This is a genomic window from Streptococcus sp. HMSC078D09, assembly GCF_001813675.1.
Lineage (GTDB): Bacteria > Bacillota > Bacilli > Lactobacillales > Streptococcaceae > Streptococcus.
In genome coordinates this window covers 208,559-253,621 of sequence record NZ_KV813675.1, presented here as the reverse complement: position 1 = coordinate 253,621, position 45,063 = coordinate 208,559, and the positions used below count along the sequence as shown (strand labels likewise).

43 protein-coding genes are annotated in these 45,063 nt (G+C 43.2%); 3 read left to right on the top strand and 40 right to left on the bottom strand.

What is annotated here, in order from left to right:
* Positions 1–27: 27 nt before the first annotated feature.
* The 29 genes from HMPREF2926_RS06500 to HMPREF2926_RS06360 form a co-directional block, all read right to left on the bottom strand.
* A complete protein-coding gene (locus HMPREF2926_RS06500) occupies positions 28–930 on the bottom strand; it encodes a carbohydrate kinase family protein (RefSeq protein ID WP_061591062.1) in 903 nt (300 codons plus the stop codon).
* A gap of 83 nt (positions 931–1,013) precedes the next feature.
* The gene (locus tag HMPREF2926_RS06495) at positions 1,014–1,766 is read right to left on the bottom strand and encodes an SDR family oxidoreductase (RefSeq protein WP_070586982.1); all 753 of its coding nucleotides are present in this window, start codon (positions 1,764–1,766) and stop codon (positions 1,014–1,016) included.
* 4 nt (positions 1,767–1,770) lie between these two features.
* Positions 1,771–2,601: an energy-coupling factor transporter transmembrane component T family protein gene (locus tag HMPREF2926_RS06490; protein ID WP_070586981.1), complete on the bottom strand. Its 831-nt coding sequence runs from the start codon at positions 2,599–2,601 to the stop codon at positions 1,771–1,773.
* On the bottom strand, positions 2,573–4,276 hold the full coding sequence (locus tag HMPREF2926_RS06485; RefSeq protein WP_070586979.1) for an ABC transporter ATP-binding protein: 1,704 nt from the start codon (positions 4,274–4,276) through the stop codon (positions 2,573–2,575). The genes HMPREF2926_RS06490 and HMPREF2926_RS06485 overlap by 29 nt, the downstream gene beginning before the upstream one ends.
* Positions 4,277–5,050, bottom strand: coding sequence for a nucleoside phosphorylase (locus HMPREF2926_RS06480; protein WP_070586978.1), 774 nt, complete (start codon positions 5,048–5,050; stop codon positions 4,277–4,279). It lies immediately after the preceding gene.
* Between the two features lie 157 nt (positions 5,051–5,207).
* Positions 5,208–6,113: a DUF4299 family protein gene (locus HMPREF2926_RS06475; protein ID WP_070586976.1), complete on the bottom strand. Its 906-nt coding sequence runs from the start codon at positions 6,111–6,113 to the stop codon at positions 5,208–5,210.
* Between the two features lie 99 nt (positions 6,114–6,212).
* On the bottom strand, positions 6,213–7,196 hold the full coding sequence (locus tag HMPREF2926_RS06470; protein WP_070586972.1) for an oxygen-dependent tRNA uridine(34) hydroxylase TrhO: 984 nt from the start codon (positions 7,194–7,196) through the stop codon (positions 6,213–6,215).
* A 139-nt stretch (positions 7,197–7,335) separates the two neighbouring features.
* On the bottom strand, positions 7,336–7,827 hold the full coding sequence (locus tag HMPREF2926_RS06465; protein ID WP_070586970.1) for a DUF6773 family protein: 492 nt from the start codon (positions 7,825–7,827) through the stop codon (positions 7,336–7,338).
* Between the two features lie 10 nt (positions 7,828–7,837).
* The gene (locus HMPREF2926_RS06460; protein ID WP_003008473.1) at positions 7,838–8,320 is read right to left on the bottom strand and encodes a DUF6773 family protein; all 483 of its coding nucleotides are present in this window, start codon (positions 8,318–8,320) and stop codon (positions 7,838–7,840) included.
* Between the two features lie 28 nt (positions 8,321–8,348).
* Entirely contained in the window at positions 8,349–8,543 is a 195-nt protein-coding gene (locus tag HMPREF2926_RS06455) for a helix-turn-helix transcriptional regulator (RefSeq protein WP_003005328.1), read from the bottom strand.
* 295 nt (positions 8,544–8,838) lie between these two features.
* On the bottom strand, positions 8,839–9,390 hold the full coding sequence (locus tag HMPREF2926_RS06450; RefSeq protein WP_049472837.1) for an ECF-type riboflavin transporter substrate-binding protein: 552 nt from the start codon (positions 9,388–9,390) through the stop codon (positions 8,839–8,841).
* A gap of 14 nt (positions 9,391–9,404) precedes the next feature.
* Positions 9,405–10,253 carry an SAM hydrolase/SAM-dependent halogenase family protein gene (locus HMPREF2926_RS06445; protein ID WP_031572973.1) on the bottom strand — a complete coding sequence of 283 codons (849 nt, stop codon included), beginning with the start codon at positions 10,251–10,253 and terminating at the stop codon, positions 9,405–9,407.
* Complete coding sequence (locus HMPREF2926_RS06440; RefSeq protein ID WP_070586969.1) at positions 10,243–10,839, bottom strand: MptD family putative ECF transporter S component; 597 nt, start codon at positions 10,837–10,839, stop codon at positions 10,243–10,245. Before HMPREF2926_RS06440 ends, HMPREF2926_RS06445 begins: the two co-directional genes overlap by 11 nt.
* A 12-nt stretch (positions 10,840–10,851) precedes the next feature.
* Complete coding sequence (locus HMPREF2926_RS06435; RefSeq protein WP_003008487.1) at positions 10,852–11,544, bottom strand: methionine ABC transporter permease; 693 nt, start codon at positions 11,542–11,544, stop codon at positions 10,852–10,854.
* Positions 11,541–12,608, bottom strand: a complete 1,068-nt coding sequence (locus HMPREF2926_RS06430; protein ID WP_070586967.1) for a methionine ABC transporter ATP-binding protein — start codon at positions 12,606–12,608, stop codon at positions 11,541–11,543. Before HMPREF2926_RS06430 ends, HMPREF2926_RS06435 begins: the two co-directional genes overlap by 4 nt.
* Positions 12,601–13,974, bottom strand: coding sequence for a M20/M25/M40 family metallo-hydrolase (locus tag HMPREF2926_RS06425; RefSeq protein WP_070586966.1), 1,374 nt, complete (start codon positions 13,972–13,974; stop codon positions 12,601–12,603). Before HMPREF2926_RS06425 ends, HMPREF2926_RS06430 begins: the two co-directional genes overlap by 8 nt.
* A 72-nt stretch (positions 13,975–14,046) precedes the next feature.
* Positions 14,047–14,910: a MetQ/NlpA family ABC transporter substrate-binding protein gene (locus tag HMPREF2926_RS06420; RefSeq protein ID WP_049492388.1), complete on the bottom strand. Its 864-nt coding sequence runs from the start codon at positions 14,908–14,910 to the stop codon at positions 14,047–14,049.
* A 24-nt stretch (positions 14,911–14,934) separates the two neighbouring features.
* Positions 14,935–15,762: an amino acid ABC transporter substrate-binding protein gene (locus tag HMPREF2926_RS06415; protein WP_049506015.1), complete on the bottom strand. Its 828-nt coding sequence runs from the start codon at positions 15,760–15,762 to the stop codon at positions 14,935–14,937.
* 119 nt (positions 15,763–15,881) lie between these two features.
* Positions 15,882–17,027 carry an amidohydrolase gene (locus HMPREF2926_RS06410; RefSeq protein ID WP_070586964.1) on the bottom strand — a complete coding sequence of 382 codons (1,146 nt, stop codon included), beginning with the start codon at positions 17,025–17,027 and terminating at the stop codon, positions 15,882–15,884.
* A gap of 145 nt (positions 17,028–17,172) precedes the next feature.
* Positions 17,173–18,261 carry a DUF4352 domain-containing protein gene (locus tag HMPREF2926_RS06405; protein WP_070586963.1) on the bottom strand — a complete coding sequence of 363 codons (1,089 nt, stop codon included), beginning with the start codon at positions 18,259–18,261 and terminating at the stop codon, positions 17,173–17,175.
* Positions 18,262–18,415: 154 nt separating this feature from the next.
* On the bottom strand, positions 18,416–19,327 hold the full coding sequence (locus HMPREF2926_RS06400; protein WP_070586962.1) for a DMT family transporter: 912 nt from the start codon (positions 19,325–19,327) through the stop codon (positions 18,416–18,418).
* Positions 19,328–19,422: 95 nt separating this feature from the next.
* Complete coding sequence (locus HMPREF2926_RS06395) at positions 19,423–20,466, bottom strand: 2,3-butanediol dehydrogenase (protein WP_021153756.1); 1,044 nt, start codon at positions 20,464–20,466, stop codon at positions 19,423–19,425.
* Between the two features lie 132 nt (positions 20,467–20,598).
* The gene (locus HMPREF2926_RS06390) at positions 20,599–20,982 is read right to left on the bottom strand and encodes a hypothetical protein (RefSeq protein WP_070586960.1); all 384 of its coding nucleotides are present in this window, start codon (positions 20,980–20,982) and stop codon (positions 20,599–20,601) included.
* Positions 20,983–21,082: 100 nt separating this feature from the next.
* The gene (gene gatB / locus HMPREF2926_RS06385; RefSeq protein ID WP_003005611.1) at positions 21,083–22,525 is read right to left on the bottom strand and encodes an Asp-tRNA(Asn)/Glu-tRNA(Gln) amidotransferase subunit GatB; all 1,443 of its coding nucleotides are present in this window, start codon (positions 22,523–22,525) and stop codon (positions 21,083–21,085) included.
* Positions 22,525–23,991 carry an Asp-tRNA(Asn)/Glu-tRNA(Gln) amidotransferase subunit GatA gene (gatA, locus tag HMPREF2926_RS06380; RefSeq protein WP_070586959.1) on the bottom strand — a complete coding sequence of 489 codons (1,467 nt, stop codon included), beginning with the start codon at positions 23,989–23,991 and terminating at the stop codon, positions 22,525–22,527. The genes gatB and gatA overlap by 1 nt, the downstream gene beginning before the upstream one ends.
* Positions 23,991–24,293, bottom strand: a complete 303-nt coding sequence (gatC, locus tag HMPREF2926_RS06375) for an Asp-tRNA(Asn)/Glu-tRNA(Gln) amidotransferase subunit GatC (RefSeq protein ID WP_070575453.1) — start codon at positions 24,291–24,293, stop codon at positions 23,991–23,993. The genes gatA and gatC overlap by 1 nt, the downstream gene beginning before the upstream one ends.
* 114 nt (positions 24,294–24,407) lie before the next feature.
* Positions 24,408–24,998, bottom strand: coding sequence for a cysteine hydrolase family protein (locus HMPREF2926_RS06370; RefSeq protein WP_070586957.1), 591 nt, complete (start codon positions 24,996–24,998; stop codon positions 24,408–24,410).
* Positions 24,998–25,786: a GTP-sensing pleiotropic transcriptional regulator CodY gene (gene codY / locus HMPREF2926_RS06365; protein ID WP_024054997.1), complete on the bottom strand. Its 789-nt coding sequence runs from the start codon at positions 25,784–25,786 to the stop codon at positions 24,998–25,000. The genes HMPREF2926_RS06370 and codY overlap by 1 nt, the downstream gene beginning before the upstream one ends.
* Before the next feature lie 188 nt (positions 25,787–25,974).
* Positions 25,975–27,189 (bottom strand): pyridoxal phosphate-dependent aminotransferase, encoded by a 1,215-nt coding sequence (locus HMPREF2926_RS06360; RefSeq protein ID WP_021153766.1) that lies wholly within the window; start codon positions 27,187–27,189, stop codon positions 25,975–25,977.
* Between the two features lie 208 nt (positions 27,190–27,397).
* Between HMPREF2926_RS06360 and HMPREF2926_RS06355 the strand changes: the two genes are divergently transcribed.
* A complete protein-coding gene (locus tag HMPREF2926_RS06355) occupies positions 27,398–27,850 on the top strand; it encodes a universal stress protein (protein ID WP_003008541.1) in 453 nt (150 codons plus the stop codon).
* 287 nt (positions 27,851–28,137) lie between these two features.
* Here HMPREF2926_RS06355 and HMPREF2926_RS06350 read toward each other — a convergent pair whose 3' ends face one another.
* On the bottom strand, positions 28,138–29,538 hold the full coding sequence (locus tag HMPREF2926_RS06350; RefSeq protein ID WP_070586955.1) for a Cof-type HAD-IIB family hydrolase: 1,401 nt from the start codon (positions 29,536–29,538) through the stop codon (positions 28,138–28,140).
* 62 nt (positions 29,539–29,600) lie between these two features.
* Here HMPREF2926_RS06350 and HMPREF2926_RS06345 point away from each other — a divergent pair, with 62 nt between their 5' ends.
* Positions 29,601–30,563 (top strand): asparaginase, encoded by a 963-nt coding sequence (locus HMPREF2926_RS06345; RefSeq protein WP_070586953.1) that lies wholly within the window; start codon positions 29,601–29,603, stop codon positions 30,561–30,563.
* Between the two features lie 198 nt (positions 30,564–30,761).
* On the opposite strand, the gene recG is transcribed toward HMPREF2926_RS06345, so the two are convergent.
* The 8 genes from recG to manA all read right to left on the bottom strand — a co-directional run bounded on the left by recG (position 30,762) and on the right by manA (position 42,348).
* Positions 30,762–32,777: an ATP-dependent DNA helicase RecG gene (gene recG, locus HMPREF2926_RS06340; protein ID WP_070586952.1), complete on the bottom strand. Its 2,016-nt coding sequence runs from the start codon at positions 32,775–32,777 to the stop codon at positions 30,762–30,764.
* A gap of 60 nt (positions 32,778–32,837) precedes the next feature.
* A complete protein-coding gene (alr, locus tag HMPREF2926_RS06335) occupies positions 32,838–33,950 on the bottom strand; it encodes an alanine racemase (protein WP_070586950.1) in 1,113 nt (370 codons plus the stop codon).
* Positions 33,937–34,302, bottom strand: a complete 366-nt coding sequence (gene acpS / locus HMPREF2926_RS06330) for a holo-ACP synthase (RefSeq protein WP_003005615.1) — start codon at positions 34,300–34,302, stop codon at positions 33,937–33,939. The genes alr and acpS overlap by 14 nt, the downstream gene beginning before the upstream one ends.
* A gap of 86 nt (positions 34,303–34,388) precedes the next feature.
* Positions 34,389–35,417: a 3-deoxy-7-phosphoheptulonate synthase gene (locus tag HMPREF2926_RS06325; RefSeq protein WP_049506486.1), complete on the bottom strand. Its 1,029-nt coding sequence runs from the start codon at positions 35,415–35,417 to the stop codon at positions 34,389–34,391.
* Positions 35,418–35,469: 52 nt separating this feature from the next.
* Positions 35,470–37,989, bottom strand: coding sequence for a preprotein translocase subunit SecA (gene secA, locus HMPREF2926_RS06320; protein ID WP_070586949.1), 2,520 nt, complete (start codon positions 37,987–37,989; stop codon positions 35,470–35,472).
* A gap of 173 nt (positions 37,990–38,162) precedes the next feature.
* On the bottom strand, positions 38,163–40,007 hold the full coding sequence (locus HMPREF2926_RS06315; protein ID WP_070586948.1) for an APC family permease: 1,845 nt from the start codon (positions 40,005–40,007) through the stop codon (positions 38,163–38,165).
* 376 nt (positions 40,008–40,383) lie between these two features.
* Complete coding sequence (locus tag HMPREF2926_RS06310; RefSeq protein WP_049523116.1) at positions 40,384–41,124, bottom strand: MerR family transcriptional regulator; 741 nt, start codon at positions 41,122–41,124, stop codon at positions 40,384–40,386.
* 279 nt (positions 41,125–41,403) lie between these two features.
* Positions 41,404–42,348: a mannose-6-phosphate isomerase, class I gene (gene manA / locus HMPREF2926_RS06305; protein ID WP_049522813.1), complete on the bottom strand. Its 945-nt coding sequence runs from the start codon at positions 42,346–42,348 to the stop codon at positions 41,404–41,406.
* Positions 42,349–42,463: 115 nt separating this feature from the next.
* Between manA and queG the strand changes: the two genes are divergently transcribed.
* Positions 42,464–43,603: a tRNA epoxyqueuosine(34) reductase QueG gene (gene queG / locus HMPREF2926_RS06300; RefSeq protein WP_049522814.1), complete on the top strand. Its 1,140-nt coding sequence runs from the start codon at positions 42,464–42,466 to the stop codon at positions 43,601–43,603.
* A 21-nt stretch (positions 43,604–43,624) separates the two neighbouring features.
* Here queG and HMPREF2926_RS06295 read toward each other — a convergent pair whose 3' ends face one another.
* Together HMPREF2926_RS06295 and HMPREF2926_RS06290 are read right to left on the bottom strand one after the other, a co-directional pair.
* Positions 43,625–44,251: a GNAT family N-acetyltransferase gene (locus tag HMPREF2926_RS06295; RefSeq protein WP_024054808.1), complete on the bottom strand. Its 627-nt coding sequence runs from the start codon at positions 44,249–44,251 to the stop codon at positions 43,625–43,627.
* An 83-nt stretch (positions 44,252–44,334) separates the two neighbouring features.
* Positions 44,335–44,850, bottom strand: a complete 516-nt coding sequence (locus HMPREF2926_RS06290) for a phosphatase PAP2 family protein (RefSeq protein ID WP_049483012.1) — start codon at positions 44,848–44,850, stop codon at positions 44,335–44,337.
* Positions 44,851–45,063 lie beyond the last annotated feature (213 nt).

The window sequence follows — 45,063 nt, the reverse complement described above, 5'->3', positions numbered from 1 at the left end:
TTACCGATTTCTGTCCCACTCTCTTTTTTATTTTTGTTTCAATTCTGTTCGTAGGGCTTCTTGCTGCTCTTTTGTCAGATGAACGCCCTTACTTGCAACAATCTGACTAGAGACTTTGTTGGCAAATCTTAAAGCTTGCGCGATATCTAAGCCTTCTAAACGAGCGGATATGAAGGCACCCACATGGCTATCTCCAGCGCCTACTGTATCGACAACTTCTGTTGGAAAACCGTCTGCCTCATACCAGTTGCCATCATAGGCAACCGCTCCGTTTTCACCCAAGGTGACAATGACTAATTGTCCCGTTCTTTGATACAAGTGTTCGATGGCTGGCTGGATCTCTCTACACCCTGAAAAAGCCAGTGCTTCAGCCTCATTTACATGGAGAATTGGATGCAGATCATAAATTGCTTCCAGTCGATCCTTTGGAATCAAGAGTCCGCGTGGCCCAGGTGCGAAAATCACCTGGCCCTCTAGTTGTGAAACAGACTGGACCAATGCCAGACCGGTTGGCTCCTCGACTTCAAGGCCACATAAGTAGATGTAATCAAACCGATCTGTCTCGATCTCTTTTAGCCACTCTGCTTGGAAGCTATACTCCACTCCGTGGTCCGATAAGAAGGTCCTCTCACCATCAGACTCTACAAAGCAGTAACAGCAACCATTGGCCCCTTCTAATGAGATGTTAGAGGAAATCCCTAATTGTTTCAACTCTCTCCGAATAAAATCACCATATATTCCAGAACCGACTGGCGAGACAAACTGGTAGGGTTGCGACAAAAAATGAAGGATATTAACGACATTAAAGGCACAACCTCCCACAGACCATTGCTGGTGATCAATATGGGCATCTCCTTCACGACTCGGCAAACGATCCAAGTAAATCATCACATCACAAACTGTAGAACCAATAATTAACGCAGCTGTCATCTTTTTCTCCTTACTTTGCCTTCTATTATACCAGAGGAAAGATAAAAAACAACCAACCCCTTGTGGAGTGGTTGCTTCTCTTTTTAATCACGATAAACGGGTTGAGGGCCAAAGGTTTGGGAAACCGGCATGATTTCAATCCGGTTGACATTGACATGCTTGGGCTGTTGGATCAACCAAGCTACTGTGTTGGCAATGTCTTCAGGCTGAATGGCATGGGCATCTCGATAAATGGCTTCTACCCGTTTTTCGTCTCCTTTAAAGCGAACAGAAGAGAACTCCGTTCCTTCGCAAAGACCGGGTTCAATATTGCTGACACGAATCTTCTTGCCAGCTAGATCCGCCCGAAGATTGAGGGAGAATTGCTTGACAAAAGCCTTGGATGCCCCGTAAACATTGGCCCCTGGATAAGGCACAGTTCCTGCTGTAGAGCCCAAATTGATAATATAGCCATCATTTCGTTCCACCATCTGGGGCAAGATTTTCCTTGTCAGATAGGTCAAACCAACAATATTGGTCTGAATCATGGTCAGCCAGTCTGCGACCTCTGCTTCATAAGCTGGGGCGAGGCCTAGAGCCAAGCCAGCATTATTGACCAAAACATCCACTCTCTCCCAAGCTTTGGGCAAACTGGCAAGTTCGCGATCTACCTGAGAAAGATCCGTCACATCCATTTGCAGGGGATAAAAGGCTTCTCCCAACTCTTCTTGAAGGGCCTGTAATTTATCGATGCGTCTAGCTGACCCGATCACACGGTATCCATCTGCTACTAAGCGACGGCAAATCGCTTGACCAAAGCCAGCTGAAGCTCCTGTTACTAAAATCGTTTCTGACATGTCATTACCTCCATGGATTGTAAAAACGTCCCTGATTGACAAAGATCAGGACAATACTCAAAACCAGAACAGCCAAGGCTGATAGAATCATCCCATAATCTTTCATTTCCATGGCTTGATGAGAATACCAGGTCCGCTTTTTATTTTTACCAAAGCGACGTAATTCCATAGCCGTAGAAATGCTGTCAATCCGCTCAAGTGAGCTAAAGATTAAGGGAGAGATGATTTGCAAATTGCCTTTGATCCGCTTGATCAGCTTGGCCTTTTTGGACAACTCCACCCCTCTGGCTTCCTGAGACAATTTAATCGTTTGATATTCTTCTTGTACGTCAGGAATGTAACGCAGAGTCAAGCTAACAGAATAGGCAATCTTGTAGGATACGCCAATTTGGTTGAGGCTTGAAGCAAACTGACTAGGATGGGTCGTCATCAAAAAAATCAAGGCTAGAGGTATGGTACAGACATACTTAAGAGCTAGATTAAAAAGATAAAAGAGTTCCTGCAAGGTGATACTATAGGAGCCCCACCCCTTCATCAGTACTGTCTTTGCCCCGTAAATCTCTACACCATACTGGGGGGCAAAGAGATAGACCATGACAACATTTAACAGTGCAAAAACAAAAGCAAATGCAAGTACAAATGAAATATCTCGAAATCGAATACGAGCTGTAGAGAATAAAAGCAAGGCGCCCACACCAATTCCTAGAAGGAGCCGGGTATCATAACTCAACATGGCCGCAAGAGATACAAAAAGAAGAAAGAGTAACTTACTCGCACCTGAAAGACGATGAAGAAAACTCGTCCCCTCATGGTAGCCGACTAATCGATGCTTCATGACCTGCTCCTTTCTGTTGCATATAAAACTGCGTTAGCGCCAAGGGATCCATTCCTAATCGATTGGCTAAGGCAAAAATCGAAGTCTCTTTTAGATTAGCCTCTTGTAAAATATCCGGATGAGTGAACAGCTCTGCAGGTGAGAGATCTGCTAGAATTTGCCCATCTGATACTACAAGTGCACGATCAGAATAATCCAACATCAGTTGCATATCATGGGTAATCATGACAATGGTATGACCTTTTTCTTGCAAGCTATCTAGAAATTCCATGATTTCAGTGTAATTGCGCTGGTCCTGACCTGCTGTCGGCTCGTCCAAGACCAAAATTTCTGGTCCTAAAACTAGTATAGAGGCGATGGTCACCCGTTTCTTTTGCCCATATGAGAGAGCAGAAATCGGCCATTTACGAAACTCATAGAGACCACAAGTTTTCAGCACTTGATAGACACGCTCTTTGATATCTTCTTCCGATACCCCCCGCAAGCGCAAACCTAGAGCGACTTCGTCAAAAATCATATTGGTCGAAATCATTTGATTGGGGTTTTGCAGGACATAGCCGACTCGCTCAGCCCGTTCCTTGACACTCTCCTGCTTGATATCTTCGCCTCTAGAGGTGTATTGCCCTTCTGTGGTAATGAAGCCACAGATGGCTTTCGCAAGAGTTGATTTTCCTGCCCCATTCTTCCCGACAATCGCTAAGCGCTGCCCTTTCGGAATCGTGAGGGATATATCTTTTAAGATCGGATGATCCTTTTGATAAGCAAAGGAAATCTGCTCCAACTTCAATAGTTCTTCTGCTTCACCCGTTTTAGTAAAGGTCGCTTCTGGAATGGAACGATTCACACCAGTAAGCTCGATATCTTCTAGACGATCTAGATGCTCCAATTGATCGATATCCTGCCCTAGCTGGCGAAGAGTTGTTAAATACAGAGGTTCTCGAATCCCATTTTCAGCCAGCAGTGTCGTTCTCAACAACTCATCGGGTCGACCATTAAAGAGAACTTGTCCTTGATTGATCAAGATAACCCGATCGACAGGACGGTAGAGTACATCCTCTAAACGGTGTTCGATAATAATAGTGGTCGTCCCCTGTTCTTCATGAATCTGATCAATCAGATCAATAATATCCTGACCCGACTTGGGATCTAGATTAGCCAGTGGCTCATCGAAGAGCAGGATCGGACTTTCGTCAATCAGAACACCTGCTAAGCTCACTCGCTGTTTTTGCCCACCGGACAAATCTTGTGGCCGATGATCCAAGAGCTTCATCAAATCCAAGCGTTCTGCCCAACTCCGCACACGCTCTTTCATCGTTCCCAGATCCACCATGTCATTTTCAAGAGCAAAAGCCAAGTCTTCTGCAACACTCAAACCGATAAACTGGCCATCTGTATCTTGCAAAACCGTACTGACCAAGTGAGATTTCTCATAAATACTGAGATCAAAGGCTTCTTTCCCCTGAATGAGGAATTGCCCACTACTGGTTCCCTTATAGATATTGGGGATAATCCCATTTAGACACTGGCCAATCGTTGATTTTCCAGAACCAGATGGCCCAACAATCAGAACCTTTTCCCCCTTATAAATGGTTAAGTTGAGATTTTTCAAGGTTGGTTCAGACTGTGCCTTGTATTGGAAGGAAAAATCCTTCAGTTCAATCATTGCTTCTTTCATTTAGTTTGCCTTTTCCCAAAAGAGCGCAAATTGGATGGCTAACTCCGCGATTCGATCCTTGCTATCTAAATCCTCATGACTAGATAAGTTTCGGATATCCCATTTTTCTTCCGAGAGGTGGTCTGCTGCGTAGAAGAAATGGCAGAGCTCAAAGCCCCTATAAGCTGCTAAGGCTGCCACTGCCGAACATTCCATATCCACACAGATGGCTCCTGCTTCCTTTCGTCGCTTCATCTTGTCGATGGTTTCCCTGTACGGTGCATCTGTCGTCCACACTTTTCCTGACTGATAGGAAACCTTGTGGCTGTCCAGAAAGGCTTGGAAGAGAGGAAGGGTTTTCTTGTTTACTTCCACTTCATCACTAGCCGGAAGATAGTGGTAACTAGTCCCCTCGTCGCGAAGAGCAGCTGTTGGAATGATGATGGAGGTTGCTTCGATATCACGGTCTAAAACCCCACAGGTCCCAAAGAGCACCAGTTTTTCCATCCCAAATTGAATCAGGTCCTCTATAATCCCCACACAGGAAGCAGCCCCAACTGGTGCATTAAAGGCACCAATCTGTTGGTCTCCAATAGTGATCCCATAGACCACGACTTCAAAATTAGCCATAGAGGTTCTTGCAATGACCTCATGGTCATAATTCTCAAGGAGGCGCGCAAAAGTTACTCTTGAAAAGCAAGAGATGACTACTTTGGGAAATCCTTCAATTGGTTCGTGTAAGTCTTGTGGATTGATAATCGCCTGTCGATTGGCATCAAATTCTTCTAACAGCATTTCGTGCACCTCTTTCATTCTACTTCTAGGCCCCTATTATACCACAATTAGCCTAGTCATTGGTTTTTGATCAAAGGAATGGCATAAAAAAGAACTGCTCCCAGACGTTAGATTTTTCGGATCAAACGTCGGAGGGACAGTTCACTATGATATTTTTTTACTTGTTCTCCAATTGCGCTAATTCTAGCAAGCGTTCTTTGGATAATTTTTTAATTTCAATTTGACTAGCATCTAGCAGCTGATATTCATCTGGCTCTAGCGCTTCTATAAGTTTCTTCAGAGCAAGAGAACCAATTGGATGGTAGTTTTCTGGCTTATCCGGATCTCCATCGATCGCAACCAAAAGAACTTGCCAATCAATGATACCCGCTAAGCCCACAATTTCTACATATTCTGCAGGAACATGTGGCACGCTTGGCAAGACCGTATCCGTATCTTCTGTCAAGCTATAGCTAGCTAAAAATGCTCCTGTCTCCTCCTGTTGATAAAAACGGACTTGACTGAAATAAGCTGCACTATATTGAATCTTCTTGATAAAGGCAGAGTAGGCTTCTAGTGGATGGACATGGTTCAAGACTTCCTGCACTGTATCCCGATCCAAATAGACTGGATGAGCGAAGCCTTGTACTTCAAACTCTTTTAGATCTTTTTCTTTCGTCACATTACCCAGCGTTTCTAGGATGACGACTTCATAATCAAAATGGAAAACAGAATCTGGAGTATAGCTCACGCCGTCACTGGCCACAATCTCCGTTCCTAATACTTCTGCGAGGCGACTAAGCCATCGAAGGGCCAACTGCCAATCTTCTTCTATCGCAAAAGAGGGCACCTGAATCTGATAAGACTCTTCCTCATCAAAATAGCGTAACTGCAGAGGAAGACCGCTCTTACCAAATACGATACAGTTCAAGCCTTCAAAATCATTTAAGGGACGATGAAGGGTGGCAGGATCATAGTTGTAAGTTGTTAACCCTTCAACTAATTTAAGAACTTCCTGTGCTGCGAGTACTTTCTGATAGCCAAATAAGCTCTTTTTATTTTTGATTGAAAACACGATACTCATTTGTTTTCTCCTTTGTGAAATCGCTTACCTAAAGTATAGCACAATTTTCAATCAATTTCCATATAAAAACAGCCTGAGCTTTCAGACTGTTTGTTTCCATTATGCAGGTGCTCCATCAAGCGTCTCACCGATAACGGCCAAACGCTCAGCAACCTCTGCTTGTGACAAGTTGTGTTCTTCAACATAACGATTGCGAGGGTGAACCCGGCACTCATGTGAGCAGCCACGGAGATACTTGTCTTCGTTTTCTTCTGAGGTCAAGATGCGACGGTTACAGAAAGGATTTCCACAGTTGACATAGCGTTCGCATGGTGTTCCATCAAACCAGTCTTTTCCGACAACGCTTGGATCGACATGGTTGACATCGACTGCAATCCGCTCGTCAAAGACGTACATTTTCCCATCCCACAGTTCGCCTTGAACTTCTGGGTCTTTCCCGTAAGTGGCGATTCCGCCATGCAATTGACCGACATCTTTGTAGCCTTCACGCACCATCCAGCCTGAGAATTTCTCACAGCGGACTCCACCAGTACAGTAGACGACAACACGCTTGTCCATGAATTTTTCCTTGTTATCACGAACCCATTGTGGCAATTCACGGAAGTTGCGGATGTCAGGACGAATAGCGCCACGGAAGTGACCAAGATCGTACTCGTAGTCATTCCGAGTATCAAGGACAACGGTATCTTCGTCGAGAAGAGCTTCTTTAAACTCTTTTGGTGACAAGTAAGCACCTGTTGTTTCAAGAGGATTGATGTCATTATCGAAATTATCATCTTCTAAACCAAGGTGGACAATCTCTTTCTTATAACGTACAAACATCTTCTTGAAAGCTTGCTCTTCTTCCTCATCAATCTTGAACCAGAGGTCTTCCATACCTGGAAGGCTGTGAACGTAGTCCATGTATTTTTGTGTTGTTTCGTAGTCACCAGAAACAGTTCCATTGATTCCTTCGTCAGCGACTAGGATACGTCCTTTGAGGCCGATTGATTTACAGAAGGCCAAGTGGTCGGCTGCAAATTGTTCTGCATTTTCGATGGGAACATATTTATAGTAAAGTAATACACGAATAGGTTTTGCCATGTCATTCTCTTTTCTAAGATTAAATTATCAGAATTTTTCATTCAACTATACCAGTATACTCTCCCAAGAAAACGAATGCAATTTATTTGACTGAAAAATAAAAGCCTGGTTTCCCAGACTTTTACACGACGAAACCAAGTTACTCTTCTTTTTCCAATTGATCCAGATAGGCTTCATAGCGTTTTTTCTCTACTTTTGCAAGGAGCATTACAAGGGTATTCATCCCCCATACAATCGGAAGATTCAGGAGAAATGTGATAGGAAGCACCAGCAAAAATTTTGAATGGAAGGGATTGGACTGATAGACAGCTTGGTTTAATTGAAAATTTTGAGCCCAGATGAACAAGGAGAGAATAGAGGTTACTGCTACAATTCCCGTCACATTTAGATAGCTATAACTGATAAATCTCACACCCAATCGTTGACAACGCACCGAATAATATAATCCTGAGACGATGAGTAAGGCTACCACCATGATTGGACTGAGCCCCACCTTAGATGTAAAAATGGATCCTACACTAAAAACAGTTAAGGCAAGGAAAAGAAAAACAGCCATCTCAGCACCAGCCTTATGAGCTAAGCCTTCTTCTCGTTCATCTATGATTTGTTTGTTCAGCAATTGTAATCTCATCTCTTCCTCCTTATTCTTCATCCTCTAATTCTGCCTCGATCTTCTCTTGTTTTTTCCGATTGATAAGAGCAAGTGGTTTTTCAAGCAGATCTGTCAGGATGGCAAAGACGAGAATTTCTAATAGAATTTTGACCAGATACTTTGGACTCAAGATAAAGCTCATTGCTTCTCTCTTTCCAATCACATCCATAGCTGTCACAAGCACAGCAAAGAATAGACCTGACCCAAGGCGACTCAACCAGCTATCTTTTTCTAACATATCTCGGATATCAATCCCTGAACTGATCCTTCTCACAAAGGCATAGGCTCCCATGGCAATCAGAAGGAACATCTCAGGGAGATAAGCGACTAGGTCTAAGTCCAGGATACTGGATTTCACAAAGGCAGATAGGGCAATAAAGCAGGTCATACCAAGGACAAGTTCTCCTGCGATTTTTCCATCAAGTAGCATGGTCCGTTCATCTTTTACAATTGGTTCTTTCTTTTGTTTCATATTCTTCCTCTTTCTATTATTAAAACTGTTACTCCCAGAACAGTTGATCCAGCGTCTTATCCAAGGTCTTACAGATGGCAAGGCAAAGACTGAGGGTTGGGTTATACTTTCCCGCCTCAATCAGACCGATGGTCTGGCGCGTCACTCCAATGGCATCTGCAAGATCCCCCTGGGTCATGTCATGCTCGACCCGGGCCATTTTTAATTTGAGATTTTTCGCCACAGGCTTTTCCTTTCTTATTTTTATAGCTCTATTATACACTATATTTTCTATTTTGCAATATATATCTTACATTTTGTAAAAAATATTTTTGATAAAACAAAAAAGAGGCTGGGGACAAAAATCCTAGCCTCTCAATTATTTTTGGATTGTTGAGCAAGACGCAGTGGGTGAGTGGGCTCTACTACGCTGATTTCATCAGTTTTTACAGCCCTACTCAACTGTGCGGAGGTGGGACGACGAAATCGAATTCTAACGAATTACCGATTTCTGTCCCACTCTCTTATCTTCTGTACATTTAATCTTTGGTCAAACTTCCATCTTTTGTTTGAGTCCGTGCATAAGCGATCAAGAGAAGAGAACCTGCAACAGCCACTGTTAATGCATTAAAAGAACCCGCAACAACACCTTGTAGGAAGACTTTATTGGCACTTTCCTTGTAGATCAAGACATCTCCAACCGGAGCAATCAAGCCCCAGATCACAAGGTTGGATACGATTTGAACGATGTTAAAGACAATTAATTCTTTCTTTGTCACTTCTCCTTTGAATTCACCGATTTGTTTGCGGAAGAAACCAACAAAAAGTCCAAACAAACCACTTGAAATGATCCAAGTCCACCAAAGACCACCTGACATAGCGTCCTTAATGGCATGACCAATCAAGCCGATTAAGAAGCCAACAATTGGGCCAAAGACCACACTAAAGAGGGCCTGAAGGGCATATTGCAACTGAATGCTCGTATTCGGTGCAGGTGCAGGGATTTGCAACATAGCAATCACGACAAAGAGGGCTGCTCCAACCCCAATAGCTACAACATCTTTAATTGAAAATAATGATTTCTGTTTCATTCTGATATCTCCTATTAATTTTCCATTTTTCTAATCTCGATATGCCAAGAAGCCCCAACTCCTACATTATAGGCCTTGGCAAAGGATCCCTGGTTGATGGCAAGACCAACACGGTAAAGGGAATTGATATAAAGGATTGGCTGTCCAATTCGCACATCGGCGAAAGACTTGCCGTAGGTTACTTGGTTTTGATAAACCAGCATGTCATTGTTATAGATGGTCACTTCAAAACGTTCCCCAAATTCGGGTGACAAATGATTGAACTCTTCCCGAGTAATGGAAGTCCAAAGAGAACCAAAGCGCACATCTAGAATGTCAACTGCACCTTTAACAAGATTGTCCTCAAGAACTGTCTCAACCACTGGGATTTCCACAATATGTTCGACACTGAGTTCTGGTCCGACTTCTTCAAAACTAATATGGCCACTGGCCAACTTAGCTCCTGTATAGGCGTAGACATCACGGCCATGGAAGGTATAAGAAAACTCTGTATTGGCTCGACGATTCTTCACCTCTGAAATCTCACGGATAGCAACAATCCCTACATGTTTCTTGATAAAAGAGAGAGTTCCATTATCCGGAGTGACAATGTATTGATTTTTAGCCGTTTTAGCTACCACACTCTTTCGTTTGGAACCGACACCAGGATCGACCACTGAAACAAAGGTTGTCCCTTCTGGCCAGTAATCTACTGTCTGAAAGAGACGGTAACTCCCTTCAAAAATATTGTAGGGGGTAATATCATGAGTTAAGTGGTGAATTTTAAGGGTTGGTGATTCTTCTAAGGCAACCCCAATCATAGCGGATACTGCTCCATCCACCAAACCAAAGTCTGACTGAAGAACTAGTAAATTATTGTGCATCTTTATCTCCTTTTTTGGCCAATAATGGAAGAAGGATGTTCGATAGTCCCCATCCTAATCCAGCACCCAGTATGACCGTGAGGACAAACCAAGTGATGGTCGCTAGATCTGGTGATACCATCACCCGATTGACATAGTCTATCGATTTACCACGATCCAGTAACGACATGCGGTAACTGGCTGGATAGAACCACATCATAAGAATGGGCCCTGTCGTCGCAAAGGCAAAAATGACAAAAGACAAGGCATTTCGTAAATTCGAGCGAAAACGACCACTTGAGGCGACCATCTCCGCAAAACTTCCGGCGATCAAGGCTGGAATAAAGGCACCTGCGCCGTGACGTGAAAGGAGAAAGAAGGATCCGATCACGCAGCCAACTATAAAGATAGATCCAACTCCTTTTATTTTTTCTAGATAATAGCGGTAGATCGTCCCGCCAAACAGGGCTGAAAAGGCAGGAGCATAAAACATATTTCCTTGATGATCGACCAGATTTCCAACTAAGACCCCCAGTCCAATCGCAAGAAAATAGAGGAAAGTGAGGGCTCCAACTTGTTTTATTTGATTCACATTTATTCTATTCATTGGATACTGATCCTAACGGTGGCTAATTTTCTTCGAAAGGAAGTCCCCGATAAATTGGACCAGAACGATCAGAATCAGGATCAATAAGGTCGCCACAAAGATGACATCATTGTTAAACATGTTTTTCCCGTAGTTGATGGCCAAGGTTCCTAATCCTCCAGCACCAACGGCACCCGCCATGGCGGTTTCTCCAATCAAGGAAATGATGGTCACTGTTGTTACACGGATCAAATCAGGAAGCCCTTCACGAAGGTAGACACCAACAATATCCCAGAAGGTTGCCCCACTGGCTTGTGCTGCTTCAATCACGCCTCCATCCAACTCGGACAAGACTACTTGGACTTGGCGGGCAAAGAATGGAAAGACAGCCAAAGACAGCGGAACAAGGGCTGCTGTAGGACCGATGGTATTTTTCAAGAGCAAGTAGGTCAAAGGATTAATAAAGGCCAACAAGATAATGAAAGGAATGGCGCGGAACAAGGAAGTAATCTTATCCAAAATTTGGAAAACGATTCTATTTTCGATGACACCACCTGGACGGGTCAAGACTAACAAAAGCCCTGTCACCAAACCTAAAAATCCACCAATAATGAAGGAAATAACGGTCATGTAAAGAGTCAAGTAAATAGCGGTTCCCCATCCATACTGGCCAGACCACCCTAATTTATAGACATTTGGTAAATATGTTTGAATTAACTGGATCATGCTTTTCTCCCATCTTTCACAATAGTCACGGAAACTCCTGCATTTTCTAACTCAGCTTTGGCCGTTTCCAGATTTTGATTTTCACCTGATAAGATGACCACCAATTCTCCAACAGGCGTGTTATCAAGGATCTCGATGTTCCCAAATAAAATGTTGGCAGATACTTGGTACTGCTTGTAAATATCATTGATGATGGCTGTATCTGTCACAGAACCTGCATACTTGAGATGCGCCAAAATCGAATCATCAGGTAAGTTCTTCACAATCGCTTGTTGATTGATTTTCACCATGGCTTCATCGATTCCTGTTGCAACGGTGATAAAGTCTTGCGTCAAGGCATTTTTCGGATTCGAGAAGATATCTAAAACAGACCCTTCTTCAATCAGTTCGCCATTTTGCATGACAGCTACCCGGTTGGCAATATCTTTGACAATTTGCATCTCATGGGTGATCAAGACAATGGTTAAACCAAGTTTTTTGTTTAACTCTTGCAACAAAGCTAGAATTTGTTTGGTCGTCTTTGGATCCAAGGCTGAAGTTGACTCATCTGAGATCAAAATTTTTGGATCGTTGGCAAGGGCACGCGCAATCGCTACCCGCTGCTTTTGACCACCAGACAATTGTGCTGGGTAATTCTCTGCACGGTCAGCTAGACCAACCAATTCCAACAATTTCGCCACTTTCTCATTCTTTTGTTCTTTGTTTAATTTAGAATGTTTAAGAGCAAAGGCTACATTTTCTGCGACGGTCATTTGAGCCATCAAGTTGAAGTGTTGGAAGATCATCCCGATATCCCGACGTTTCTCTCGAAGAGCAGCCGGTTTTAAGGTCACCCGATCTTGGTAAATCACATCCCCATCCACAGTGATGGTTCCGGCACTTGGAACTTGTAAGAGATTGATCACCCGAACCAAGGTCGATTTCCCGGCTCCAGAATAACCTACAATCCCATAGATATCACCTTCATTGATATGAATGGTCACATCTTTGACGGCTTGGATCTGACGTTTCTTTTGCTGGAAGGTCACATCAATGTGGTCCAGCTGAATCATTGCTTTACTCATAACTTGCTATTAACTCCTTTATCAATTCAATATGGGTGTAATAATCGGCGATTTTCACATTTTCATCGCCCCCATGGTCCCGGCTATTGGCATTCCCAATTCCAAAGGCTGCCATCGGCACCTGCAAAGCCTCAAATACCGTATGCATGGGCCCTGTTCCCGCTGTTGTTGGAAGAACAGAAACTCCTTCTCTATAGAAGTCTTTGGCCAGCCGAATGACATTTAAAATCGATGGGGCACTCATATCACTTCGGTAACTCATTTCACCGAGAGTATAGACCAATTCGACCTGATCATAGCCATTTTTCCTCAATTGCTGCTTGATCTTTTCTAAGACATCCTTGGGATCCAGTCCAGGAACCAAACGCACCTCCATCTTGGCACGTGCCTCTGCCGGAAGAATCGTTTTAACACCTTGTCCTTGGTAACCAGAGCCAAAACCTTCAATATTCAGGGCTGGTTCAAAATAGAAACGGCGCAGGAATTCTTTTCGATCTTCCTTCAAGATTGGGAGGGTTAGACCATAGGTTTCCGCTACATCTTCTGGCCCTTTGTTGGCATATTGCTCGATCAAAGCTAGCTCGCGTTCATTGGGTTCTTGGATCTGATCATAAATCCCATCCACTAAGATTCGGCCTTCTTTGTCACGAAGACTGGCGATGGCATTTAACAAATACCAAGAAGCAGAATCTACCACACCGCCATAGCTAGAATGAATATCCACTTCTGCACTTTTCACCACCATATCAAAGGTGACGATCCCCTTGCTACCACCAGAAATTTCCAACTGACCCTGATTATTTCGGGTACCTTGTTCCCAGACTAAGAGGTCTGCCCCACGCAAGTGTTTCTTGTGTTTGGCCAAGTATTTATCCAAGTCCGTCGATGCAGACTCCTCTGCCCCTTCGATGATAAAGGTGATATTGACTGGCAAATCGCCACTTTCACGAATGTATTTTCGAAGAGCTGTGAGACGAGCCGTGATATGCCCCTTGTCATCATCAACCCCTCGACCGTACATGGTTCCATAATGAACCGATAAGGTAAAGGGGTCTCCCGTCCAAGGTTGGTCTCCATCCGCTGGTACTGTATCATAGTGGTTATAAAAGATGATGGTTTTTGCGTCTGGATTTGGGGAGAAAAATTTGGCAATCACAAAAGGGGCTGTGTAGCTATCATCAACTTCGACTTTGGCTCCTGCAGCTGTAAAAATTTCCCCCAAATAGTTGGCCACTTCCTTGAGACCTACTTGTTGAGCAAAAATGGATTTTTTTGAAATCAAGGTTCGCAACACTTCAAAATAGTGTTGTGCGACCTCATCATTTTCAAATTTACGGATTTGTTCCGCTTCTGTTGCAAAAGGCATGCATTCCTCCTAATACACGATAAGAGGTAGAGAATTGCTTCTCCACCTCCTTCATACACTTGAGATCAAATCTTAGAAGACTGGTTGGTCCATTCCTTCTGAAGATTCTTCGATCACTTTCTTCACATTGTCTTTGTGATAGGCTTTGATGATTTCTTTGATTGCTTTTGCTTTATCAGATTTTTCCCAATCTTTCTTAGCAGCGATCACGTTGTACCATTGTTTTGAGTTGTTGTCTTTCTTTTCAACATAGATAGCTTTTTTGAAATCAACGCCTGCTTCACGAACGAAGGTATTGTTGATGACTGCAGCATCTACTGATGGAAGAGCAGATGGTGTTTGTGAAGCATCCAATTCAGAAATCTTCAAATCTTTTGAATTTTCTTTGATGTTTGACACGTTTGCCAATTGACCATCCTTAGTATCCAATTTAATCAAACCAGCTGATTGCAAGACATACAAGGCACGGCTTTCATTTGTTGGGTCATTTGGTACAGCGATTGTTCCACCTTTAGGAATTTCTTTAATTGAAGTGTATTTGTTTTTACCGTTTTCTGTACCAGAGTAAAGACGGATTGGAGCGATGTACGTATCTGCTACTGCAACAAGGGCATTGTCGTTTTTAGAGTTCCAGTTATCAAGGAAGTTGTAGTGTTGGAAAGCATTGATATCCACGCTACCATCTTTTACAGCCACGTTTGGTTGTGAGTAATCTGTAAATTGGGTGAATTCCAATTTGATTCCTGTTTTAGCGTCATCCAAGTTCTTTTGAACTTGATCCCAACGAGCTTTTTCAGTGTCGCTCAAAGTCATAACACCCACTTTTACAGTTGTTTCACCATCTTTGCTAGATGATTTTGAAGAACCACATGCTGCAAGAGCAAATGTTGCAATAGCTGCAAGAGCTGTTAAACCAAGAATTTTTTTCAATTTCATTTTGAAGTCTCCTTTAATTAAATATTATTCTTTAATATCTTTTGCTTCTGGTAGATAAACTCCACCAAAGTATTTTTTAGACAGTTTTTCAAGGGTTCCATTGTCATAGAGTTCCTTGATGCGTTTGTTGACAAATTTTTGAAGGTCTTTATCTTCTTTTGCAATAATTGGATACACATAAGGTTGTTGGTCGCTTGGAAGCTCGATAACCTTCAAGTTGTCATAGCCTTGATCACGAATGATAGTATCTACTGAGATCCGTTCGAAGATCTTGTAATCTGTACGACCATCCGCTAAATTAGCCATGATGGTTTGAATGGTTCCATCTGTGTATTGCAAGTCAGTTGGATTATCTGAATGTTTTTTATTGTAATCTTCTAATTGTTTAGCAGTAGATGTTCCTTGAACAACTTCTGTTTTCTTGCCACCAATGTCATCCAACGATTTAATAGAAGAATCTTTTGGTACGACCAATACTAATGGATTGCGAGCATATGGATTTGGATAGAGGTATTTTTCTTCCCGCTCTTTTGAGTAACTAATGTTGTTGGCACCGATTTGGAAACGGTCACTATCTAAGCCAGCAAAGACTGAAGACCACTCTGTTTTGTTAAAGTTTACTTCATATTTGTCTGAACCTTTGAAGATTTCACGCAAAACTTCGATTTCATAACCGGTTAGCTTGCCGTCTTTTTCTTCGTAAGAGAATGGTTTGGTTGTTCCAACAGTCCCAACTTCAATGGTTTTCTTACCACTGGCTGATTTGCCAGATGAACATGCTACTAAAGCACTGGTTGCAAGGACTGCAACTAATCCTAAAGCAGAGTATTTAATGATCTTTTTTAGATTCATAGGATCTCCTTATCGTTTCAGGCACATAAAACGCCATTCTAAAAGTATTTTTTTATTTTATCAAAAAAGCATTTACTTGCCTAATATATATTTTTTATGGAGGTGATAGTTTTTCTTTATCACACTTCTTTGGCTTTAAAATACCGCAATAAAGCTTGCGCATTTTCAACATAATAGGGAACCGATACCTCAAAGGCTGCATCATCGATGGTCATATGATCATGATGGAGGTCTGGCGCATCCGGCTCTCCATTCGAACCGATAAAGGCAAAGACTCCAGGAATTCGCTCTTGGTAAAAGGCAAAGTCTTCTCCAGCTGTAGAAGGATTCGCTGGAATCACTTCAGCCAAGCCTTGTGAAGCTTCCCAAACCACTTTCGTCAATTCCTCATCATTAAAGGTAACGGGCGGGGTCACACCCCATTCAAAAGCTACATCTACTTCCAGACTTTCTGCAATGTGTCGAATGATGGAAATAAAATGTGCCTTCAAGTCTCTTTGCACACTCGGATTAAAGGAACGAATGGTTCCTTCAAAATAGCCTGATTTTGGGAGTACATTCCAAGTTGAGCCCACATCCAGGTGCGTAATGGACAAAACAGCTGTTTCAAAGGGAGAAACGGTCCGTGAAATTAATAATTGTAAGTTCTGAACCATGGTTGTGACGGCCGTTACAGTGTCAACCCCCAAATCTGGTCTTGCAGCATGACTACTAACCCCTGTCACAGTAACCTTGAATTTCTCAACCCCTGCCATCATAGCTCCAGCATTCAAGGCAAGTTGCCCTGCTTTAAGCTGGGGAATGTTGTGAAAACCAATAATTCCTTGAACATCCTCCAACAATCCTGTTGCCAAAACATCAGAAGCACCTTCTGAGATTTCTTCTGCTGGTTGAAAGATCAAGCGTACAGTTCCTTCAAGCTGGTCTTCTTTTTCCTTGAGAAGAGCTGCTGCTCCCAGAAGACTGGTTTGATGAAAATCATGGCCACATGCATGCATGACTCCTAGATTCTGACTTTGGTAGGGCAGATTCGTTTGTTCCAAAATTGGAAGGGCATCGATATCTGCTCGAAGTGCCACCACCGGTTGGCCGGACCCAATTTCTGCAATCAGACCAGTTTTTAATCCACTCTCTAAAATACGAATCCCCAACTCTTCTAAACGCTCTTTTAGAAAGGCGGTTGTCTGGTATTCTTGACCAGACAATTCTGGGTGTTGGTGGATATAGTGGCGAATCTCTGCTAACTCTTCATAAGAAAAAGACACAAGCCTTCATCTCCTTTCAAACTTAAAATTATTTTATCACTAATAGGTGTTTCCGTCTAATTCTTGTTTCTTGGGTTTTGATATAGTTTAAAACTATAGACAAAAACACTCCTAGATTCATATCCTAGGAGTGCCAACTTCAGCATTAAGAAAGATTTCCCTCGAATTTTTCCATAAAGCTATCACTATTATAGGCTTTTTCTACTTCCCATTTGCCATCTTTCTTAACAAAGGTCAACTGGTAGTCGTATCGATCTGGCGTCGTCAAGGGACGATCTGCAAGAGAAGCCATCATTTCCTCTCTATAGGCTTTGTTTTGAGCCTGATTCGCCTCGATGATACCTGGGTAGTCTTTACGATGTTCTTGATAGAAGGTCTGCATGTGGTTTAAGATCGTCTTTTCCATGCTGACAGTCTCAGGATTTAAACTAATGACCACCTTGTCCGGGAGATATTGTTTAACCTTATAGGTTAATTTCGCACGCTTAGCATTTTCTTTTTCATAAGCATCGATAAACTGGGTCACTTCTTCTTCAGGGAATTGGTAATCATGTAATTGACGAGTAAAATCAGCCGCAAATTTCGCACGGAAATCACTGCGTTCCTTTTTCAAATCAGTTCCCAAAACAAAAGCATCATCCTTTTTGACCTTTCGTTGGCCACTGAAGTAAACTTGATTGATGTATTCATCTGCTAGAAGAGTGGAAGCTTCCACCTTGTCCTCATACTGAGAAGAATCCACCGCAAATTTTAAAGGCTTGGATTTTTTATCAGAGCTATAGGTTTTTCGTTCATACTGCACTTCGTATTTTTTGCCTTTTTCGACTGGAAAAACGATATAGCCGGTTAATTTTTTATCCTGGGCCAACTGATCACTCTTGAGCAGTTGGAAGGCTTCACTGTGGTCATAAATTCCTGACTGCAATTTGACCTTGTTATTATCCGCATCGTAAATAGTGATATCTGAATCTGACACGTTGATAGATTCTTTGGCAACATTCTTAAATTCCAATTGAAGGGCCAAATAAGTGCCGTCTTCTGAGTCATTGAGGACAGGTGGTTTGATGTATTGCCCTCCTTTTAAACTCACCTCGACTTGACCGTCAGATGCTGAGCTTTTCGCTGCTTTTTCTGTCTTTGCTTGCTGCGAATTTGTCTTTTGAGCACTGGTTCTACAAGCCGCTAAACTCAAGGTCGCTACAGCAAATAGGGTCCATTTAAAAATCTTTTTCATCCTCATCTCCTTAAAAAAGTTTTGTTCTATTTTAACATCTTTTTCTAGCTATGTATACGCTATATAGTGATAACTCTCCCTCAGAGGGCGAGGATTACAAAAAGGCCAAGACTTTCGTCTCAACCTTTTAACTGAAAAAAAATTGATCTTGGTTTTACAAGATTCCTTTTTCTTTTTGAATCATGAGATCCTTAAGGGAAATCAAGAGGACCGCAAAGAGGATCATAGCCATTCCTATAAAATCAATGGCAAAGAAATGTTCATTCATAATGGCAAAAGCAAAGAATACAGCTGAAATAGGTTCAATAGCTGCAAGAAGGCTACCTTTGACCGGTCCAATCAGAGTTGTCCCTTTCAAAAAGACCGTATAGGCAAATATGGTCCCAATCACCACTAAGCCAACTAAGCCCATTAGATTATCCATGCTATATTGGCCATGAAAAAGTCTTCTTCCCGTGAAGGGAATCATCACAAGCCCTGGAATGAGCATACCGATACCAATCACCAACATACTCCCCCATTTTTGAATTAACTGAATAGGTAGAATGATGTAGAGGGCATAGGCAAAGGCAGAAATAAGTCCCCAAGCTAGCCCCTTAGGAGTGATTGCCAATTGATTGAGTTGACCATGGGTTGCAATGAGAAAGGTCCCTGCAATGGCTAAGATCATCGAAAAGATTTCAGATACTGTCGGAGCTACTCGGTCCTTAACACAAGAATAGGCCAAAACTCCAATAGGACAGAGATATTGCAAAACAGTTGCAGTACCTGCATTAGTCGCATCAATCGCTTCTAAATAAGTCAATTGGGTCATTAACAAACCCAAAAATGCAAATAAAAGCAAGGGGATGTATGACGAGCGGTCTGTTAGAAAGGCCTTTACTTTTTTCTGGTCCGCTAGATAGGCAAGAAGCAGTAGTACAGCTCCTGAAAACACTAAACGAATTGTTGTCAAACCAATTGCTGTAAATCCATGAGCCATCAGGTACTGGCCGCAAGCTCCTGATAAACCCCAAGCGATCCCAGCAATCAAGGTCATGAGCGTCCCCTTCATCGTCTTTGACATAGTCCCCTCCCAAATCTGTTCCTTACTTTTATTGTATCACAAAAGGCCGAAACGAAACGTTTCAGCCTTGCTTTATTTCATATAAATTTATTCGCTTATTCAGGTTGAACCAAGATCTTGATTTGGGATTTATCTTGTGTTAATTCAACAAATCCTTCTTCAACGATATTTTCCAATTTGATTTTCTTAGTAACCAATTTTTCAGCAGAGAAGTAGCCTTGTTCCATCAATTCCAAGACTTTAGGGAAGATGTGACGATAGGCAATAATTCCTTTGAGAGATTTTTCTTGGATGGCGAATTCATTTGGATTGATGCTTGCTTCACGTTCCCAGATAGATACAACCATACATTCCCCAGCTTTATGAACAGCTGCAAGGGCTTGGCCTAAAACAACTGGAACCCCAGTGACTTCATAAGAAACATCTGCTCCCCCACCGGTTAAACGATGGATGGCTTCGACGATTGTTTCTCCTTCTTCTGGGCGCACAACGATTGCTCCCAATTCTTCTGCTTTCGCTTGGCGTTCAGGAGACAATTCAACCGCATAGATTTTTGAGGCTCCTGCTGCACGAAGGGCTTCAACTATCAAAAGACCAATTGGACCCAAGCCAAAGATAACAGCTGTATCTCCAGTTTTCAATGCAGATTGACGAACTGCATAAACAGCAACCGCAGCAGGTTCTGTAAGAGCTGCTTGTTCATAGCTCAAGCTATCTGGAATCACATGGACAAGATCCCCATCAAGGACACAATATTTGGCAAAACCACCATCTGCAGCGAGGCCGACAAAGTTCAAGTTTGGATCAAGGTTATAATCACCAATCAAATTGTGCTCTGCAAGAATTGGTTCGATAGTGACACGATCGCCAACTTTGACACGAGTCACATCACTTCCGACTTCTACAATTTCACCAGAGAATTCATGTCCCAAAGTGACCGGTGCTTTTTGACCAGAATACACATGTTCTTCAGTTGGGATGAAGATCGGTCCATCCAAATATTCATGCAAGTCCGTACCACAGATCCCTGTGAACTTAACTGCCACTTTTACTTGATGTGGTTGTACTTCAGGTACTTCCACTTCTTCGATACGAACGTCTTTTGCTGCATGCCAGCGAGCTGCTTTCATAGTAGCCATATGATGATCTCCTTGTTTTCACCTTTTTTGTTTTCTTTTCAGGAAACTTTATATTTAAAATTGTAAACGTTTTCCTTTTGTTTGTCAAGGAAAAACTGAAGATGAAAAAGAGCAGTCCTTTGACTGCTCTTCTTATTTCTTCTTGATTCGAGAAGATTCCAATCTCCACCCCACCATCCAACCAAGGACCAGGAGGTAATTTTCAAGCGCACCGATCCCATTGACCGGCAGATGATAGTGAAAATAACTGTAGAGATGATTGGTCCCGATCCCAAGCCCACCTAGGATCAAAGCCAATAGAACCGTCCGAAGATAAAACCAATCGTATTTGAGATTGACAGCAATCAGGATCACAAGGACCGCCACATTCCAAATCCCAATCTCCCGCTGCCAACCGACAGAAATACCATATCCCGAATGACTTCCCATATAGGATGGAAAGAAGAGCTGAAAAATAATGGCTCCAGACATGGCGATGATAACCAGGACAAATAAGACTCTTAAAAATTTGTTCATGTAACTCCTCCTAATGTCAGTTGATATGTAATCGTCTTTCCTATTCTAACACAATTTTATGGATAGTAAAAACCAACCTCTCGGCTGGTTTTTTTCTCTATTACTCTTCTTTCAACTTCGCCAATTCTTGGGCAAGTAACTTGAGGGCTACTTGTGGGTTGGCTTGACCTTTGGTTGCTTTCATGAGGAAGCCGGTGAAAGCCTTGTCCGCATTCCGTTTCCCTGACTTGAAGTCAGCTACGGCTGCTTCATTGTCTGCAAAGACTTGATGGATGATTGGGATCAAGACTTCTGGGTCTGAAATCTGTACCAATCCGGCTTTTTCGACGTATTCACGCGCACCGCCACCGTTTTTCGCCAAGTGAACGAAGACTTTCTTGGCAATTTTAGATGAGATGGTTCCATCTTCGATGATGGCAATCATTTCGACCAAGTTTTCTGGTGTCAATTGGATTTCTTCCAGCGTCTTGCCTTCCGCGTTCAAGAATTGAGCCACTTCACCTTGGAGCCAGTTAGAGACTTGTTTGGCATCGCCACCAAGGGCCACAGCTGCTTCAAAGAAGTCAGAAGTGACTTTCGTCGCTGTCAATTGGTTGGCATCATAGTCAGACAAGCCAAGCTCTGCCACGTAGCGAGCACGACGGTCTTTTGGAAACTCTGGCAACTCCGTACGCATTTCCTCAATCCACTCATCTGAGATTTCAAACAAGGGAAGATCTGGTTCTGGGAAGTAACGGTAATCCGCCGCTCCTTCTTTGACACGCATAAGAATCGTGCTCTTGTTAGCTTCATCATAACGACGTGTTTCTTGGCGAATGACACCACCTGAACGCAAGATTTTCGCTTGGCGCTCAACTTCGTATTCAAGACCTTTACGGACGTTTGAGAAAGAGTTCAAGTTTTTCAACTCCGTCTTGGTACCAAATTCCTCTTGGCCGTATGGGCGAAGGGAAATGTTGGCATCTACCCGCATAGACCCTTCTTCCATCTTGACGTCTGAAATACCAGTGTACTGGATGACTTCTTTCAAAGCTGTCAAATAGGCGTAGGCTTCTTCTGGAGAACGCATATCTGCTTCAGATACGATTTCGATCAATGGAACCCCTTGACGGTTAAGGTCTACATAAGAGAAACCGTCTGTTCCGTGCGTGTTCTTACCAGCATCTTCTTCCAAGTGGGCCCGTTCAATCCCAATTTTCTTAGTTGAGCCGTCTTCCAATTGCACTTCAATCCAACCGTTGTAACCGATTGGCTCGTCAAATTGCGAAATTTGGTAGGCCTTTGGATTATCAGGGTAGAAATAGTTCTTCCGGTCAAAGTGCATGTGCTGATGGATATCCATATTCAGCGCCAAAGCAGCCTTGATACCAGCATCCACAACACCCTTGTTCAAGACAGGAAGCACCCCTGGGAAAGACCAGTCGATCACATTGGTATTGGCATTTTGCTCGTTCCCAAAGTGAGCAGAGGTTGGTGAGAAAATTTTTGAGTTTGTATTCAATTCAACGTGGACTTCAAGTCCGATGACTGTTTCAAAGTTCATTAATTGTCACCTCCGAAAATAAGGGGTTGTTGCTTGTGGTAATCCGTCGTAGCTTCAAAGGCAGCTGCAGCTTGGTAGATAGTTTCTTCAGAATACTTAGGACCAATCAACTGCAAACCAACTGGAAGACCTTGCGCAAAACCTGCAGGAATCGAAATTCCTGGAAGACCTGCCAAGTTGACTGGAATGGTCAAGAGGTCAGCCAAGTACATGGCAACCGGATCATGGTTGAGCGAATCCAAATCAAAGGCTACACTTGGAGCTGTTGGACCAAGGATGAGGTCGTAATCCGCAAAGACTTTTTCGAAGTCTTGGATAATAAGGCTACGAACTTGACCAGCTTTCTTGTAGTAAGCATCGTAGTAACCAGATGACAGACTAAAGGTACCCAGCATGATCCGGCGTTTAACCTCATCACCAAAGCCTTGGCTACGAGTGTTCACATAGATGTCATCTAAGTTTTTAGCATCTTCCGCACGGAAACCATAGCGAATCCCGTCGAAACGTTGCAAGTTTGAAGATGCTTCAGATGAAGCGATGATGTAGTATACGGCAACCCCGTATTTAGAATGAGGCAGGCTGACTTCTTCGACAGTTGCTCCCAATTTTTCAAAGTGTTTGGCCGCATTAAGGATGGTTTCTTTGACTTCTGGGTCGATCCCTTCCCCAAGGTATTCCTTCGGAAGGGCAATCTTCATGCCTTTAATGTCTTGACCAATCTTAGAAGTATAGTCTGCTACGCGCACTGGCGCTGAAGTTGAATCTTTAGCATCTTCACTGGCAATAACATTGAGCAATTGGGCATTTTCTTTAACGGTTGGAGCGAAAGGTCCAATTTGGTCGAGTGAGCTACCAAAAGCAATGAGACCAAAACGGGAAACTGTTCCATAAGTAGGTTTGAGACCAACAATCCCGTTAAAAGCAGCTGGCTGGCGGATAGAACCACCTGTATCTGAACCAAGGGACAAACGGACTTGACCTGAAGCGACAGAAGCTGCTGAACCACTAGAAGATCCACCAGGCACCTTGCTGTGGTCCCAAGCATTCTTGGTTGGTCCATAGTAAGAAGTCTCACCAGATCCACCCATGGCAAATTCATCCATGTTGGTCTTCCCGATGACAATCATATCTTTTGCTTTGGCATTGGCAACAGCTGTCGCATCAAAGATTGGCTCGTAGTTATAGAGCATTTTTGATGCTGCAGTGGTCAAGATGCCATCTGTTGAGATATTGTCTTTGACTGCGAGCGGAATCCCTGACAAGAGGTTGTCTGCATCGATTCCTTTTTCATCAATGGCCTTAGCTTGCGCAAGGGCAGCTTCTTCGGCCACCGTTACAAAGGCATTGACTGCTTCTTCACGCGCCTTGATATCATCAAGCGTCGCTTGTGTCAATTCCGTTGCTGAAATTTCCTTAGAGACAAGGAGGTCGTGCAACTCTTCAATGGTTTTATGGTTGAATGACATTAGGCATCTCCTCCATCTTCTAGGATAGCTGGTACCTTGATGTAGTAGTTATCTTTTTCAGGTACATTTTTAAACAAGCGGTCACGGTCCGTCCCTTTTTCAGCGATATCCGGACGCAATACGGTCTTGCGATCCGCCATGGTCGTTGTTGGAGCAACACCGGTTGTGTCCACTTCTTCCAACAATTCCACCATGTCGACAATTTTAGACAAGGTTGTCGCAAATTCAGCTGTCTCTTCTGGAGAGAATTTCAATTTTGAAAGATTGGCAACGTGGGTTACCTCTTCTTGCGTAATTTTCATCTTGCTTCCTTTCGTGAAATGATGATTTTTCAATACCCTCTATTTTACCATAATTTTAGCTTTTCATGTTGCATTAAAATAAGAAAAAGAGATGAGACTAATTGAGAACTGTACTCAACTAATTCCATACTCTTTATTTTTTTTACTTAAAGTTTTATCTACCAAGCTTGCCCCTAAGACATGCTTGAAATGATTCAAGGCAAACTGGTGATTTTCAGGAGTGAGCGCCGCCACTGCAGGTTCTACGACTTCGATCTGGTAGCCGAGATTGTAGGCATCAACCGCTGTATGAAGGACACAGATATCAGTCAAGACACCTGTCAAAATAACGGTATCTACATGGCGTTCCCGCAGGCGGATATCTAGGTCCGTTCCTGAAAAAGCAGAATAATGACGTTTATCCATCCAAAAGACGCGTGTATCCGTTTTATGCTCCTGATAAAAATCTGCCAAAGGGCCGTACAAATCACGTCCGCTGGTCCCAATGATATTATGAGGTGGGAAGAGCTTGCTTTCAGGATGAAATGGATCTTCTACATCATGCGCATCAATGGCAAAAAAGACATAGGCTCCTTGGTCAAAGGCCAACTGAGTCACCTGAGCAATAGTCTCAGAAATAGCTTGTGCAGGAGCACCTGCTGTAAGCTTACCATCATCTGCTACGAAATCGACAGTGTAGTCAATTGAAATCAAAGCTTTAGTCATTAGTAATCTCTTTTCTTAATTTCCTCAAAGATATCTGGAATCAACACTTTGAGATAGGTTCCCTTCATTCCAAGAGAACGGCTTTCAATAATACCAGCTGACTCCAATTTCCGGAGTGCATTGACAATCACAGAGCGAGTAATGCCAATCCGATCCGCGATGATAGAAGCAGTCAACTGTCCCTCATTTCCTTTCAATTCACTAAGGATGGCAGAAACAGCCCGCAACTCCGAGTAAGACAAGGTATTGACAGCCATATTCACCGCTGTCCGACGACGAATATTCTTCTCGTCTTCCTCGCGTTGGTAGTTCAACATTTGAATTCCTACCACGGTACTCGCAATCTCAACCAAGATCAAATCATCATCCGCAAACTGTTTATCATTGCGCCAAATGATCAAGGAACCCAACCGAATCCCAGAAACATGAATAGGCGCAATGGTGGTCAAGCCATCAGGAAATTCAGACTTGGTTTCGACCGGAAAGATACTCAAATCATGGTCCACATCTAAATTAGCTTCTGTATCGTAGACTAAACTAGCTGCCTTGGCATAATCTTCTGGTAATTTTTTATTTTGAAAGAAAGCTTCTACCCGGTCATTGTTGGTCTTGTAACGCATGAAATAACCAAGAAGGGTTCCCTTGCTATTAATGATACAGGCATTACAGTGGATAATATCCGCTAATTGCTGGGCAATATCATTATAAGGCATCTCGAACTGCAACTGTTCATCAGTCCGTTTCAAGATGGATGTAATTTTACGTGTCTTTTCTAATAAGTTTGCCATAATAAACCTCGCATATAGTCAGCTCAAGTATATCATATAAGTGTGGGAATTTCAAACAAATTATCTGAAAATTATTTATTTTTTCTACAATTATGCGCAATTCAGAAAAATGTCGTTTCGATGACATGGATTTTATAAAATGAATCAAAAAAAAGATTGAAGACTTTCCTCTTCAATCCTTTATCTAATTAACGTTTGTATTGCTTCAAGAAACGAGTCATTTTTTCTTGAATTTGAGCTAACTCATCGACACGTGGAAGGTAAACGATCCGGAAGTGATCTGGATCTTTCCAGTTAAAGCCACGGCCATGAACCAAGAGAATTTTTTCTTGCTTCAAGAACTCTAAAACAAATTGCTCGTCATCATCCACGCGGTACATGTCCCGATCAATCTTAGGGAAGATATAGAGACCAGCCTTTGGCTTAACAGCTGAGAGGCCTGGAATATCATTGATGGCTTTGTAGATAAAGTTCCGTTGTTCATAAATTCGACCACCTGGAAGTAAAAGTTCATCCACGGATTGGTAGCCTCCAAGAGAGGTTTGCACAACATGTTGAGACAAGACATTTGAACAAAGACGCATATTGGACAACATGTTCAAGCCTTCGATATAGCCCTTCACGTGATGCTTTGGTCCGGACAGAACCATCCAACCAACACGGAAACCGGCAATCCGGTGAGATTTTGACAAGCCATTCATACTCACACAGAAGAGATCAGGCGCTAAACTTGCGATAGCCGTGTGTTTTTCACCATCCATGACCAAGCGATCGTAAATTTCATCCGCAAAGATGATCAAGTTATTTTGACGAGCGATCTCTACAATCTCAAGCAGGATCTCATCTGGATAGAGGGCACCTGTTGGGTTATTCGGGTTGATGACAACGATAGCCTTAGTGTTTGAGGTGATTTTCGACTTGATATCTTCAATATCTGGATACCAGTTTGCTTCTTCATCACAAAGATAGTGAACCGCATTCCCACCAGCTAGGCTGACGGCTGCTGTCCAAAGAGGATAGTCCGGCATGGGAACCAAGACCTCATCCCCGTTGTCGAGCAGTCCTTGCATGGACATGACGATCAGCTCACTCACTCCATTTCCAAGGTAAATATCATCAATATCCACATTTGGAATTTTTTTCAACTGGCAGTACTGCATGATGGCTTTGCGGGCTGAAAAGATCCCTTTTGAGTCTGAATAGCCTTCACTATCACGCGCATTCATGATCAAATCATGGATAACTTCATCTGGAGCTGTAAAGCCAAATTCAGCAGGATTCCCTGTATTCAAACGTAGAATTTTTTCTCCATTTGCTCGCATGCGCATCGCTTCTTCCAAGACTGGACCACGAATATCGTAAGCGACATGTTCGAGTTTGCTTGATTTATTATATTCCTTCATATTCTGCCTCGATTCACGAAATTATCTCTATTATACCACTAGTTCAAATAGAGTACAAACCGAGGACTTTAAAAATTCTGCAAAAATATAGCAGAAAAGCGAGACTTTACCTTTACATTCTAGCTCAAAAGAGATAAAATATAAGTGTATAAAGAATAGGATTCCCTTCTATTCTATCCATGTTTTCAAGCTATAAGGAGGTAGGATTATGTCTCAAAAATACGAAAACATTATGGTCGCTGTCGACGGTTCTCATGAAGCAGAATTAGCCTTTGAAAAAGGGGTTAACGTTTCTCTTCGCAACGGCTCTAAATTGACGATTGCCCACGTCATCGATACTCGTGCCCTTCAAAGCGTCTCAACTTTTGATGCTGAGGTCTACGAAGAATTGCAAGAAGAAGCAAATGAATTGCTCAAAGGCTACAAGGAACGTGCTGAAAAAGTCGGCGTTCAAAATGTTGTGACTGTTGTAGAAATGGGAAATCCAAAAGTCCTCTTAGCCAATGATATCCCAAGTAAGGAAGGGGTTGACCTTATTATGGTCGGGGCTACCGGACTCAATGCCTTCGAACGGTTAATGGTCGGATCCTCCTCAGAATATATCCTTCGCCACGCCAAAGTAGACTTACTAGTGGTACGTGATAAGGATAAAACCATGTAGTAAAGAAAAAGTTATATTGGAAACTTTCCTTAGGTGAGTACGGACGTCAGCGACCTTCTTCAAAGTTCCATGACTAAGTTTTGAGCCTAAGGTCTCAAAACTCCCGAGTGCTAGAAACAATAGTGTTTCTAGCACTTTTCTCACGGCGGAAAGTTTTTCAATATTTTTTATAAATTTTAAAAATAAGAACATATTTCGACTTCTTTGTGGAACACTTTACTTATCTTAGTAAAAAATAGTTTGTCTACATTCTAAAAAAGGTTTGGAACCTTTGTTCCAAACCTTTTTTAGTTGTCTTTTTTTGCTTCTTTTTGTTTTGCATGTTTTTCGTAGGCCTTGAGCTGGCGATCGAGTTCTTTTTTGATGGCTGGTTCTGGGGCGTATTTTTCTTCCCAATCATCTGGCTTCAGAATTTTGTGGGTTACTGGATCAAAGTGCGCCTTTCCATCTGGGAAAATCTTGCCCATATTGGCCCGGTGAACAATCTCAAAGACCTCTTCAGGATCGACCCCCATTAGTACAAAGCTACCATAAGTCAAATAGAGAGTATCAATCAAGGCATCAACCTGCCCTACCATGGAGATCTCAGCTGGATGCTTGCTCCGAACCTTATCTGCAGCCTTATCCAAGGCTTGGTGAAGAGCTGCTACCGAGCGGTCAAATTCTTCCTCACTTGTGCTAGCTGCTCGGACAAATTCTACCAACTCCTCTTGCTTGAACATGGTTCGATAAAGGGCGTCTTGAGGTTGCCAAACAACTGGTTTCTCCTGGGTTTCTCCATCCATCACACCATGGAAGGTTTTGACCTTATTGAAGTGATCATCCTTAGAAAGAAAGAGTTCTTTCTCTGAGAGAATACCAAAGTGTTGCAGGGCCTTTTGGATGCCATCCTTGCCATTACTAGTCGTGGTATGCTTGGCAATTGCCTTGACACTGGTCGTTCCATTTCCCATCGCAATAGACAAGCCAACACCTGACAGCATCTCTAAGTCATTATCCGAATCTCCAAAAGCCATCACTTCATCGATGTCAAAGCCAAATTCCTGACCAACGATGCGGATCCCTTCTAGTTTGGAAATGCCTGGGTTGAGGACGTCTGCTGCAAAAGGACTAGACCGTGTGAATTTCAGATCCGGAAACTCTTTTTCAATTTTTGCAGTCTCCTCTGGACTCGATAAGATCAACACTTGGTAGATTGGTTCTTGCGCTAGTGCATAGAGGGTATCCTGATCTTGTGGGACGACCTTGCTGACCACTTTGTTAAATCCTCGACTGACGGTACGGGCCATTTTGCGGGGCACAAAGCGACTGGACCAGGTTGAAATAGGACTCATCCCAAAACTCATGATCCGAGAACCAAATACCCCATCCTTGGTACCGAGAGCAATTTCCTTACGGTGTTCTCGAGCATAGTCAATTAGTTGGTGCAGACTCTTTTTATCGATTGGGCTGGTAAACAGCACACGGTCCTTGGTCAAAATATACTGACCATTATAGGTCACTGCAAAATCAAAACCATAGCGTTCCATAAACGGTTTGACAAAGGCCGGTCCCCGCCCTGTCGCAAGGCCTACATAGATCCCTTCTTCCTTTAAAGACTGAATGGCTTTTTCTGTTGACTTTAGGACCGCTCGACTATCATTAACCAAGGTTCCATCGATATCAAAAAAGACTGCTTTTATTTCCATGTCTACTGTTTCTTTCTTTTTATGATAAAATAAATTATATCACATATTCCAAGGAGCTTCACATGTTTAAGAAAATTTTAGCACTACATACCGGTGGGACCATTTCGATGGCAGCAGATGACTCTGGGGCAGTGATTACCAACGAAGTCAATCCCATGACCCAAGTCACTTCACCAATTGAAGGGATTGCAGTCACCTCGGAGGACTTCTTCAACCTTCCCAGCCCTCAAATGACCCCCCGTCACATGTTAGCTCTATATCAAAAAATCAAAGAGGAAGCCCACAACTACGACGGCATCGTTATTACCCACGGGACCGATACGCTGGAAGAAACGGCTTATTTCTTGGATACCATGGAGTTGCCAGAGATCGCTGTGGTCATTACAGGAGCTATGCGAAGCTCCAACGAGCTCGGAAGCGATGGCGTCTACAATTTTCTGACAGCCCTTCGAGTAGCTGCCGATCCAAAAGCACGCGATAAAGGCGTCTTAGTCGTCATGAACGATGAAATTCATGCGGCTAAGTACGTCACCAAAACTCATACCACCAATGTCAGTACCTTTCAGACACCAACCCACGGTCCTCTGGGGTTGGTCATGAAAAAGGAAATCCTCTTCTTTAAAACTGCTGAGCCAAGGGTGCGCTTTGATCTCGAAACCATCGATGGTTTCGTTCCGATCATTGCTACCTACGCAGGGATGAAAACCGATCTGCTGGACATGCTGGATCTTTCAAAGCTCGACGGCCTCATTATCGAAGCCTTTGGAGCTGGAAACATCCCTAAAGAAACTGCCCATAAACTCCAAGAGTTTATGGATGCAGGCCTTCCAATCGCTTTAGTATCCCGTTGCTTCAATGGAATCGCTGAACCCGTCTACGCATATGAAGGAGGAGGCGTCCAACTCCATCAAGCAGGTGTCTTTTTCATCAAAGAATTAAATGCACCCAAAGCGCGCATCAAACTCCTCATCGCCCTCAATGCCGGCCTAAAAGGACAAGAACTCAAAGACTATATCGAAGGGTAAAATAAGATACAAAGGGCGTAGCGGATACAGTCAAAATAGGGAATACGACGAAGAATCCAAAAGATTCTAGGAGGATTCATCTTTTTGACACAATCCGCAGCCCGTGTTCATTTAATAAGATACAAAGCCCGTAAAATACAATCTTAAAGGGAGTAGAGTGGAAACCGAAGAATTTCCACTCTACTCCCTTTTTATACTCTAGTCTAAATGTTCTTTCTTTTCTAAATAAAGCGAGAGCAGATGCCAATCTGGGTGTTCGCGCCAATTTGGTGTAGCTACGATCTGGCTAGCAACTTTCCTTGCTTCTTCCAGAATGGGATAATCTTCTACCAAATCCGCCACTTGAAATTCTGGGATCCCAGATTGACGGGTTCCAAAGATTTCACCCGAACCTCGCATTTTCAAATCTTCTTCCGCTAGCACAAACCCATTGGTCGTCTCTGTCATGATTTTCATGCGCTGCTTGCCACTATCTGTCTTAGGATTGGCTACTAGAATAGCATAGGATTGCTTGCTTCCCCGACTAACCCGACCTCGAAGTTGGTGCAGTTGGCTAAGACCAAACCGATCTGCATCCATAATGACCATAACGGTTGCATTGGGTACATTGACTCCTACTTCAATAACGGTCGTAGACACCAAAACATCGACTTGGTGCTCTTTAAAAGCCTGCATGATAGCATCTTTTTCTTCACTTTTCATCTTCCCGTGAAGAAGAGAAACGCGTGCTCGCTGCCCAAAGAAGGCCTCTAGCTCTTCTTGGAGGGCAAGGGCATTTTTCAAATCTAGCGCCTCTGACTCCTCAATCAATGGAGAAATAAAGTAGGCTTGAGAACCTTTGCCAAGTTCTTTGACTAACCAGTCGAGGACCACTTCTAACTGCTCATGCTTGACCCAACGTGTGATGATTTCCTTGCGTCCCGCAGGCATCTGATCAATGATGGACACATCCATATCTCCAAAGGCTGTAATAGCCAAGGTCCGGGGAATAGGGGTAGCCGTCATCATCAGGACGTCTGGATTTTGTCCTTTTTCTCGAAGAATACGACGTTGGGAAACCCCAAAACGGTGTTGCTCATCAATAATGACCAAGCCAAGATCTTGGTAGTGAACTCCCTCTTGAATCAAGGCATGTGTCCCCACAATCAGTTGAGCTGTTCCTGAGGCGATCTCTTCTAAGACTTCTCGTTTCTCAGCCGCCTTTAACCCTCCTGTTAGAAGGGCAATTGGTAAGTCCGGAAAAAGATTTTGCAAGCTTTCCTTGTGCTGCTCTGCCAAAATCTCCGTTGGAACCATCAAGGCTGCTTGCTTCCCAGCGCTTAAAGCTACATACATGGCAAGACCGGCCACGACTGTCTTCCCACTTCCCACATCCCCTTGAAGCAAGCGGTTCATATGATAAGGAGAAGCCATATCTGTCAAGATTTCATTCAAGCTGTTTTCTTGAGCTTTCGTTAGCTCAAAAGGAAGCTGTTTTTTTCGTTCTGCTAATTTTTCTGGATTCCAGGCCAAGGAAATCCCTTGGCTGGCATCGTGGTTTTCTTCTTTTAGCACTTGGAGTTGCAGCTGGAAAAAGAGGAGCTCTTCAAATTTTACCCGGCGAAGAGCTTGCTTGTACTCTGCCAGATCCTTAGGAAAATGCATAGCTTGCACTGCTTGGGAACGAGACATTAGTTGATAACGATCTCGTAAGATTTGGGGGACATTCTCTTCTAAAAGCTGGTCCAAGCCCTGGTCGAACGCTATTTTGATCAATTTCACCAGACTGTTTTGGCTCACTCCTTGCGTCACTCGATAGACCGGCTGCAAATCATCTTCCACTTGAGCCAGGAGCTTCATTCCTGTCAAACTCCCCTTGGCCTTGTCCCATTTCCCAAAAATCGCCACTGTCTGTTGAACCTCAATTTTGTCTGCTAGATAGGGTTGGTTGAAAAAATTAACCGCAATGACCTGGTCTCCCTGTTTGATTGAAAAACGCAAGCGATTTCGTTTGTAGCCATAATATTGGACATTGGCTGGTGTTGCTACCACCCCAGAGATGACGGCTTTTTCCCCATCTTCCAACTCTAAAACATTGCGCGTTTTGAAGTCTTCATAGCGAAAAGGGAAATACAAGAGCAGATCTTCTAAGGTTTCAATCCCTAACTTTTTAAATTTTTCCGCCGATTTTGGACCGACTCCAGGCAGTACAGATAAGGGTTGGTGTAGATTCATTTCTCCTCCTTTCTTTTATAAAAAAGCAGGTCCATCCGGGAAAATCCCACCTGCTTCTTCTTATTCTTCACCTGTATAGTCACGAGGAATCCGATCACTCAAGAGACAGACCACTTCATAATTAATGGTCCCACGGTAGTCCGCAACCTCTGTCGCCGTGATTTCTTTCTCGCCCTCTCGTCCAATCAGGGTAACCTTGGTCCCCAGAGGCAATTCTTCTAGAAGGCGAACAGTAATCTGGTCCATCGAAACTCGGCCTACAATGGGACAAAACTCACCCTTGATCAGTACATGGAAATTTTGCATCTCTCGGATCCAGCCATCCGCATAGCCTATAGGAATCGTCCCGATCCATTGGGGTTCTTCTGTCGTATAGGTTGCCCCGTAACCAATATCTTGACCAGCTTCTAACTGTTTCACATGAACTAATTCGCTCACCAAACTCAAAGCTGGCTTGATTTCATAAGGCAAGGCTAACACAGATCCACTGGGATTCAAGCCATACATGACATCTCCCAAGCGCACAGCTGTGAAAATCGTATCCGCATGCCACAAAGAGGTGGCAGAATTACTCGCATGGACAATGGGAGGAAGGGTTTCAAGGGCAGCCAATACTTCTTTGAAAAACTGGTATTGCGCTTGGAATTTTCGATCATCTGCCTCATCTGCTGTCGCAAAATGAGTAAAGATTCCTTCAATTTCAGCTCCAGCTGCTAAGAGAAGGCGTTCAGCTTCTTTGATCTCTTCGATTCTACGAAATCCAATCCGCCCCATTCCAGAATCCACCTTGATATGGACCTTCAATCCTGAAAGATCTGCTTCTTGTCCAAGCAATTGGTCCAACCAAGCAAGACTCGCCACTGTTAAGCGGATGTCATGCACTTTGGCTAGATTCACTGTTTCACTTGGCACAACTCCCAAAATTAAAATAGGGTGTTGCAAGCCTTCTTCACGAATTTCAAGGGCTTCATCCATATTGGAAACACAAAAACCATCTACCTGAGGTGCCAATTTTTTGGTCACCGCAACAACCCCATGACCATAGGCGTTGGCCTTGACGACTGCATATTTCAAGGCTTGACTCGGAATATGCTCACTAACTTGTTGCACATTAAAGGCAATGGCATCCAAATCGACTCTTGCAACAGTTGGTCTATGTTTACTTGCTTTCATTTTCTTCCTCCAAAATGACACTGGTCGACACTAGGTCTCCCTTGTGACTGATCGAAATCCATACCTTCCCAGAAAAAGGAGACTTGGAAAAATAGGGAGCTCCGTGGGCATCATTTAAAATTTCTAAATCTTGAAAACCAACTGGTCCAATCCCTGTTCCCATTGCCTTTGAAAAGGCTTCTTTGGCGGACCATCGGCCCGTTAAATATTCCATCTTCCGTTTTCCAGACAATTCCTCAAAACGCTCTCGCTCAGCCTCGGTTAAGACTTTTTCAGCGAATCGAGTATTCTTCTGATAGGCTTTTTCAATCGCAGCGATCGATTCGATATCGATGCCATGTCCTTTGATCATCTTGTTTTATCCTTATTTATCGTTTCAGTATCGTTTTACTGACAAAAGAGAAGGGGCTAAAGAATCACTCCTTCCGCCCCTGCCTTTTACTTATTCATCGTTGCAATTTCTTTGACCAAGGCCTGTGTTTTTTCCCAACCCAGGCAAGGATCTGTGATGGATTGACCATAAACCACTGGTTCATTTTGACGGCCATCTTCTAGATAGGATTCAATCATGAAACCACGAACTAAAGTTGCCAAATCCTTGTTCCAAGCACGGTTCATCATGGTTTCTCTCACGATGCGTACTTGCTCTTCGAATTGTTTGCCAGAATTGTCATGGTTGGTATCCACCAGGATGAAGGGATGTTGCAAGCCCATTTCGCTATAGCGTTTTGCTGCCGCTAGCAAATCTTCATAATGGTAGTTTGGAACATTCTTACCACTCGCATCCAAGCCTCCACGAAGGATCGCATGAGCTAAAGGATTTCCTGATGTTTCCACTGCTTGGGCATTGAACAAAAAGTTTTGGGGATGTTGGGCTGCATAAATCGCATTGAACATAACAGACAGATTTCCAGAGGTTGGATTCTTCATGCCTGTCGGAGCAGAGATCCCACTAGATACAAAGCGGTGCTCCTGGTCTTCAACTGAACGCGCTCCAATGGCATGATAAGAAATCAAATCCTCAACATACGGAAGACTTGCTGGATAAAGCAACTCATCCGCAGTTGTCAAACCAGTTTCTGTAATCACACGGTAGTGGAGATGTCGGACCGCTTTCAAACCGTCCACAAAGCTTGGTGCTGCATGTGTATCTGGTTGGTGCATCAAGCCTTTATAGCCATCCCCGTTGGTCCGAGGCTTAGCCGTATAGACCCGCATCACAATGAAAATCTGATCTTTCACTTGCTCTTGCAAGTCTGCCAAACGACGGGCATAGTCCATCACAGCTTCTTCATTATCAGAAGAGCAAGGTCCGATCACAAGAAGGATCCGTTGGTCTTCTCCTTTGATAATAGCTTCCAATTCTCGATCACGCGCTTCTTTGCGCTCCAAGGCTGGACCTTCCAAGCGGTAAAGCGAAGTGATCTCTTGCTCATCAATCTTATTGCTCTTCGTAATGAATACCATACGGCCTCCTTATGCTACCTAGACCCATCCTCTTTCTATTTCAGAGGAGCTCTTAAAATTTACGTCCGTGACAGTTTTTGAATTTCTTGCCTGAACCACAAGGGCACAAATCGTTGCGTTTCACTTGTGACAAGTCAATATCTGCTGGAATATCTTGTTGTTGCGCTGCAATGTTGCGCGTCGCAGTTGTTGAAATACTGTGTTCCGTACGTGGACGTTCTTGTTCGTGAATTTGGGCTTTCATCATGAGACGAGTCACATCAAATTCAATCGATCCGATCATATCGTTAAACATACGGAAACTTTCTGATTGGTATTCTACCACTGGGTTGTTTTGCGCATACCCACGGAGTCCAACCGCATTTCGCAATTGATCCAAAGCATCGATATGGTCCGTCCACTTGCTGTCCACCACGCGAAGGATCAAGACTTTTTGGAATTCTTGCACAGACTCTTCGTCACGCAATTTCGCTACTTGGCTAGCATAGATTTCTTCTGCACGTGCATACAAGTAATCGATAACTTCCTTGTCAGATTTTCCTTCAATATCGCTTGCAGAAATCGTATCTTCCGGAACCAAATTGTATTTGGCAAAGTTCAGAATCGCTTCAACGCGTTCTTCCTTACTTGAGTGGCTGGCTCCTTCAACAATCCGTTTGATGGTCCGTTTGATCATGGCCTTGATTTCAGGCGCCAAGTCACGATTAGCTGTGATGACATCATAGCGTTCAGCGTAGATAATTTCCCGTTGTTCCCGCATCACGTCATCGTATTGAAGGACTTGTTTACGGGTATCGTAGTTGTTTCCTTCAACCCGTTTTTGAGCACCCTCTACCTGACGGGTGAACATGTTTGAACGGATTACTGATTCTTCTTCGCTCAACTTGAAGCGATCAAGCACTGCTTTGATCCGTTCAGAACCGAAACGGCGCATCAATTCATCTTCAAGAGACAAGTAGAATTGAGATTCACCTGGATCCCCTTGACGTCCTGAACGTCCACGAAGCTGGTTATCGATCCGACGGCTTTCGTGACGTTCTGTCCCGATAACACATAGTCCACCGAGTTCGCGAACACCTTCACCAAGCTTGATATCGGTACCACGTCCGGCCATATTGGTCGCGATAGTAACAGCACCACGTTGACCAGCGTTCATGATGATTTGCGCTTCTTTGTAGTGATTTTTCGCATTCAAAACTTCGTGAGGGACACCTGCTTGAACCAACAATTGAGAAAGGTAATCACTGGTTTCAACGGCAACGGTACCTACTAGGACTGGTTGACCTTTTTCATGACGAGACTTGACATCTTCAACAACAGCCTTGAATTTTGATTTCAAGCTTGGGTAGAGAAGGTCTGGATGGTCAATACGGGCAATCGGACGGTTAGTTGGAATTGGAATCACGCGAATGTTGTAGATTTCACGGAATTCTTCTTCTTCAGTTTTCCCTGTCCCTGTCATCCCTGACAACTTCTTATACATACGGAAGAGGTTTTGGTAAGTAATCGATGCAGATGTTTTGGTTTCTTCTTGAACTGGAACACCTTCTTTAGCTTCGATCGCTTGGTGAAGCCCATCAGAATAACGACGACCTTCCATGGTCCGACCAGTAAATTGGTCGACGATCAAGATTTCTTGATCTTCGCTGACCACATAGTCGATATCCAAAATCATGATGTAGTTGGCACGAAGGGCATTATCGATAAAGTGGGTCAGGGCTACGTTTTCAATATCGTACAAGTTTTCAAGATTAAAGTAGCTTTCTGCCTTATCAATCCCTGAATCAGACAAACCGATGGTTTTAGATGGGACATCGATAATGTAATCGTCCTCTGTCAAGGTCTTCACATAAGCATCCGCCATGTGATAGAGCTGGCTCGTATCAGAAGCTGTCTGACCAGAAACGATCAACGGAGTACGAGCTTCATCAATCAAAATCGAGTCTACCTCATCGACCAAGGCGTAGTTCAATGGACGTTGAACCATGTTTTCTGCACGCACAACCATGTTGTCACGCAAGTAGTCAAAACCAATCTCTGAGTTGGTTGAGTAAGTGATATCACAGAGGTAAGCTTCTTTTTTCTCAGCTGGAGATTTTGCTGCAAGGTTGATCCCTACTGAAAGGCCAAGCCATGAGTAAAGTTCTCCCATCTCTGTTGCATCCCGCTCGGTCAAGTATTCATTGACGGTAACAACGTGTACCCCTTTACCAGACAAGGCATTCAAGTATACAGGCATGGTTGCTGTCAGGGTTTTTCCTTCCCCTGTACGCATCTCTGGAACGTCACCATGGTGAAGGACGATTCCCCCCATGACCTGAACCTTGTATGGGAACAAACCAAGGACCCGTTTTGCAGCTTCACGAACAACTGCAAAAGCCTCGTACAAGAGATCATCCAAAGACTCACCATCTTGATAGCGTTGCTTAAACTCAACTGTTTTCGCTTTTAATTCGTCATCCGACAAAGCTGCCATTTGGTCTTCATAAGAAAAGACCTTGTCAGCCATTTTTTCAAGGCGTTTGATTTCGCCTCGATCATTTTCAATAATTGTTTTTACTAAATTTGCCATTTTTTTCCTTACTTTGATTTTTTCAAAATCTAAAATGTTCTTTTTATTCTAGCATTTTTTTAACATTTTTTCAAGATCAAGGCTGTATCTTACAAGACTTTCGAGTGGTTTTTTCGTGTAAGAAAATCCAAAAAGATGCCTGCTCAAGCAGACATCTTTTCTATATACGGTGTTTATTCAGACAAATGGTAAGAATAGCTTGCCACAACCACTTCTTCATGCCAACGAAGAGAGTACTTCAATTTCAAACTCATTTGGTTATGGAGAATATTTTGCCAATGTTTTTTAGGGATGAATTGAGGGACTAAGACTGTGACAGTATTCCCTTTTTCCTTAGCTTCCTCAGCTACTTTAGAGACAAATTCAACTGTTGGTTGAATAATATCCCGGTAGCTCGTCATGACATTTTCAAAGCGAATATGAGGGAAATAGTGCTTAAATTCTTCTGCCACCTCTGCATCTTTGACCTTGGTTTCTTCCGTTGAGACGTGCATAGCTATAACATCGTTTCCTAGGCTATTTGCATAACTCATAGCTCCCACACTTACCTGAGTGACATTCCCGACAAGGACGATCACGGTATTGCCCGCATAACTTGTCTTTTCGATCTTACCTCCCAAGCGCAATTGAGCCGCAACTTTATCATAGTGATTGCGGATACTTAAGAACATCCAAAGCAAAAGACCAATAATAGGGAAGAAGGGCCAGATTTCACGCAGACGGAACAACAAGAGGATCAAGACAATCCCATAACAGATGGCTGCCCCGAGGATATTGGCAAGTGAATACTTGAGAAATCCTTTTTGATATTGGCGTTTCCAGTGGATCACCATCCCTGTTTGAGAAAGGGCAAAAGGAATGAAGACCCCAATGGTATAAAGCGGAATCAAACTTTCTGTTTGCCCATCAAAGATCAAGAGCAAGACGATGGCACCAATCGCCAAGGTCAAAATCCCATTGGAATAGCCCAGACGATCCCCTTTTTCCATATACATATGTGGCATGTATTTGTTTTTAGCCATGTTAAAGGCCAACATTGGAAAGGCTGAGAACCCAGTATTCGCCGCTACTGCCAGGATCAAGGCTGTTGATAATTGGAAAACGTAGAAGAAGGCTTGTCCGACCGGAGAATTTCCTAAGATAGCTTGGGCCATTTGAGCTAGAGTTGTTACCCCTTTTGCTGGTACGACACCCACCCAGTAATTGAGGAAGGTAATCCCTGCAAACATAATCCCCAAAATCAAAGCCATGATGGTCAAGGTAGAGGCTGCATTCTTTGCTTTTGGTTTCTTAAAGAAAGGAACCGAATTGGAGATGGCTTCAACCCCTGTTAGGGAAGCGGATCCACTCGTAAAGGCCCGCAATAAGAGAATGACACTAACCCCTGAAATGGTTTGACCCACATGAGCAGTTGCGTTATAGGCCAAGTGACCCGTCAAGATTTGGATCACGCCATAGCCGATCAAGGCAATGGTACTGACAATGAAAAGGTAGACCGGAATCATCAACGATGTCGCTGATTCGCGTAGCCCCCGAAGGTTCATCAGCATCAAAATCAAGACCAACAAAATGGAAATGTGAAGATTATAAGGATGAAGAGATGGAATCGCTGACGTGATGGCATCTGCACCGGAAGACACAGATACTGCTACTGTCAGCATGTAGTCAACCAAGAGACTACCACCAGCGATCAAACCCGCTTTGGGAGACAAGTTCTCCGTAGTCACCATGTAGGCCCCTCCCCCTTGAGGGTAGGCATGAATGACCTGGCGATAAGAAATCGTTAAACTGGCTAGGAGAACCAGGACCACAATCCCAATCGGAATGGACCACCAAATAGCTCCTGCTGATACGGTCATCAAGACCAAGATAACTTGCTCTGGACCATAGGCAATAGAAGAAAGTGCGTCACTAGAGAGCATGGCCAAAGCCTGCATTTTCCCTAGCAATCCGCCTTCACCTTCTGCACCAGATTTCAACGGACGGCCAATAAACCATTTTTTCAATGTTGAAAACATAAAAAACTCCTTGAAAAAAGATCATGAGGCCGGGAATTCCCTGCCTCTTTTTCATAAAACTGGGGTTATTCTACTCTTTTTTTTCAAGACTGTCAACTGAAATTGTGAAATCTTCGTAAAGTTTTCATTGTGTTCATTTATCCAACCTCTCTTAGATCAGCCAGCTTCTTTTCAAATTGATCCAAGCAAAAAACGAGGCTAGGGACAAAAATCCTAGCCTCTCAATTATTTTTGGATTGTTGAGCAAGACGCAGTGGTTGAGTGGGCTCTACTGCGCTGATTTCATCAGCTTTTACAGCCCTACTCAACTGTGCGGAGGTGGGACGACGAAATCGAATTCTAACGAATTACCGATTTCTGTCCCACTCTCTCTTTTTTATTTGGGTTGATGTGCCACATAGTGGGCAATGACATCCGAAGTGTACTGGGCTGTGCCAGCTCCAAACTTGTCGATGTTTTCCTTGAATTCTGGGTTATAGACATAGCCTTTGCCGATATGGCCAAAAACCTCTATAGAGCAGTCAAATCCATACGTTCGAATTGCTTCTAAAAGTTTAGCTGCCTGATTTTGATTTTCATTTGCGGATACGGATAGACCATCTTTGAGATTTTGCGCCAAAGTTTGAAAAACTTGGTTGAAGGCTTCCGTAGCCTCATCTTCACGCCCCTTTTGGCGCTCAAGCGCTTGGTCCATGACTTCTTGACCGTACTTCTCTACCGCCTCTTGCTGGTATTTTTGAGTATCTTGATAGCTAAATCCAGTGAATTTTTCCTCAATGGTCATTTTTCTTTCTCCTTTTTGTTCTTGAATGGTTTTTTGCAAGGTAGAAATCAAGGTATCCAGACGTTGTCTTTCTTGAGTCAAATAGTCCAACTGTTTGGTCAAATGGGGCAATAAGTTAGCTTTTTCTTCAGCTAAGAGTTCTGCTATTTGGTCTAAGGAAAATCCTAGATACTTGTAGTAGAGAATCACCTGTAATCGTTCTAAATCTTCTTGACTGTATGTCCGATAACCATTTTCAGATTTCACAGGAACGAGAAGTCCTATCTTGTCATAGTGGTGCAAGGTCTTGACAGAGACACCCGACAGCTCTGCAGCTTCTTTGATATGGTACATGATTTCCTCCTTGTACTCAATGAAAATCAAAGAGCAAACTAGGAAGCTAGCCGCAGGTTGCTCAAAGCACTGCTTTGAGGTTGTAGATAGAACTGACGAAGTCAGTAACATATATACGGTAAGGCGACGCTGACGTGGTTTGAATTTGATTTTCGAAGAGTATTACAAGGATAGTATAACCCCTCCCCTTAGGTCAGAGTCAAGGCTTAACATAAAAAAAGTTTTCAGATAAAAAAGGCTTGAGTTGTTTCACAACTTTTAACTCAAACCCTTTCTTTTTTATGGATGACTCACGATCAATTCTAAACCTTGCCCTTCCAAAGTCCAAGATTCAACATCGCTCGGTAAGATAAAGTGACTTCCTTTTCGAATAGGATAATCCTTTCCATCTACCGTCAATTTTCCTTCTCCGGCTAAGACGCTTAACAAGCTGTAATCAGCAGTCTTTTCAAAATCAGCTTTTCCAGTCAGTTCCCACTTATAAACGGTGAAGAAGTCACTTGCAACCAAGGTGGTCATTCGAAGATCATCGACAACAACTGTATCTGGATGACTATTTGCCGGCTCACCGATGTTTAACACATCAATCGATTTTTCCAAGTGAAGCTCCCGCAAGTTTCCTTGAGCATCCTTGCGGTCAAAATCATAAACCCGGTAGGTGGTGTCACTCGACTGTTGGGTTTCAAGAATCAAAATTCCAGAACCAATGGCGTGCATGGTCCCGCTTGGCACATAGAAGAAATCTCCAGCCTTGACTGGAACCTTTGTCAGCAAAGCATCCCAGTTCTTGTCCTCAATTTGCTGACGGAGTTCTTCTTTTGACTTGGCATTGTGTCCATAGATAATCTCAGATCCTTCATCAGCCGCAATCACATACCAACACTCAGTTTTTCCAAGTTCTCCTTCATGTTCCATTGCATAGGTATCATCTGGGTGCACCTGTACACTGAGCCAATCGTTGGCATCCAAAATCTTTGTTAATAAAGGAAAGACAGGCTCTTTACGATTACTGAATAATTCCCGGTGCTCTTGATAGAGCTGATCCAATCCCATTCCTTCGTATGGACCATTGGCTACTTTAGAAACACCATGTGGATGGGCTGAAATCGCCCAAAATTCACCGACATGGTCGCTCGGAATTTCGTAACCAAATTCTTCTTTCAGACGAGTTCCTCCCCAAATTTTTTCCTGCATGACTGAATGTAAAAATAATGGTTGTCCCATAATATCCTCCTCGCATTTCATGTTTCTATTATACAAAAAAAAGAAAGTTTTTGAAAGCCCTTCCCATTATTTTCCTCTCTCGCCAAAAACTTCATTTTTGTGTATAATGAAAGGGATGACACTAAAAGAAAATATTATCCAACTGGCGCATTCTATTGGGATTTCAAAAATTGGATTTACAACTGCTGATGACTTTGCTTATTTGGAAAAATCGCTCCGCTTGGCCGTTGAGGAAGGACGGAATTCTGGATTCGAGCATAAGAATATTGAAGAGCGCATCCAACCCAAATTAAGTCTCTCCTCCGCAAAGACCATCATCTCAATCGCTGTCGCCTACCCCCACAAACTCAAGCAACAACCTCAAAAAACAGCCTATAAAAGAGGAAAATTCACTCCAAACAGCTGGGGGTTAGACTACCATTATGTCCTTCAAGACAAGCTCAACCGCTTAGCTACTGGGATTGAAGAAATGACGCAGGATTTTGAATACAAGGGCATGGTCGATACTGGAGCATTGGTTGATACGGCTGTCGCCCAACGAGCAGGGATTGGCTTTATCGGAAAAAATGGCTTGGTCATTTCAAAAGAATACGGTTCTTACATGTTTCTGGGCGAATTGATTACCAACCTCGAAATCGAACCGGATCAGCCAGTCGACTATGGTTGTGGAGACTGTCGGCGTTGTTTAGATGCTTGCCCAACCTCCTGTTTAATCGGAGATGGCTCTATGAATGCCAAGCGTTGTTTGTCCTTCCAAACCCAAGACAAGGGCATGATGGACCTAGAATTTCGCAAGAAAATTAAAACGGTCATCTATGGATGTGACATCTGTCAGATTAGCTGCCCTTATAACAAAGGGCTAGATAATCCCTTGGCAACAGAAATCGATCCTGATCTGGCTCATCCAGAGTTGATTCCCTTTATCGAACTGTCCAACGGTCAATTTAAGGAAAAATTCGGGAACGTTGCTGGAAGCTGGCGAGGCAAAAATATCCTCCAGCGCAATGCCATTATCGCACTAGCCAATGCCAATGACCGCTCGGCCATTCCTAAGCTCCTGAACATCATCGAAACTTCACAAAATCAGATTCATATTGCAACGGCTATCTGGTCTTTAGGGCAACTGCTCCGTGAAGTCACGCCGGACCTTGTTGAGCTCTTACGGAATATCAAACATCCGACGGATGCCATCATAGAAGAACGAACTGCTTTCTTTGAAAAATTCAGTGTTCAAGCAGATTCACAGCTACAATGAAAAAACACTAAGGTTGTATCCTTAGTGTTTTTTTAGTTCCTTCAAGAAATACCAACTACCCATCTCTACTTGGTTAAAGCTAATCTCACTTGAATAGACTTCCTTGTAACCATTTTTCGTGTAAAAATAGACATTTCCTTTGGTATTGGTATAAAAGGCTAGTTTTTTTCCTTGGATCTCTTCCAAGAAAGGCTCAATTCCTTCTGTCATAAAGCGACTGCCATAGCCCTGCCGTTGGTGTTTAGGGGCGACTGCGAGAAGCATCAAATACCAATCAAAGTCTACATTTTGCTCCAATTCCTTATCCGTGTCCTCCATAAATTTAAAGTAGGCCAACATATTTTTCAAGGAAATAAACTTGAGCAAACCAAATCCCCCATTTAAGAGATAGGCCCGAAAAGGAATCGGTCCCTTTTGCAACAAGGCTACCGCATAAATTTCATCGTTTTTTTCTGCCACAAGGCAAATATGGTGCTTAAGAAAAACCTTCACCAAGATGCGCATCATTGCCTCAACAAAGGCTGGGTATTGCTTGGGATCCCGAACCAAATCCTTGATAACTTTTAAAAATAGATAGTCCTCAAAGGCTGTACTGGCTACTCGAACCACCTGATCCAGATCTGCTTTTTCTGCTTTTCTGTACTTCATCTTCTCTCCTATTCTAAGTCCACTTTCCAGTATACACTATCCCTCGCTCTTAGACAAAGGTCAATTTTCAGCAATTTGTTCATTCAAACCAGCAAAAAGAGTCCTCCCCAAACGAGTCCCAGCCCCCAAGCGACGAGAACATCCTTGGGATAATGAACCCCTCCAATAACTCGGACAAGGGCTAATAGAAGAGATAGGAGCATGGAGCACATTCCTAGAGAAAGCGACAACTGACAGACACACATGGAGATAATGGTCGCCGAAAATACATGTCGGCTAGGAAAGGAATGACCAGATGAATTCTTTTCTAATAAGGGTTGAATCTCCCATTTTTCATAAGGTCTTGGAACATTGACCCAATGACGAAAGAGGCTAAACAAGACAAAACCCGAAGCAGGGATCCAGATAAAAGGCCAGATTTCTCCCATTGAAGTTTTCTTTAAAAACAGCCAACAAAAGACCAGGCCGTAGATGCCTGGCATCACGAAAGTCAGGATTCGATTCATCCTTTGAAGAACCTGCACACGATGTGGCTTTCTCGTAAAAGGCAGGGTTAGCCAACGATAAAATTTCGGATAATCTTGAAGATTGGGCTTCATGTTGGCACTCCTGTCTATCATCTCATTTTTGTACTACTAGTATACGCGATCCTAAGAAAGCCTGTCAAGCCAGGCTTCTTTTTTATCCTTTCTTTCTTCTTTTTCACATGATTTAGCACTAAAATCTGATGATTTATCATTTTTCTGTCTCCAAGAAACGTCTTTTCCATTACTATTATCGATAAAAAAATGAGGCTGGGACAAAAGTCCTAG

Coding starts and splice junctions, on each gene's coding strand:
- acpS (WP_003005615.1), bottom strand. CDS start 34,302: ATGATCAAAGGACATGGCATCGATATCGAATCGATCGCTGCGATTGAA.
- queG (WP_049522814.1), top strand. CDS start 42,464: ATGACACTAAAAGAAAATATTATCCAACTGGCGCATTCTATTGGGATT.
- HMPREF2926_RS06325 (WP_049506486.1), bottom strand. CDS start 35,417: ATGGTATTCATTACGAAGAGCAATAAGATTGATGAGCAAGAGATCACT.
- HMPREF2926_RS06500 (WP_061591062.1), bottom strand. CDS start 930: ATGACAGCTGCGTTAATTATTGGTTCTACAGTTTGTGATGTGATGATT.
- codY (WP_024054997.1), bottom strand. CDS start 25,786: ATGGCAAACTTATTAGAAAAGACACGTAAAATTACATCCATCTTGAAA.
- HMPREF2926_RS06480 (WP_070586978.1), bottom strand. CDS start 5,050: ATGCTGTTAGAAGAATTTGATGCCAATCGACAGGCGATTATCAATCCA.
- HMPREF2926_RS06445 (WP_031572973.1), bottom strand. CDS start 10,253: ATGCACAATAATTTACTAGTTCTTCAGTCAGACTTTGGTTTGGTGGAT.
- HMPREF2926_RS06315 (WP_070586948.1), bottom strand. CDS start 40,007: ATGTTTTCAACATTGAAAAAATGGTTTATTGGCCGTCCGTTGAAATCT.
- HMPREF2926_RS06405 (WP_070586963.1), bottom strand. CDS start 18,261: ATGAAAAAGATTTTTAAATGGACCCTATTTGCTGTAGCGACCTTGAGT.
- HMPREF2926_RS06310 (WP_049523116.1), bottom strand. CDS start 41,124: ATGTACCATATCAAAGAAGCTGCAGAGCTGTCGGGTGTCTCTGTCAAG.
- HMPREF2926_RS06440 (WP_070586969.1), bottom strand. CDS start 10,839: ATGAATAGAATAAATGTGAATCAAATAAAACAAGTTGGAGCCCTCACT.
- recG (WP_070586952.1), bottom strand. CDS start 32,777: ATGAATCTACACCAACCCTTATCTGTACTGCCTGGAGTCGGTCCAAAA.
- HMPREF2926_RS06290 (WP_049483012.1), bottom strand. CDS start 44,850: ATGAAGCCCAATCTTCAAGATTATCCGAAATTTTATCGTTGGCTAACC.
- HMPREF2926_RS06465 (WP_070586970.1), bottom strand. CDS start 7,827: ATGAGATTACAATTGCTGAACAAACAAATCATAGATGAACGAGAAGAA.
- gatC (WP_070575453.1), bottom strand. CDS start 24,293: ATGAAAATTACGCAAGAAGAGGTAACCCACGTTGCCAATCTTTCAAAA.
- HMPREF2926_RS06295 (WP_024054808.1), bottom strand. CDS start 44,251: ATGAAGTACAGAAAAGCAGAAAAAGCAGATCTGGATCAGGTGGTTCGA.
- HMPREF2926_RS06425 (WP_070586966.1), bottom strand. CDS start 13,974: ATGCCTTTTGCAACAGAAGCGGAACAAATCCGTAAATTTGAAAATGAT.
- HMPREF2926_RS06355 (WP_003008541.1), top strand. CDS start 27,398: ATGTCTCAAAAATACGAAAACATTATGGTCGCTGTCGACGGTTCTCAT.
- HMPREF2926_RS06435 (WP_003008487.1), bottom strand. CDS start 11,544: ATGATCCAGTTAATTCAAACATATTTACCAAATGTCTATAAATTAGGG.
- HMPREF2926_RS06430 (WP_070586967.1), bottom strand. CDS start 12,608: ATGAGTAAAGCAATGATTCAGCTGGACCACATTGATGTGACCTTCCAG.
- gatB (WP_003005611.1), bottom strand. CDS start 22,525: ATGAACTTTGAAACAGTCATCGGACTTGAAGTCCACGTTGAATTGAAT.
- HMPREF2926_RS06485 (WP_070586979.1), bottom strand. CDS start 4,276: ATGAAAGAAGCAATGATTGAACTGAAGGATTTTTCCTTCCAATACAAG.
- HMPREF2926_RS06460 (WP_003008473.1), bottom strand. CDS start 8,320: ATGAAACAAAAGAAAGAACCAATTGTAAAAGATGAACGGACCATGCTA.
- HMPREF2926_RS06370 (WP_070586957.1), bottom strand. CDS start 24,998: ATGACTAAAGCTTTGATTTCAATTGACTACACTGTCGATTTCGTAGCA.
- HMPREF2926_RS06415 (WP_049506015.1), bottom strand. CDS start 15,762: ATGAATCTAAAAAAGATCATTAAATACTCTGCTTTAGGATTAGTTGCA.
- HMPREF2926_RS06420 (WP_049492388.1), bottom strand. CDS start 14,910: ATGAAATTGAAAAAAATTCTTGGTTTAACAGCTCTTGCAGCTATTGCA.
- HMPREF2926_RS06490 (WP_070586981.1), bottom strand. CDS start 2,601: ATGAAGCATCGATTAGTCGGCTACCATGAGGGGACGAGTTTTCTTCAT.
- HMPREF2926_RS06470 (WP_070586972.1), bottom strand. CDS start 7,196: ATGGCAAAACCTATTCGTGTATTACTTTACTATAAATATGTTCCCATC.
- alr (WP_070586950.1), bottom strand. CDS start 33,950: ATGAAAGCAAGTAAACATAGACCAACTGTTGCAAGAGTCGATTTGGAT.
- HMPREF2926_RS06475 (WP_070586976.1), bottom strand. CDS start 6,113: ATGAGTATCGTGTTTTCAATCAAAAATAAAAAGAGCTTATTTGGCTAT.
- HMPREF2926_RS06350 (WP_070586955.1), bottom strand. CDS start 29,538: ATGGAAATAAAAGCAGTCTTTTTTGATATCGATGGAACCTTGGTTAAT.
- HMPREF2926_RS06390 (WP_070586960.1), bottom strand. CDS start 20,982: ATGAACAAATTTTTAAGAGTCTTATTTGTCCTGGTTATCATCGCCATG.
- secA (WP_070586949.1), bottom strand. CDS start 37,989: ATGGCAAATTTAGTAAAAACAATTATTGAAAATGATCGAGGCGAAATC.
- HMPREF2926_RS06345 (WP_070586953.1), top strand. CDS start 29,601: ATGTTTAAGAAAATTTTAGCACTACATACCGGTGGGACCATTTCGATG.
- HMPREF2926_RS06450 (WP_049472837.1), bottom strand. CDS start 9,390: ATGAAACAGAAATCATTATTTTCAATTAAAGATGTTGTAGCTATTGGG.
- HMPREF2926_RS06400 (WP_070586962.1), bottom strand. CDS start 19,327: ATGTCAAAGACGATGAAGGGGACGCTCATGACCTTGATTGCTGGGATC.
- manA (WP_049522813.1), bottom strand. CDS start 42,348: ATGGGACAACCATTATTTTTACATTCAGTCATGCAGGAAAAAATTTGG.
- gatA (WP_070586959.1), bottom strand. CDS start 23,991: ATGTCATTCAACCATAAAACCATTGAAGAGTTGCACGACCTCCTTGTC.
- HMPREF2926_RS06360 (WP_021153766.1), bottom strand. CDS start 27,189: ATGAAGGAATATAATAAATCAAGCAAACTCGAACATGTCGCTTACGAT.
- HMPREF2926_RS06395 (WP_021153756.1), bottom strand. CDS start 20,466: ATGGCTACTATGAAAGCAGCTCGCTGGCATGCAGCAAAAGACGTTCGT.
- HMPREF2926_RS06495 (WP_070586982.1), bottom strand. CDS start 1,766: ATGTCAGAAACGATTTTAGTAACAGGAGCTTCAGCTGGCTTTGGTCAA.